Source organism: Fodinibius sp. GM21, assembly GCF_058386955.1.
This window is the reverse complement of sequence record NZ_JBYEIQ010000006.1, coordinates 57672-115342: the sequence shown is the minus strand read 5'-3', so window position 1 is coordinate 115342 and position 57671 is coordinate 57672. Positions and strand designations below refer to the sequence as shown.

Genomic DNA, 57671 nt, shown 5'->3' with positions numbered 1-57671 from the left:
TGATGGAACCGTTACGGAAGCTCGTTACCGGGGTGCGAATGGCAATATTGTGAAAATAACTCATAATTCGACCTATCGCACTGCATATCTGCATCTTCGGGGATTTGCAAGAGGAATTAATCGTGGCGTAAACGTGGAGCAGGGACAGGTTATTGGATATGTAGGAAGTACTGGTCGTGCTACAGGTCCTCATTTGCATTATTCACTATACAAGAATAATCAGCCTGTGAACTCCCGAACTGTTGACTTGCCGTCATCAGAGGCGGTACCGGATAGCCTGATGGATGTTTTTGTTGAGGTAAGAGATAGCTTGGATCGGCAGATGGAAGCAAAAATTGATACTACGAAAGAAAGTGGACCTGTTCTTACGCAGGCAAAATAATTATTAATATCGGTGCATCCGCCTGCGGAAAAATGTCATGAGCGGTCGGATGTATGAGGCGTTGGTTTCGAGTTCAATCATGTCAATTTTCATCCGTAAAAACTGATCCCGAAGCTGGTGTTTGGCCTTTTCTCTTTTCTTCTGATACTCTTTGCGAACTTTTTCGCTTGAGGTATCGACAAGCACTTCTTCGCCTGTTTCGGCATCACGCAGGGGGACCAATCCCAGGTCTGGGAGCTCATCCTCAAATTTATCGTTTATAAAAATGTTAACAAGATCGTGTTTTCGGTTGGTAATCTTGAGCTGCCTATCGTATTGATTATCCTGAAAGTCGCTGGCTAAAACGATAATAGCCCGTCGATTTAGCAGTCGATTTACATACGACAACGCTTCACTGATGTCGGTGCCTGTGCCTTTGGGTTCTGTTGTTAATAGTTCGCGAATAAGCCGCAAAACATGGAGTCTTCCTTTTTTGGGTGGAATTACTTTTTCAATTTCGTCAGTAAAAAGGATGAGTCCAACTTTGTCCCCATTTTTGATAGCGCTGAATGCCAGTACTGCACATATTTCTATGGATAGCTCCATTTTACTTTGCCCTTGGCTGCCGAAGATGCCGCTGGGAGAAATATCTACGCAGAGCATTAAGGTTTGTTCGCGCTCCTCCTCAAACTGTTTAATGAAGGGATCGCCCGAACGTGCGGTAACGTTCCAGTCGATCTGCCGGATGTCATCCCCATACGTATATTCACGCACCTCAGAGAACTCCATCCCGCGTCCCTTAAACGCAGATTGATATTCCCCGCCAAAAAGGTTGTTCACCTTTCCCTTGGTACGAATTTCAATCTTGCGGACTTTCTGCAGAATTTCTTTAGATATCATAATAGAAAAATTGCCTTTGCAATACGTGCAAGGATAGTGTAATTATTATTTATTTGAAAGTTGATAATAATTCATCTATAGGTTTAAAATTCGCACTTCATAACAATTTGGTAACAATTCCATAACGATTTGTTTAGATATAATTATTGTATTGGAATATCCAAACAACGGATCACAGAATGGATCAGTACATGATTATTGGCAGTGAATTCAGTAAAAAGTATCAGCGATTTTTAAGGGTAACGGGCTCGCTTTCAGAGGGAGATACTTCTAAATTAATTCCAGTTAAGAAAATTAACGCCACTCTTGAATGGGATCGGATCGAAATAAAGCATGTGCTGGAATACTTGCAGGAGCTTGGACTCATCAATACAAAAACAATTGGCGGACCTCTTTTGTACGGGCATATCACATTGACAGAATTGGGAATAGAAAAGTACAAAAGTTTAATTGATCAAGAGTGATATAGATCATAAAAAATTGGGATAGTTGCAGTTAAATTTTTCCCAAAAATTACCTACCTTTGGCACGGATTTAATTCCGTAGCATACTATTAACAAAAATTCTGTATTCATGATTATAGGTGTACCCAAAGAGATAAAAACACACGAGAACCGCGTGGCATTACTACCCGGCGGTGTAACAAAAATGAAACGTAACGGGCATGATGTGCTGATTGAGAAAGGAGCCGGAAAAGGAAGTGGTTTTCCGGATGAGCAATACGTAGAAGCCGGGGCTGAAATTATTGATGATGTAGATGAGCTCTGGGAGAAGGCCGAAATGATCATGAAGGTTAAAGAACCTATTGAGGTCGAATACGACCGGATGAAGAAAGGACAAGTTATTTTCACCTATTTCCACTTTGCTGCCAGTCGTCAACTTACCGAAGCGGTGCAGGAATCCGGTGCTGTAGCTATCGCCTATGAAACGGTGGAAAAAGCAGACGGATCGTTGCCACTACTGATTCCCATGAGTGAGGTTGCCGGACGCATGGCATCTCAAGAGGGAGCCAAATATTTGGAAAAACCCGAAGGGGGACTTGGAATTTTGCTGGGGGGAATCCCGGGCGTAAAACCGGCTAATGTACTGGTGATTGGGGGCGGTATCGTAGGTGTTAATGCCGCGAAAATTGCTGCCGGGATGGGAGCCAATACTACAATCATGGATATTAGTATGCCGCGGCTTCGCCATCTGGATGATATTATGTCGCGCAATGTGGATACGATGTTTTCATCTGAAGCGAATATTCGGAAAATGCTTCCCCACGTTGATATGGTGATTGGGGCCGTATTAATCCCGGGAGCAAAGGCCCCCAGTTTGATTACACGTGACATGTTGGCTGATATGCAAAAGGGATCCGTACTGGTAGATGTAGCTATTGATCAGGGTGGCTGTTTTGAGACATCAAAGCCAACTACGCATGATAACCCTATTTACGAAGTTGATGATGTTGTACACTACTGCGTAGCGAATATGCCCGGAGCTGTTCCCCGAACATCAACGCTCGGATTGACTAATGTTACACTACCATATGCCGTTGATATTGCAAACAAAGGCTGGAAAAAAGCTCTGAAAGATGACAAAGAGCTGCTTAGAGGCCTTAATATAGTTGATGGCGATATTGTTTATAAAGAAGTAGCTGAAGCGTTTAATATGGATTATACCCCTATTGAAAACGTTTTATAAAAACTACGATGATGCGTTGAGAAGCCGAATATCTGTAACAAGATGTTCGGCTTTTTTATTAAAAAACTATGTACATACCTAAGATCCGTGAAACAATATGTGGAACATATAAAATATTTCCTTAGCTAATCAGTTGTAATTTATTGGCATGCAGGTAAATAACCATGTTGATATCTAAGTGAACAACTTGTTAATAAGTATTTTTGTTTACCATAAGTCATCCCATTATATTTTTTAATCATTACACTAATAATTGTTGTTATAGATCGTTTATATGGGTAAGATAATTTCCATAGCAAACCAAAAAGGTGGTGTTGGTAAAACAACGACGGCTATTAATCTCGCTGCCAGCCTCGCTGCTATCGAGCATACCACGCTAATTATTGATATCGATCCCCAAAGTAACACTACCAGCGGGTTGGGTGTTGAAGCGAAGACGGTATCGCATTCCGTGTACGAAGTGATGGTAGGAGGAGTAGATGCCTCGGATGCTATCAGGGAAACGGAATTACCGTTTTTAGAGCTAATACCCTCGCACATTAATCTTGTTGGGGCGGAAATTGAAATGATTGATCGGGATCAGCGAGAGCGTATTTTGGAAAAAGCAATTTCTGGTCTCAAGGAGCAATACGATTTTATTATTATCGATTGCCCGCCTTCGCTTGGATTACTTACCATCAATGCATTGACAGCATCCGATTCGGTGTTGATACCGGTACAATGCGAATATTTTGCTTTGGAAGGGCTGGGACAGCTACTAAATACAATTAAGATTGTGCGCCAGCATTTAAATACCGAATTGGAAATTGAGGGTGTGCTATTAACAATGTATGACACCCGTACCCGGCTTTCGGATCAGGTGGCTGATGAAGTGCGAAAATATTTTGATGACAGAGTGTTTGAAGCCATCATTAAACGGAATGTTCGACTTGCTGAGGCGCCCAGCTTTGGGAAGCCAGCGTTGCTTTATGATTCTACAAGTGTAGGAGCTAAGAATTATTTAGCATTGGCACGCGAAATTATCCATCGCAATAAAGAACTTTTTAAAGATAGTCCGGTATTTGCGAGTAGTTAATAGGTGATGAATTATGGCATCAAAAAAAGTTTTAGGTCGAGGTTTAGGAGCTTTTTTCCCTGAATACGATGAGGAAGGTGAAGAACCAAAAGAAAAAAAATCAGGTGAAGGACAGGAGGGAGATGGATCTCCCTATGTAGAGCCGCAGAAGCGGGTGAATATTGTGCTGCATGTGCCGGTTGATAATATCCGCCCCAATCCGCATCAGCCCCGCAAGGAATTTAACGAGGAACGTCTCGAAGAACTTGCTGATTCAATTGAGGCTCACGGATTAATCCAGCCAATTACTGTACGCTACATTGGTGAAAAGCGGTTTGAGTTGATCAGCGGTGAACGTCGTTTGCGGGCATCGAAGCTGGCTGGATTGGAAGAAATTCCCTCATACATCCGTGAAGTTAATGATGACGACATCATTTCATATGCGCTTATTGAGAATATCCAACGCGAGGATTTAAATCCTATAGAAGTGGCAATGGGTTATCAGCGTTTGGTGGAAGAGGCCGGATATACTCAAGCTGAAGTAGCCGAGCGGGTAGGGAAAAATCGTTCTACGGTTACCAATATGCTACGTTTATTGAATTTGCCGGCATTTATTCAGGCTGGCCTTCGCGACCAAAAGATATCCATGGGACATGCACGAGCACTTCTTTCAATTGATGATGAAGAAGACCAGGAAGAAGTTTATAACAAAATTATTGATAAGGGATATTCGGTTCGGAAGACAGAAAAAGTAATCCGAAATTTAAATAAGGATCAAGAAAAGAAAACTGAGGAAACTGATACCACAGATAAGGAACGTGCTTTTTTAAAAGAAATATCGAATCGACTGCGCAGTACGTTAAGTACGAAGGTCAATATTAAATCCAAGAAGAATGGTGGCGAAATACGTATCGAATATTATTCGGATGAGGAACTGGATCGCCTGCTCGATCTTTTCGATTCTATTTCTTAGCATCTCTGTCTTTCTCTGTGTACCAACACCGGGACACTCCCAACAGCTGAATAATTTGCTGATATCCCAATCTGGAAGTTTCTATCCCTATGTCGATGTAAATCAGCAGAGCCTAAAATTTGTAAATGATACGACAGGCAAAAACATAAATAAAGATCTCCCGAATCCTAACAGTGTATTATACAAGTCGATGATTATTCCGGGGTGGGGACAGATTGTTAATAATCAAGCCTGGAAAGTGCCTATTATATATGCAACTTTGGGAGGGTTGGGATATTACAGCGTTCATTTGACAAAGAAATACCATGACTACCGTGCCGCGTTTTATAATTTAAATCCGAATACTCCCGATGACTTACGATTTGGACCGACCCCTTCGTATATTCCTGAAAGTGCTAATTTGAATGAAGTGCGGGATCTACGAAACCAGTTTAGAAATAATCGTGATCTGGTGTATGTGGGTATAGTTTTGGCGTATGGCCTTAATATCATTGATGCCTATGTGTTTGCACACATGCGTTCATTTGATGTATCAAAAGATTTGAGTATGCGCCCACGTTTAGAACCCGCAGTGATGGCCCAGTCTAAAATGCCTGGAGTTACGTTATCAATTGATTTAATAGCTAAGTAAATACGTGTTATGAGTAGTAAAAATGAAGTAAGAAAATTGACAGTTCCTGATAATTTTGGTGACAGCCACGAAAGTGATGTCTGGAGCATTTTCAAAATTATGGGTGAATTTGTGGAAGGCTACGATAAGCTTTTCAAGATTGGTCCTTGCGTATCCATATTTGGATCTGCTCGAATGGATGAAAGTGATGTCTATTACGAAATGGCTCAGAAAACTGCTAAGAAGGTTACGGAAAGTGGGTTTGGTATTATCACCGGCGGGGGTCCGGGGATTATGGAAGCTGCCAATAAAGGAGCCCAAGAGGGGGGCGGTAAATCGGTAGGGTTAGGTATTACGCTACCTCACGAACAAGGATTGAATCCCTTTGTCGATGACGATTATATTATCAATTTTCATTATTTTTTCGCTCGCAAAGTAATGTTTGTAAAATATGCTCAGGGGTTTCTTGTTTTTCCGGGCGGCCTGGGAACACTTGATGAGTTTTTTGAGGCAATGACACTGATACAAACAAAAAAAATAAATGCGTTCCCCATTGTTTTAATTGGGAAGGAATATTGGGGGGGCTTAGTTGACTGGATTACCGATACCATGGTTGCTAATGGCACAATATCAGAAGAAGATATTGACCTATTCCATTTAACGGATGATGAGGAGGAGGCTGTAGACATTATTTGTGACTTCTATCAGAAACATACGTTGAGTCCGAATTTCTAGAAGGGTTTAATTTTTTAAAAAAAATAGTTATACATTGAAACAAAATTTGATATCAGGGATTAGATAACATGTTATTGGTTACTCTGAAAACTCAATTTTTAAATCATAACAATAAAATGCGCACGATTTAGTTAACTTTTATATAAATCGTAGAAATAAATATCGTTGCGTATTTGTAAACTTAACCATAAACCGAACAAACAATGAAGTTGTTGAAATCACGCATAACTGTATTCTTACTTGGGCTTTTTATCTTTGGATTAGGCCAAACTGTTGAAGCACAAGATCGCAAGGAGGCCGTCCAAACCTATAACAGTGCTCGGGAGATGGTTCAGAACGGCGAATATCAGAAAGCCATTGAGCAATTTAAAAAGGCGATTGAGGTTGGCAGCCAACTTGGAGCTCAGGGTAATGATATTGTCGAACGAGCTGAAGGAAAATTACCCGAAGTATATCGTCAGATTGCCCTTGACAAATATCGTGCTTTTAAACAAAATCAAACCATTTCAAATCTTGATGCTACGATCGATGCCTTCCGGGAAACGAAAGATGTAGCAAATGAATATGACAATTCGCAGGTATCAAATCAGGCGAATGGAGTAATTAATCAATTATTGTACAGTAAGTCTATTATCCAATATAAGCAGCAAAATTATCAAGACGCTCTTACAACGCTTGACGAAGTGATCAGCAATGATCCCAATTATGCTAAAGCATATTATCAGAAGGGTATTGTACTAAAAAAGATTGAAGGAACGAACTTAGAGCGTTCTATGGATCTTTTTGATCAGGCTATTGAAGTTGGCAAAAAGACCAATGACAGCCAAATTGTTTCCAGAGCAACCAATGCTGCCCGCGACGAACTTGTGTATCGCGGTGCAACCGCAATCGAGGAGAAAAACTTTTCACGCGCTAAAGAACTGTTAAATAGATCTCTAAACTATGATTCAAGTTCTTCTGACGCTCACTATCGTTTAGCACAGGCGTACAATAAAACGCAAGACTGGCAGCAAGCTGTGCAACATTCTGAAAAAGCGCTCAGCCTCGAAAAAGGCGGAAGAACCGATAAAGCAAAGATCTATTTTGAACTTGGTACTGCTTATCAAGGACTGGGGCAAAAAGAAAATGCATGTGAAGCATTTAACAATGCTGCCTACGGTAATTTTAAATCTCCTGCTGAGCACCAGATGGAGTACGAACTCAAGTGTGAAAGCACTACAGGTTAAACAATTTGTTTAGCTCTTATATTTTCTAAGGCCTCCATGATTGGAGGCCTTTTTTATTGTGTAGAACTTATTTTTTATGTGATCCGAGCTTTGACTATTTTCAGCCCTAATTTTGGCCCTCAAATTAAACCAGATTCTCTAAAATGAGCTCTAAACAAACCACACTTGACGAGCTATGTGTAAATACGATCCGAACCCTCTCAATTGATGCGGTACAGGCTGCTGAATCCGGCCATCCGGGTATGCCAATGGGTATGGCAGATGCCGCTTACGTATTGTGGACTAGATTTTTAAAACATGATCCTGCGAACCCTGAATGGTATGATCGTGATCGGTTTGTCTTATCAGCAGGGCATGGTTCAATGCTGCTTTATAGTTTGCTTCATCTTAGTGGGTACGAACTTTCACTTGATGAGCTTAAGGATTTTCGGCAATGGGGAAGTTTGACCCCGGGACATCCTGAGTATGGATTGACACCGGGTGTTGAAACTACGACTGGGCCGCTTGGACAGGGTTTTGCAACAGGGGTAGGTATGGCTATGGCTGAGAAGCATTTGAGTGCGAAGTTCAATACAGATGAATATCAGCTTACAGATCATTATACATACGGTATTGTAAGTGACGGTGATTTAATGGAGGGAATATCTCAAGAAGCTGCCTCACTGGCCGGTCACCTTAAATTGGGGAAATTGATTTACCTGTATGATGACAACGAAATTTCTATTGATGGCAGTACGGATTTAGCTTTCACTGAGGATGTACAGAAACGATTTGAGGCTGCTAAATGGCATACGATCAAAATTGATGGTCACGATAGGCAAGAGGTAGAACAGGCTATTGAAAAGGCACAAGCTGAGAGTGATCGTCCCTCGCTCATAATTTGTCGAACACATATTGGGTTTGGGAGTCCGAATAAGCAGGATAGTGCTGATTCGCATGGGGCCCCTCTGGGAGAGGAAGAAGTTAAAAAGACGAAAGAGAATCTTAACTGGGATCCAAATGCGAAATTTTATATTCCTGAAAAAGCATTAACGCATTTTCGAACTGCTATTGAAAAAGGTGCAGCATCTTTCCAAGAGTGGCAAGAAACATTGGAGCAATATCAGCAAGTGAATCCTGAGCGAGCCGAAGCATTTTCGAACGCCATAAACCGTGAGCTTCCCAACAATTTTGAGGATTTTCTACCCGATTTTGAAGCTGATGAAAAGGGCATGGCAACACGTGCATCATCGGGTAAGGTGTTGCAGTCTTTAACAGAAAATGTGCCACAGATGATAGGTGGATCTGCGGATCTTACAGGAAGTAATAAAACCTGGATTGATGATGCCGGTATTTTTTCAGCATCTGATTATAGCGGACGCAATATCCATTTTGGAGTACGGGAACATGCCATGGGCGCTGCGCTTAATGGTATGGCACTGCATAAAGGAGTAATTCCATACGGTGGGACGTTCCTTATATTTTCCGATTATTGCCGTCCGGCCATTCGTATTGCTGCCCTGTCTCATATTCCATCAATATTTGTCTTTACCCACGACAGTATCGGATTGGGAGAAGATGGTCCCACGCACCAACCAATCGAGCATTTGGCATCACTACGAGCTATGCCTAATACTTTGGTTCTCAGGCCTGCCGATGCCAATGAGGTGGCCTGGTGCTGGAAGGCGGCCCTGGACTATGACAAAGGCCCCTCGTTGATTGTTCTTACCCGACAAAATGTACCAACGTTTGAACGTACGCAAGAGAATACAGCAAAGAATACTACTAAGGGTGGATATATTCTTGCGGATTCCGGAAAAGATCATCCCGATGTTATTTTGATGGGTAGCGGATCAGAAGTGTATCGCGCAATGGAAGCCAAAGAAAAACTTGCCGACAAAAATATTGATGCCCGAGTGGTCAGCATGCCATCGTGGGAGCTTTTTAGACAGCAGGATGAAGCCTATAGAGAACAGGTACTGCCTGAAGAGGTTACGGCTCGGGTTTCGATTGAGGCAGCCGCATCACAGGGCTGGAGAGAATGGGTTGGCACAGAAGGTTCCATAATTGGCGTTGATCGTTTTGGAGCCTCAGCACCTTATGAAACTATTTTCCAGGAATACGGCATAACCAGCGATCGAATGGTAGAAGAGGCGTTAAAGCTTCTTGGATAAGTTATGCAAAAAAGATAGGTGGTCTGGAAAATGGCAGACCACTTGTCTTATTTAGTTTTCGTAGTGTGATGAATGCAGGTAAATGTCACATCATCCACAGGTTCTTCGTTGCCAATAAAGTTTTCTAGTGAAGAATGTATTTTATGGATTATCGATTTGGAATGAAGTGAACCATAAATACTCATAATACCATCGAGGCGTTCGTCGCCATACTCTTCGCCCCATTCATTGCGCGATTCGGTTAGCCCATCGGTATAAAAAAGAATACTGTCACCGGCTTTAAAATGGAATTTCTTTTCCTGCAGGTGATGCTTCATATTAGTTGATGTCGTCATGCCAAGGGCATAACCGTCGGATCTCAAATCAAAAGTAGCATCCCGCTCATTACTAAACAGGATAGGGGCATTATGTCCGGCGCGTGCAAAAATGAAATGGTCTTCTCCAACTGGGAAAAAGGCAGCGCAGGCCGTAACAAATGTTTTATCCTTAATATCTGATTTCACATAATTATTGAGTTCAAGAAAAAGCTCCTTTGGCGAAGGTTGACTTTTTTCGATGATAAGATGAACCAAAGCCTGCATACGCACCATATATAAAGCTGCCGAAAGTCCTTTGCCGGAGACGTCAGCAATTACAATATATGTTCCTTCATCCGTTTCAATGATATCTACGTAATCGCCGCCTACTTCTTTTGCTGTATTGGCAAAGCAGGCAATTTCCAGGTTTTTGCGATGGTGTTCGGTATTGGGCAGCAGGCTGAGCTGAATTTCTCGGGCAAGGTCGATTTCACGTTTTACATCTGATTTTTCCAGCAGTTCAACGAGCAGCAACATTAGCATGGAAACAAATGCAAAGGGCAGGAGCAAGTTATGAAAAAAAACAAAGCCGGTAATTTGGAGGAATCCAATCAAATAGTGTCCTATGAAGGATACAACCGATAAGCCAAATATCAATCGCCGGGTTGGATTGAGGCGCTGGGTTAACGCGGAAAAAAGGCGCATGATTTTTAAATGCCCGGGTATCGTTTCATCTTCCGCTTTCTGAATATCTCCACTGATGGCCTCGGAGTAGAGTTGCTTAAGACGATCGGTGTCTTTATAAAATTCCTTGCCCATACGTTGACGGGTCATACCCGAAACGTATTCCTTGTAGAAGGATTTAGTATTTTGGAATGCTGATTGCGCTTCGTTTTTTAAGCCCATGAAAGAGTTTGGTCAATTATATAGATGAAGTTGTTATTCGAAAACGACACTAAAAAGTTTTACCTTTTACCGGATAATTTAACAACTGAATAGTAAGAATTTTAACGAACCAAGTTTAAGTAGAAAGCATGTCTAAAAGCCTCCTTTTTTTGTTAGATGGTATGGCATTGGCCTATCGTTCGCACTTCGCCTTTATCAGCAGTAATTTACGTAATTCTGAAGGTATTCCCACCGGACCCATTTTGGGCTTTGCTAATACACTAGAGAAGCTGTTAGAGGAGCACGAACCTACTCATATTGCCGTGGCATGGGATACACAGGCGCCGACATTCAGGCATGAGATGGATGAGGATTATAAAGCCAATCGCCCACCGCAGCCAGAAGAATTAACAATTGGTATTCCCCTGATTAAAGAGATGATTGAGGGGTACGGGATCCAAAATATTGAGCAAGATGGCTATGAGGCTGATGATATTATTGGAACGGTGGCTGATCGTGCAAATGCCGAAGATGTGGATGTTTTTCTTGTTACGCCCGACAAGGATTTTATGCAGCTGGTGCATGATCATATCACGATGTACAAACCTGACAATCAGAATGGTGGCTTTAATCTAATAGATCGCGAGGGTGTGAAAGATTACTTCGGAGTCTATCCCGAAAAGGTGGTTGATGTGCTGGCTATTCTTGGAGATAAATCCGATAACATACCGGGTGTAAAAGGAATTGGAAAGAAAGGAGCTCCTAAATTGATCAATAAATACGGAACGCTCGAAGCAGCAATCGAAGATGCGCCAAACATGAGTTCTAAGCGTCACCGCGAAGGGCTACAGGAGTATGCCGAGGAAGCACTGCATGCCAAAGAAATGGTAAAAATAAAAACAGATGTACCCAATACTGTGGACTGGGAGGATCTGGATTGGCAGGGGGCTGACGATGAAAAGCTGGGGGCTTTCTTTAAGAGGATGGAATTTCGTACCCTAACCAAAAAGTATTTGAGGGAAGAAATTGTTAGATCGGCTGATAAGAAATCAGATTCAGGAAATAAAAATCAGGGCGACCTATTTCTGGCAGATGATGAGACCGAAGAAGAATCGCCGCTGGAAAGCTATGACGAAGATATTGTCACTTATGAGTTGGTAAACTCCAAAGAAAGTCTTGAAGAACTGGTAGATCGGCTCAGCGGCAAGAATGCATTTTGTTTTGATACTGAAACCGATGGCGTTGACCCCATGGAAAATACCCTGGTTGGAATTGCGATTTCTGCTACGCCCGGTATTGCCTATTATGTCCCACTAAATGGAGAGAAAGGATTTGATGAACAAGAGGTATTGGAGATCATGAGTCCACTGTTTACCAATCCCACAACCAAAAAGATTGCCCACAATTTTAAGTTTGATTACATGATGCTTCGTCGGGCCGGATTGGAGATTCAGGGAAACGCTTTCGATACGATGATTGCGGCTTATCTTATCGATGCGGATCAAAAGCTCAAGATGGATACGCTGGCTGAAGAATATCTTAACTATGAGCCAATTCCGATTACGGATCTGATTGGCAGTGGTCGTAAGCAGAAGTCGATGGATGAATTTGATCCGGAAGAAGTTCGAGTGTATGCTTGTGAAGATGCTGATATTACATTGCGATTGTATGAAGTACTGAGTGATAAATTAGAGGATGACGAGCTTGATGATATTGCTAATCATCTGGAGTTCCCCCTGATTGAAGTACTGGCGAAAATGGAGATGAATGGCATTTTGCTGGATAAAGAGATGCTTGAGGAACTGTCGGCGTCGTTGCGCGATGATTTGTTAGGGCTCGAGCAAAAGATCTATGACAAAGCGGGTACGGAATTTAATATCAATTCGCCCAAGCAGCTAGGTGAAGTGTTATTTGACAAAATGGGACTGCCTGCCGGTAAAAAAACCAAAACGGGACAGTATTCTACGGCTGAATCTGTACTAAAAAAGTTAGCAAAGGATTATGAGATGCCGGATCTTATTTTGGAATACCGGGCTCTAAGTAAGTTGAAATCTACCTATGTGGATGCTTTGCCGAAGCTAATCAATGAGGAAACGGGCCGTATCCATACAGACTTTAATCAGCATATTGCAGCAACGGGACGTCTTTCATCATCGAATCCAAATCTTCAGAATATTCCCATTCGCACTAAACGTGGTCGTGAGATTCGCAAGGCATTTATTGCGGATGATGGATTCAAGTTATTATCAGCCGATTATTCCCAAGTAGAACTCCGTGTTATAGCTTCTATGTCGGGCGATGAAAACATGATACAGGCATTTAAAAATGATGAGGATATTCACTCGCGAACAGCAAAAGAGATTTTTGATCTGGACTCGCTTGACGATGTTACCTCAGATCAGCGTCGAAAAGCAAAGGAGGTTAATTTTGGGATTCCTTATGGTGTAAGTGCTTATGGTTTAGCAAATCGCCTGGGAGTTAGCAACAGTGAAGGGAAAGATATCATTGATCAGTATTTTGAGCGTTTCCCTGGTATTTTGGAGTATATCAACGAAACGAAAGCTTTTGCTCAGGAACACGGGTACGTAAAAACCCTGATGGGACGTCGCCGTTATATTTCTGATATAAATGCCAGTAACTGGAATCGGCGATCATTTGCAGAACGTACTGCTATAAATATGCCAATCCAAGGGACAGCCGCTGATATCATCAAACAGGCGATGATCGATATTCAGCAGTACCTTGAAAAACAGGATCTCCAAACCCGGATGCTGTTACAGGTTCATGATGAACTTATCTTTGAAGTGCCGGAAGATGAGGCAGATATCGCTCCCCAAAAATTGAAAGACCTGATGGAATCTGCTTATGAGCTGGCCTGTCCATTAAAAGTTGATATGGGATTAGCTGATAACTGGCTGGAAGCTCACTAACACAAGTATAATCTATTTCTTTTCATCATTAATTATCGAATAAATTGCCGAGAAATCCTGATTGGAAAGTCCTTCTCGTTGAGCCCGTGCATATAGTTCTTTGGTTACATTGCCAATAGGCAAGCTGGATCCGCTTTCATAGCCGCTTTTAATAGCCAAATGAAGGTCTTTGAGCATCCATTTTAAAGGAAATTCGGGCTTGTATTCATTTTCTTCGATTTTTTCTTTTTTGCCCGTAATGAAAGGGGCCACGACCGGAGCACCTATCAGTGCTTCCATCAACATATCTTTGGAGAGACCGAGTGATTGGCCTAAATTCATTCCTTCGGAGAATGCAGCCATTGCTTCTCCAAGCAATAGGTTAAATACCATTTTCAGAGACGCACCTTGACCTACATCTCCGGCATGAATAGTTTTCTTACCCATTGCTTTAAAAAAAGGCTGAACTTCTTCGATATCCTCATTTTTTCCTCCAACTAAAAACAAGAGTTTTCCGGCTTCAGCTGGAGCAGTTGATCCGGCAACGGGGGCATCCATAAAACGAATTCCATAATGTTCAGCTTTTTTCTGCATCTCTCTGGAAAAGGAGGGGTTTACGGTACTGCAATCTACCCAAAGCGTGCCAGCTTTCATGTATGAAAGAAAGCCTTCACCACCAAGAGCGGCATCTCTAACAGCATCGGGTGTTGAAAGCATGGTAAAAAGAATATCTGAACTGGTGGCAAGGTCTTTGGGAGAGTTTGCTACAAGAGCTCCTTGTTCTTTTAGGGGTTTCGCCTTCGAAATTGTTCGATTATAAACTGTTAGCTGAGCATCCGTTGATAATATGTGTTGGGCCATGCGGCTACCCATTATTCCAAGTCCGTAAAAACCTACATTCATCATATTCTGTTTTTTTGGGAATTATATTGCAAAGCAGTTCATAGGGGATAGATCATTCCCAATCTATCAAGATTTATTTAACGACAAAGTTTTTAGTAGCTAGCACGTTACCTTCGGGGCCTAAAACCATAACACGCCACGGACCAGTCCAGCTTTCAAGAACCTTTTTGGAGCTCCATGTCCGCCAGTTATTTCCGGCCACCGTTAAATCGACCTGTGCTTTCACCTCATCCTTGTAGTACCATTCGTGCGTAATTTGAGTCGTATCGGAGATACCTTCAACTTGTGTAAAACAATAGACCGTGCCGATATCTGTGGTAAAGACAGTATCAACACCCGAAGGTTCGCGATCTTCTATTGCGCTGGCAAATTTAAACTGTTGGATATTAATATCTTGAGCTTGTACTGTGCCCGAAAATGTGATTATCAGAACTAAAAGTGCAAATATTTGTGATTTCATCATTTTGCCTCCCAATTTATTATCAAGGTCGATTTAATATTATCACAAATAGAGTAAAGACCAACTTATTCTTTTAATTTGAACCTGGGAAGGTGAAGGTCCCACTGAATAGCTGTAAGACGCAAACCTATAACGACAAGCATTGCTAAAACTATATTCAGTGTTGCATCTAAGGTACTTAGCTGTAGTAACAGATAGATGGCGGCACCCGCCAATGCTGCAGTGGCATAAATATCACGCCTTAAAATTAGTGGGATATCGTTACTTAAAACGTCACGAATTAAGCCACCAACGGTACCGGTTATCGCCGCCATGATTATGATGATAACGCTACTCGAAACTATTTCCTGTGTGACCTGAGCTCCTAATATTGTAAAAACTGCCAAACCGAGTGCATCTGCGATCAATAGGGCTTTTTCAGGCGGTTCTTTATATTGCGTATACCATATGGTAAACAGAGAAGCGATAATAATTACCAGCAGATAGGCTGGGTCCGCAATCCAAAAAACAGGATGCCGATCTAAAAGTAGATCTCTGGTTGTCCCCCCGCCTACAGCTGTAACCACGGCAATAATGACTACGCCAAGCAGATCAAGGCTTTTACGTCCTGCAGCAAGAGCACCGGATATTGCAAAAACAGCTACTCCAAAAAGATCAAGAAGGTAAAGGATATCTATAGACTCTGACATTTAATTAATTTCTGAATTCAAATAAAAAGGGAGTTCATGTGAACTCCCTTTCGCAATATGAATTTTGAGTCGTTTTTACCTGAAACTAATTCCGACTCCCAAGTTGTAGCTTGAATAATTCGAGAGGGTATATGATCCCGAGATGTGTAGAACGGTAAATTTAAGTCTGAATCCAGCAAGAGCCCGAAATCCATTATCGCCATCAATAGATACATCAATGGGCTCATCAACTGAATCAACAATTAAGGGCTCATTAGTTTGAGGATCGCTCTGGTATGCCTCATTGGGAACAACAGTGGGATAGGATCCCGGCGTAGTAATATTTAACGTGGAGGCCTCATAACCAACACCGGCGTATACCGATATTATGGGCAAACTTTTACCAACCAGGGCATTTACGGTCCAGGCATCAGTATTTAGTTCAACAGTCTGACCATCCCATTGAGAAGCATTGTAAGGATTCTCTGTGTTATTGGGATCTTGGATGACATCGCTGGCAACTAAATCCAAATCTGATCCTACTTCCATGCTTGTATACCCAAACATCACCGAAAGGTTAACCGGTAGTAGCTTGCCGCCGGGCAACCATTGATTGATACCGTGCTTGGCACCTACGCCAAACAGGTTAAATGAACCGAAATCGGAGATTTCGGTTTTCGGAGTATAACGAAGCATTAATTCGGTATCCTTAACAATGCCAACTCCGGCTTTTATCATGGGGGCGGGTACATATTCAAACCCGGATCCTTCGGGCATATTAAATTCTAAAAGTTTTTGCCGGGTACCATTAATTTCTTCATAAGCAGCAAGCAGTGAACCAGTTTCATCGTTACCATTGATGGTAGGTGAAACAGGATTTGTACCTTCCAACTCCAGCTGTTGAAGTTCAAGTTCATTAACGTTAAGCGATTTCGCTGCATCGGGTACAATAGCTAATCCGGCACTGACAGTTATATCAAACCCTAGTTTGCCGTGAGGACTAGCGGTATTGGTCCATCCGGTGTTGAGTGAAGCACCAAATCCCGATCCAAAAGGCTCAAGATAAGCGCGTGCGAGTGTATTGGCATCTTCACGACCTGCTTGCAGGATATCTCCAATATCTCCGACCTGACCAAAGGTAGGGGTGGAATTGAAGGTGAAAAGACCAATTAGCAGTACAATGGGGAGAAAACGGTATCGTAATTTCATATCCCTAATTTTTTAATTTCGATTTTTAACCATCCGTAGACTATTGCAATACTAAAGAATTTGAGGCTAACTCTCTACTTCTAATCCTCTTGTAGAGAATCAAGGATATTAAGGTAGGAATCGTACCTGTCGGCATCGATATGGCCCTCTTTAAAGGCCTCAATTACCCCACAGCCCGGTTCGTGGGCATGAGTACAGTTGTTAAACTTGCAATTTTGGCGGGGTTCCAACATTTCAGGAAAGAACAGCGAAAGTTCCCAGGGTTCGATATTCACTAATCCAAACTCCTTAATGCCGGGAGTATCAACAATATATCCCCCAATCTGTAACGGAAGTAGTTTGGCAAGGGTGGTGGTATGTTTTCCCTTCTCATTAAACGTAGAGATATCACCCACTTTACGATTGATATTGGGGTCGATGCTATTTAATAAACTTGTTTTGCCAACGCCTGAGGGTCCAATCAAAACAGAAGTATTATCCCGAAGATCTTCTTTAAGTCGTTCCAGAGACTCTTTGTCATCTATACTGGTTTTCAGAACGGGATAACCCAGTGAATCATATAAATCAGCAATGGAATCTACATATGCCCGGGCATTATCATCTGCCAGATCCATTTTATTTATGATGATAGAAGCCGGAATTTGGTAAGCTTCGCAGGTTACTAGAAAGCGATCAAAAAAACCCTGCTTCATTCGCGGCATCTTAACAGATTGTACTACATAGGCGCGATCTATATTTGCTGCAAGTATTTGATGATCTTCCTGATGATGGGTGGATTGCCGGATAAGATAGTTTTCACGGTCCTTTATTTTTTCGATGCTTCCCGAACCGTCATCATTAATTTCAAACTCAACATAGTCGCCCACGGCAATGGGGTTGGTCAGTGCGTGATCTTTAAGGCGAAAGCGACCCGGAAGCCGACAATTAATTGTCTGCATACCGCTGTCTTCATCATAAGCAACTTTATACCATCGTCCTGTAGATTCTACAATACGTCCTTCGTTGGGCAAACTTTACTTCTTTAGTTTGAAATTAAAACATCACTAAAATAAAAAAGTCGCCCCGATAAATCGAGACGACTTTTTATTATGAATAATTTAATCATTATTCCATTACTATCGTTTCTTCAGTGGAGTCTGTAGATTCGGAATTTTCACTTGTTTTCTTTTTATAGGATTCACTTACTTTAAAGCGTTCCTGAGGGCTGCGTACTTCTTCATCCTCAAGTACGATATCAAGCAGGGGATCCATGCGTTCCAGGTACTCCACCTTGAGATCGCCGAGCACGTCTTCTTCAATTTCAGCAACATCTTTCTCATTCTTTTTCGGCAACAGAACTTTTTCAATTCCGGCCCGCTTGGCGGCCAGTACTTTTTCCTTGATTCCACCAACCGGCAGAACAAGTCCACGCAGGGTGATTTCTCCAGTCATTGCCAGTGTTCCTTTCACTTTACGCTGCGTAAAGATAGATGCTACGGCTGAAAAGATAGAAACACCCGCCGACGGCCCGTCTTTGGGGACAGCTCCTTTGGGTACGTGAATATGCAGATCCCAGTACTTAAAGGCTTCTTCGGGGATATTTAATTCATCCGAATGAGCCTTTAAATATGACATCGCCAGCATAGCGGATTCTTTCATCACATCACCGAGTTGTCCGGTAATGTGCAACTTGCCCGTTCCTTTTGATACGCTGGCCTCGATAAAGAGGATATCTCCACCGTAAGGGGTCCAGGCCAAGCCAGTAGCAACGCCCGGAACTTTGGTACGTTCTGCTACTTCTGAGAAGTACTTACGTTTACCAAGATATTCCTGAAGATCATCCGGTTCAACAACGTGTTCTCCTTCATCGCCTTTGGCAATTTTTGCGGCAACACCGCGGCAAACCGATCCAATCTCTCGTTCCAAGGATCTTACGCCCGATTCCCGGGTATACTTTTCAATGATTTGTCTAATAGTCTCGTCTTTAATATCTATCTGATCTTCATTAAGACCATTTTCCTCGATCTGCTTAGGCATCAGATGCTCTTTCGCAATCTGCGTTTTTTCCTGCAGCGTATATCCGCTGATATTGATGATCTCCATTCGGTCGCGTAGCGGAGCCGGTATAGTATCAAGGGAGTTGGCTGTTGCAATAAAGAGCACATTAGACAGGTCGTATTCAAGTTCAAGGTAGTTATCCGCGAAACTATCGTTTTGTTCGGGATCAAGTACCTCAAGCAGGGCAGAGGTGGGATCTCCTCTATAATCAGAACCGACTTTGTCAATTTCATCGAGCATCATAACCGGGTTACTTGTACCCGCCTTCTTCATCGCACGCAGAATACGACCCGGAAGTGCTCCGATATAGGTTCGTCGGTGCCCTCGAATTTCGGCTTCATCATGAATGCCACCGAGGCTAAAGCGTTCAAATTTTCGGTTTAATGCACGGGCAATAGATTTACCAAGTGAGGTTTTACCAACTCCCGGAGGGCCATAGAAACAAAGGATAGGAGCTTTCATGTCTTTCTTAAGTTTGAGTACAGCTAAGTACTCGATGATACGCTTCTTTACCTTGTCCAGCCCATAGTGATCATCGTCCAATACCTCTTGGGCATTTTCCAGGTCCAGGTTGTCATCAGAATATTTTTCCCATGGAAGATCTAAAATCCATTCAATATAATTATGGATGACTCCATGATTTGGAGATGAATTAGGCGTGCGTTCCAGACGCTTCAATTCTTTTTCAACAGTCTCTTGAGCTTCCTCCGGGAGATTTTTCTCTTTTGCACGCTTGCGAAGAGAGGCAATCTCCTGTTGCTCCCCGTCTTCGCCCAGCGCTTCCTGAATTGCTTTCATCTGCTGACGCAGGTAAAAATCGCGCTGTTGCTCGTCAATATCCGACTTGACTTTCGTACGGATTTCCTCACTTAAATTCAGAACCTGGAGCTCTTTATTCAGAAACTCCATTACACGTTCCATGCGTTCCGAAAAATTGCGAATTTCGAGTACCTCCTGTTTGTCGGAGGTCGAAACGTTCAGGTTCGACGAGATAAAGTTCAGCAGGAAATTTGGACTATTGATGTTGTTTATCGCAACAGAAGCCTCCGATGGAATATTTGGAGAAAGGTTAACAATCTTCTGAGCTGTTTCTTTTACTGATCTGATGGAGGCATCAAGCTCTACGCCTTCAATATCCATCTCTTGGCGATAGGGCTCAACTGTAGCCTTAAAATAGGGATCCTTCTGTAAGAATTCTTCAACCTTGAAGGTGGTTTTTCCCTGGATGACAATACTCTTACTGCCATCAGGCATCTTAATCAGTTTGAGTATTTGTGCTACGGTACCGACCTCATAAAGATCCTTTCCATCGGGATCTTCATCTTCCTCATCTTTTTGGCTGACCACACCAATGGTTTTATCGGATTCGTATGCTTCTTTTACTAATTTTAGGGAACGGTCTCGGCCCACTGTAATGGGTACTACAACACCGGGGAATAAAACGGTGTTCTTGAGTGGTAAAATGGGAAGTTCATCAGGTACCTCTGATTGCGTCAATTCCTTTTCTTCCTCTTCGGACATCAGGGGAATAGCCTGTTCAAAATCATCAAATTGATCCTGAATATCTTCAAAATTGGCCATGTTATCGAAGATGTTCTTCATATATTCAATTATTTAAATCTATATTTTTTTCGTGTTGTATTACATTGATGCAAATAAAGAGCCAACTTTTTCAACCCTACCAATTAGTCATATTTACTGGCAAAATAGCAACTTGAACTCATAATTAAGAACGACCTTGACAGCTTGACAGAAAAGGCCTCAATTACAGGTGGAGCTGCAGGCCTGCAAAGGCTCCTCCGACAAATTCTGTGGTGAACGTTTGAGATCGAAAAATGATCTGTGTTCCTATATTAAAATCCCAGTAACGACTTTCATATCCGGTGCCTATTCCGACATGAGCTGGTAATCCTGCAGCAAGTCTCGTACCCATCCGGAGGGGAATTTTTCTAACTGGCCGGACCTCCAAACCCAGATGCATAGCAAGTTTTGTATTCGTCAGGGCTGTATTATTTAATCCCAGAGTCAGATCGCCCATTACTTTAAATCTTTCAAGGTCCAGCATAATGCCCCCGTTAAGAGAAGCAGGAGTAGGAGCTGAAAATGCATTTTTATTGGGGTTATCAGCACTGTTGAATGGGTTTGAAATCTCTAAAGCTTCATCAAAATATGTAAGGTACTGGCCACCCGACCCGATAAACATGGACTCTTTTGGGAATTCACGACCAATCTGCAGAGTATCACCCGGAGCAGATAACGAAAGTGGTTGTTTGGTGTATCGGATCATTCCAATATCATTAAAGGAGATGGCAACCCGCAGTGATTTACCCACGACTGAATTTCCGGGAGTATTTTCAATAATATTAAGCTCACTGCCGATAGGAATGAGATAAGTAAGGCCAAAATCAAAAGCCGCACCGTATCCGGTAGGATCAAAATTGAATTTTTTATTTAGATTGTCACTTATAGCAGCCTTTGGGTTTTCCGAGCTTAGGTAATCTCTGGTCATCCGTGTATACTCACCGGATGATTGGTACGAAAAATCAGTAACATACTGAGTTTGTGCATTCTGATCAGATCGCAGTTGCTGACCATGATGAACAGCACTGAAACTGGGTCCTGCGATTATGAACTTGGGAGAAAAGCCGACATATAATTTGCTCAATCGAGAAAATAATCCTTCTAAAAAAGTGAACTCACGTCCATATCCAAGTGCAATTTCCAGATTTTTGCTGATATGCTGGTCAAGGGTGAAGTCCCGAACCTGCTGATCACCTTGCTGAATGTAGTTGTCTGAATACCAACCTCTGCCAACCTCAATACGCGAAGAGTAGCGACCGCGTGCGGCAATAGAAAATGTTTCATTACCTCGATACCAGGATATCCCTCCCAGCATAACATCTGCTCGTGTTTGATGCTGAGATACTAATCTTCTGCGTGGATAATTTTCATTGAGAATTGTTTGGCGCTGGATTGGCGTGATATCCACTGCCCCCGATTGATAGGGAAAATAAGTGTCGGTAAAGTTGAAAAACTGATCACCGGCTACATCCGAAGACAGAACAGGTTCATATACAATACCCGTTTCCCCAAGGTTAATATGAATAGTGCCGTGGCGGTCATTTATTGCCAAGTTTGCCGGATTCCAAAATAATGCTTGATTACCGGATAGGTAGGCCGTTCCACCACCACCCAGAGCTGTATTTTGGGCATTAAGCACGGGCTGTGCCTGCAGGGGACCAGAAATACTGCCAAGTACGAATAGCAGAATCGTACACCCTACTTGGATAGTAAATCTAAAATTTAAACCGTTATAACCTATGTTTTTCATGTGCTGAACCTATGTGTCGGTACAAAGCCTATTATCCGACAACCTGCATTTTTGCGGCACGGAGCATCAACGTTTTGCGTCCTCGTTCTTTAAAAAAGACAACAACTTTCGTTCTTTCTCCTTTCCCGCTGCGACTTATTATTTTTCCAGGCCCGAAAACATTATGAACGACCTTCGCCCCAACCTGAAAAGGATCCTCATCGGGATTATCGTAATGGATCTGCGTATGTGATGAACGATTATTTTTGTCGTACAGTGGCTTTTTCCAATCGTATTCTACTTTGGTGCTGTTATTATTGGATGTACTGCCATTGTTTTTATCCGAAAACCGGTTTTTATTCTGGTTGATGGATGACCCTGTTTCGGTGCGTACCACATTGGCACTCACTTCATCCAAAAAGCGTGAGCGCGTTTTGCGTTGTTCTTCTCCGTATTTGTAGCGGCTGCGACAATGACTAAAAAACAGTTCTTGTTCGGCTCGCGTAATAGCCACATAAAACAGGCGCCGCTCTTCCTCAATATTGACATCTTCGTTATTGCGACTGCCCACGGGGAAGAGTTCTTCTTCCAATCCCACAATAAACACCACGGGAAATTCGAGTCCTTTCGCAGCATGCACCGTCATCATGGTAACGGCCGGTTTGTCCTCATCGTATTTATCGGTGTCGGTAATGAGACTTATTTCCTGCAGAAAAGAGGAGAGGGTAGGATTGTTATTGTTTTTCTCAAAGTAGGAGATAGCGTTTTGCAACTCCAGGATATTTTCGCGACGCGTCATCGACTTGGGAGAATTCTCCTCCACCAGCGACTTCATGTATCCGGATTCTTCGAGCAGTTGCTTGGTTACCTGCACCAAACTGGTATTGTTGGCCAATTCCTGTTTGAGGCCGTTAATCATGCGTACAAAATCCTTCACGCTGTTTTCGGCTGGTTTATACACATCGGCTTCTTCCACATTTTCGAGGATCCGCCATAGTGATTGTCCTGTTTGTCGGGCACGAGCCATTAAATCCGAAAGCGATTTTTGTCCAATCCCCCGCGACGGTTCATTAATGATACGCATCAGGTTAGTGTCATCATCGGGATTGATGAGCAGCGTTAAATAAGCCAGCACGTCTTTAATTTCTTTACGCTGGTAGAACGAAAGTCCACCCACCAGCTGATAGGTTACGCCTTTTCTACGAAAGGTTTCCTCAAAAACGCGACTCTGGTAGTTTGTGCGATACAGGATGGCAAAATCGTTGTAATCGTATCCCTTGCGCATCTTTAAATCCTGGATATAATTGGCCACCCGGTTGGCCTCGTCGCGCTCATCATAATTATCAAGCACGGTAATGGTATCGCCCATATCATTATCCGTCCACAGCGTTTTATCCAGCTGCTTGGTGTTTCTTTTGATGATGGAATCAGCAGCTTTCAGGATGGCTTTGGTCGAGCGATAGTTCTGCTCCAGCGGAATTTCGACCGCATCCTCGTAATCGCTCTTAAAATCCAGAATATTTTGAATATCAGCTCCACGAAACGAATAGATTGATTGCGCATCATCGCCAACCACACAAAGATTTTCGTACTTGTCGGCCAGCATATTTGTGACCGTGTATTGGGCATGATTGGTATCCTGGTACTCATCAATCATGATGTATTTAAAGCGATCCTGGTATTTTTCGAGCACATCAGGATGCTCGTTAAAGAGCTCAATCGGCTTGATGAGCAGGTCATCAAAATCCATGGCATTATTGTGCTTGAGCCGCTCCACATAAATTTTATAAATGCGGGCCGTAATATCGTCGAGGGTACTGTGGACAAACTTTTCGTTGTAGTGATCCGGATTAATGAGCTCATTTTTAGCATCACTGATGCGACGCTGCAAAATGCGGGGTTTTATCTCTTTGGGATCGTAATTATTCTCCCGCAGAATCTGTTTGATCGCATTTTTGGAATCTTCGGTATCGTAAATAGAATAGTCGGAATTAAAGCCAATTTTTTCGGCCTCAAACCGCAAGATTTTGGAAAATACTGAGTGAAAAGTACCCATCCACAGGCGGTTGGCTTCGTCACCAATTAGCTGTCCAATGCGCTCCTGCATTTCTTTGGCCGCCTTATTGGTAAATGTGAGTGCTAGTATTTCATTAGGGGCCGCCATGTTTTGGTCAATCAGATACGCAATGCGATAGGTAAGTACCCGCGTTTTTCCACTACCGGCACCGGCCACAATCAACAGGGGCCCTTCGCCGTGACGTACGGCACGCTTTTGTTGCTCATTTAAATCGTGTATAAAATCCGGTTCCTTTGGCATAAAATGCTAAAACTAAATATCTACTGTTATTACTACACCTCTCAGCTGGGCAAATCGCGGATCCATCGCCACGTCGCTCAAGCTATGAGGCGTCAGCGACCTCCTCAAGGAGGGATGTTAAGAATCGAGTTCTTCTAAAATTTCGCGGAGTTTTTTAAGATTCGTTTCAGTGTCTTCTTTTTTATCCCGCTCTTTTTGAACGACATCCTCGGGCGCATTATTAACGAAGCCATCGTTATTTAACTTTCCTTCAATAGATTTCAAAAATCCTTCGAGGCGATCAATTTCTTTTTGGATGCGTTCACGCTCTTTATCCAAATCAATGAGTCCTTCAAGCGGTACAAATAGCTCGGTGCCTTCAATAACGGCTGAGGCCGATGTTTCTGGTTTGGCCAGATCTGCTTTCACCTTAAACGTATCAATGGATTGAAGTTTGCGGAAAATCCACTCGTTATCACTCAATGCCTGGGCCGTCGTTTTATCCTTGGCCTTAATTAGCAGATCGATCTCATCATTAGGACTTAACTTAAATTCTGCTCTAATATTTCGGATTGATGAGATCATCTTTTGGATAGACTCAAAAAGCGTACGATCATCTTCAGAGACCAAAGCTTCGTTGAATTCTGGCCACGAAGCGACAATCATAGCCTCATCGGTATCGCGATCGCGAATAAGTTGCCAGATTTCCTCGGTGATAAATGGCATAAACGGATGAAGGAGCTTCATCAGCTGCTCAAAGAAATTAAATCCGCGTGAGAGGCGATCTTCGGGAATACTTGCCCCCGGCTCGTCGGCTTTGATCAGCTCGATGTACCAATCACAGAAATCATCCCAGATCAAGGAATAAATTTTGTGCAGTGCCTCGTTGATACGGAAGTTCTCCATATCCTTGTTGATGGCGTCGATAGTCTCGTGCAGACGAGAAAGCATCCAGCGGTCAACGAGATTATCCTCATCAATTTCGAGGGAATCTGAAAGCTGTGTTTCTTCCGTGCGGTTCATCGATAAAAATCGGAACGCATTCCAGATCTTATTGGCAAAATTGCGTCCCTGTTCGCAGAGCTGTTCCTCAAAAAGAAGATCATTACCGGCAGGAGAGGAGAAGAGCATTCCAACGCGTACGCCATCGGTTCCGTATTCTTCCATGAGCTTGATGGGATCAGGAGAGTTCCCCAGCGATTTCGACATTTTGCGACGCTGACTGTCACGTACGATGCCCGTGTAGTAGACATTGCTGAACGGTTTTTCGTCCATAAATTCATAGCCGGACATAATCATCCGTGCCACCCAGAAAAACATGATCTCCGGTGCAGTAACCAAATCCTGCGTAGGATAATAATACTCTAATTCTTCATTAGCTTCACCGGAACGGATGTATTCCGGATCAAAAACCGTAATCGGCCACAGCCAGGACGAAAACCATGTGTCGAGGACATCCTCATCCTGATTTATATCGTTAGTAGTTAAATCGGTATTACCTGATTTTTTTCGTGCTTTTTCTACAGCTTCATCTTCCGTTTTGGCAACGACATAATCATCCTTGCCATCGCCATAATACCAGGCGGGAATGCGTTGTCCCCACCAAAGCTGTCGCGAGATACACCAGTCGCGAATATTTTCCATCCAATGGTTGTAGGAGTTCTTAAATTTGGAGGGATGGAACTCAATATTATCGTTCATTACATTTTCGTGGGCCGGCTTGGCCAGCTCATCCATCTTGCAGAACCACTGTAGCGACAAACGCGGTTCAATGATGGCATCGGTCCGCTCGGAATACCCGATCTTATTCTGCATTTCTTCGATCTCAACAAGCTGATCATTCTTTTTTAGATCTTCGATGATCAACGCTCTGGCATCAAAGCGATCTTCGCCAATATAGTGCTCCGCGGCTTCACTTAACGTCCCGTCGGGATTGAGCATATCGATAATTTCCAGATCATGCTTTTGACCGATCTCATAGTCATTCTCATCGTGTGCCGGAGTAATCTTCAGGCAGCCGGTTCCATATTCCATATCCACGTAGTCATCAGCAATAATAGGGACTTCGCGTTCTACAACAGGGATAATAGCCGTTTTGCCGATCAGGTCTTGGTAACGCTCGTCTTCGGGATGCACGCAAACAGCGGTATCGGCTAATATAGTCTCGGGACGGGTGGTAGCAATGGTAACCCACTCATCGCTGTCTTTAATTTTATAGCGAACGTGATAGAGTTTTGACGTCTCTTCGCGGTGAATAACCTCTTCATCAGAAAGGGCCGTTTGGGCTTCCGGATCCCAGTTGATCATCCGCTTGCCGCGGTAGATATAGCCGCGCTCGTAGAGTTCGATAAAGCAATCAACGACGGCCTCATAAAGATCATCCTCAAGTGTAAAACGCGTGCGTTCCCAGTCGCAGGAGGCACCAAGCTTGCGAAGCTGTTGCAGGATGATTCCACCGTGCTCGTCGGTCCAATCCCAGGCGTGTTCTAAAAATTCTTCTCGCGTGAGATCTGCTTTGGTGATGCCTTCTTTACGAAGCTTTTGAACCACTTTGGCTTCGGTAGCGATAGAGGCGTGGTCTGTCCCGGGCACCCAGCAGGCGTTTTTGCCCTGCATGCGGGCCCGTCGTACCAGTACATCCTGGATGGTATTGTTGAGCATGTGTCCCATGTGCAGCACACCCGTGACATTGGGTGGAGGGATGACGACGGTGTATGATTCGCGGTCGTCGGGCTCGGAATGAAAAAAGCCGTTATCCTCCCAGAAGCTGTACCATTTGTCTTCGATACTACCGGGATCAAAATGTTTTGGGATGTCTTGAGAAGCCGTGGATTTATCCAAAATTATGAAAGCTCGTTTTGCAAGTTTCGGTTTTCGCTATTTTAGTCGCAAAGATACGAAAAAGGATAGAAGATGTAGAGTGGGAAATGGAGATCAATTAATGAAGTGGTTTCCATCAATTGATAAGTAAAAATAATTCTTGAAGAGTTTGTTATTTAACACTAATGTGCTTCAAGTTATTCTTGAGAGTCAATAATTATATTTATTAAATCAAAACCATCAAGGAGATATGAAAATATATTCATCAAGTTTTCTATTAATTCAATCAATATTTCTTTTATTATTTTTTCAGGCCTGTCAAAAAGGATCTGTTAGCGATTCTAATGTAAGTGAAAAATCAGCTGAGATAGGTAGTGAATTAGATATGCCTCTTAGTGAAGGCTATGTCTGAAATAGATGCGAGTCGCCCGGTGATTTTAAGAGGTGATGATGGAGGAAGTACCGGACATGCCTGGGTTGCAGACGGATATCGAGAAGTATATGATTGTTCCGGAGGATATGGCTATCAGTTTTTCCATATGAATTGGGGATGGGACGGAAGTTATAATGGATTGTATTCTTTTGATGATTTTACCCCCGGATCAAGTAATTATAATAGTGATAAAAAAAAACAGGTCGTAGGAATTAAACCATAATTATTAAACGTATTGTTATGCGATATTTAGCCTTTACAATTGTGACGTGTGTTGTATACTTAATCTCCATAGCGTGTTCGAATAGTACCGGGGGTGTTGCTGATCCGCCGCCTCATGAGGATATCGGGTTATCGTTTGTAGATGAACAGGGAAATGACCGGCTGCATCCTGATTATAGCAGTCCATTTTCGGAAAACAATCTTGAAATTTATTACCTAAAAGATGGCGAGAAAGAAAGGGTATTTAATGGTAATCTGGATTACCCAAAAAACTTTGTAATTAAATATTTCGAGGGCGAAGGGAAGTCTAAAATGATGCTTTGGATAAGTAACCACGTAGAAGAGGATGGCAATACCCAAACGTTGATCGAGTTCCCCGGTGGCACCGTGGATACCGCGACGATGAAACCGTTAAATGATTTTGCCAATAGCGCCGAACGGCTTTGGTATGATGGCGAGCTGATCTGGAAGGTGGATTCGGATTATACCATGCCTATCGAAATTACCAAACCTGTCTCACCGAATTAAATAAAAAAGCTTCCGCAGCGGAGCTACGGAAGCAGAATATTATAATCTTGAAACCCCGAGCAATCGGAACACAGCACGTTCAGGGCAACATATTGTAAAATCTGTTTCCGGTGCTCAGCTCCGGAAACAAGGAGTACTTACTCATTCCCCCAGCGGTGCACAACAACAAGGCTTTGATGAAAAAGAATCGGAATGAGATAAATAGGTCGAAATATTACTTTAAGTTCTTTCGCAGAACCTTCCATTTCAAGCTGAACTTGTTTCAGCATCTGTAACTAACCGCCGTATGGTAGCTTTTAACATATTATTAATTCAAGATCCTGAAATCCCAAAGGTCCGTGCTCAGCAAAAGATATTAACACACTTCCTTTTAACTGGTTCGTTTTAACAGTACGCCAAAGTGACCGTCACAGCCATGCTTGTGAGGGAATGTTTGATAAGCCAGTCCACCATGGACCATTACTTCGTCCGGCACATATCCTTCAACTGATTGCATCTCGAAGTTTTCGTGACGATCAAGAAAATTCATAACCTGTTCCATGTTTTCTTCTTCTTCGAGAGAACAGGTGCTATAGACCAAACGTCCGCCTTTTTTAACCATTCCCGCGGCAGAATCGAGCAGCTCAGCTTGCAATTCAACAGCGTTATCAAGTGAATCTTGATCACGACGCCAGCGTAAATCAGCTCGTTTACTAAGCACCCCTGTTCCGGTACAAGGTGCATCCAACAGAACGGCATCTGTTTCATCAAGTTCTACTTCCGTGGCATCGGCACGGCGGACCCGTATATTTTCAGCGTGATAAGAGAGAGCACTTTCAGCCAGTTTATCAAGGCGTTCCGAAGAAATATCAACGGCCAAAATATCGCCTTCGCCATTCATCAGATCAGACATTAAAACACTTTTGGTGCCGGGCGCTGCACAGAGATCATAAACGGATTCTTCTGGCTGTGGGTCCAAGAGGTAAGGAGCAAAGCCGGCCGCAATATCCTGTACCTGGCAAAATCCTTTGTCCAGCCAGCCTTTTGAAATGAAAGGGGCAACACTATCTACCTTGAAATAGCCCGGCAGCCAGTCGCTTTCTTCAAACTCGATACCGTGCTTGGTCATTCGCAGCTTAAAGTTTTCTGTTTTTGTGCGAAGATTGTTGGCTCGGATATAATAACTTGGGCGCTTGTTGTTGGCCTGCATCAGCTTAAAGGCTTCGCGTTCGCCAAAACGTTCGGTCCATCGCTTAACCAGCCATTCGGGATGCGAGAAGGTGGTAGCAACTAATTTGGTACGATCTTCAAAATTGGGTTTGGGCAGGTTATCGATATCCCGCTGAAGGTTGCGTAATATGGCGTTGGTAAGATCACCGGTGCGCGAGCCAAGGCTGTATTTTGCGATTTCAACAGACTCGTTGATGGCTGCATAATCGGGCGTACTATCCATAAATACCATGTCGTACACGCCGAGGCGCAGAATATTCTTCAAGCTCGATTTCATCTCATCAATCTTTACATTCGAAAACTGGTCGATAAGGAAATCGAGATAAGAGCGGCGTCTTAAAATATTTTGCACATACTCGCGTACTTCAGCACGATCGCGACTCTCAAGCTTATTGGCACGGGAATAATCAAGAACTCCGTTTTCTTCAAAATCTATTAGTATTTCTACGCTGATAGAACGAGCTGTTGCTTCGGTATCCAATGCAATATCTGTTTATAGTTAAACTTTCCGGTGATAACAATCCTAAAATTCCAAAAACCACATCCACAATGTGTGACAATTTATTAAGTCACTTTTAAATTATTCAAAGTGACTTAAATACGTAGTTTCGCAGGTTGCCAAAAATACGATTTTAGCATGGGAGTTGCTAATTGATAATCGATTATATTGGCTTGGTTTTTGAGAGTTGCTATTGCGGTTTATTCTGTGCCCAGTAGTAAACCGGAAGTCCTACCACCAAGATAGCTATGCCAACCATTGCACCCCATCCGGTAAACATGACACTTGAATACAAAAGATATGAGCAGCAAATAATAAATAGGATAGGGGTGAGTGGGTATAGTGGGACTTTGAAGGTATCCTCAGAAGATTGTTCTTTATTTCTGAAAAGAAAAAGCGTAATGGTGGTAAGAAGGATAAAAAACCAAAAAACCGGGGCCGTATAATCGACCATTGTGGAAACGGCCTCCTTGGTAAATGCTCCTAAAAAAACCAGAGCCAGACTTATCCCTCCCTGTAAGAGCAACGCATTAATGGGCGAATTATAATGAGGATCCCATTTTCCTATCCATTCCAAAGCATTGAAGTCACGTCCCAGTGCATAGTTGGTCCGTGCACCGGTAATAATGGTTGCATTAGCGGTTGAAAGTGCAGAAATTATGATAATAGTGGCCATAATAAAAGCTCCCTCAGAGCCAAAAATACTATTGGTGAGATCTACACCTATTGTTTCGGATGTACGGAGTTGTTCGAGTCCCAATACTTGCAGATAGGCACTGTTGATGAGGACGTATAGGATGGTAATTACAGCTAATCCAATGAGAAGCACTTTGGACATGTTCTGGCGGACATCCTTAAGTTCGGCTGAAAGGTAAACACCCTCATTCCAGCCACCATAGGTGAGCAGAACAAAGATCATCGCAGCGCCGGCCGAGCTGTTTACTGTGGAGCCGGTTTGAGGCGTGACTTCACCGCCGGTGATCACTCCGGCAAGCCCGCAGAGCAATAGTATTCCAACTATAAGAGCCGTCATTCCGTTTTGAGCATTTTTGGCGGGATGCGTTCCCCAGATGTTTAATCCGGTTAATCCGACAACGGTAATACCGGCATATATTGATGAACTGTATGTCCCTAAATCGTAAATGGTGGATGCATAATCACCCAGGATAAAAGCGGCCAGTGCAATAGATCCAGTCTGTATGACCGTCATGCGTCCCCATGAAAATAAAAAGCCGATGGTTGATCCATAGGCTTCGGTAAGAAAGTAGTACTCTCCGCCGGCGTCTGGTTTCTTTGATGCAATTTCAGCATAACAAAGGGCCCCAATGATTGATATAAGTCCACCTGCTACCCAGAAACCGATATAATGAAGTTCTGATGCAGCGTTTTGCGCTACGATAGAAGGCAGGCGAAATATGCCGATACCTACGACAATGCCAACAATGACGGCTATAGCACTAAGATTTGTAAAGACTTTAAGCGGTGAACCCGAATCGGATGTCTTCATGCAGCGAAGCCAAAACTTTTATTGTGATAAGGAGGAATAAATGTAATTATTTCCTTGTTGCCGACCATTGAGAGAATGTCTTTTCCTGGCCGTTGTGATGTTGCATCATTCCATAAACCTTATCACCTTCAACACGTCCACTGAATATATAGTTTTGGTCTCCATTTGATGCCCGCACGGTAAGCCGCTTTCCTTTTAGTTCGGCTTTGTGGATATCAAAGAAGCTGCCGCTATTATCGGAGAGTTTGACTGAAATTTCCTGAAATCGCTGGTTGATGGTCATATCAAAATTGGTTCCGTTATAACTCCACGACCATGTGCCTTCGGTCTGAGCTGGTATGACCCAATAATAAACATCGTGGCTTCTCCCGTTATTTTTTACAACCACCTTTTTATCAGCTTTCCAGCTTCCCATATCAAAGCTGTGCGAAACAATTTGGGTGCCGGGCTGTAGTTTCTCTATTAGTTTGGGGCGCAATTTTTTATTTACTGAGGGCAGTAGATACATCGTAATTACAGAGGCTTCGCTAAAATCGGTATCAAAAATATTCCCTTCCATAAACATTATTTGATCAGCAACCCCATTTTTCTTAGCATTTTCGCGGGCTTCGGCAATACGCTCGGGATCAAGATCGATACCGTGTCCACTAGCTCCACGCTTTGCAGCCGCAATTACGATGCGCCCGTCTCCGGATCCCAAATCAATAACATAATCACTAGATTCCACATCAGTAAGGTCGAGCATACGTTGAACTACGTTGTCGGGAGTAGGCACGTAGGGCACATCCAGATCTTGCCCTGTAACGTGAGATGCAGAAGCGAATGTTATTCCTAAAAATAGTAGTATTGTAAAAAAGGATTGCGTTAATAAACTACCAGATGTTGGCTTTTTCATAATTAGGTTACTTAAATTTTAATAAGGGAATAGTTATGTAATCTACTACGAAAACTTAAAAATGAAAGTATTAGTTTTATTTTAAACAACTAACATTTTCATCAAGTTGTTTCACGGGAACCAAATAATTACATCTTTTAATAGTAGTTCCGTTATGTTAATCTCTTCGGTTAATTGTATTCGAGGCAGTAAAGAGTAACAAAAAAGTGTAAGCTCATAAATCCAAAAAAGTATCGCCTAAAAACTACATTAATTTCTTTAGGATTTTGAAAAACTTTTGGGCGTTTTGCTTGTTGTTGCCCCAGTCAAAAAGCTGGGTTTCTAACTTACATCTGGAATGAAATCCAATATGGGTATTTTGGCCATTTACTTTTATTTTGATGGTGATGTATTCCCCAAATGACTTCATGGTCCATGGTGCCCATGCCGTTATATATCCTTCACTGTAACTGTTCTTCTCGATGTCAAATTTACAGTAATTCAAGGTATCAATAGCCGCTCGAAAGACCTCTTCATATTGTTTTTGTATTACCTTTCTATCCTGATAGTGGGCCGTTATCCCTTGTTGCCAGGTTCCGTCTTGACGATATATCAGCCACATGACAAGAAAAGTTCCGAGAGCAATTTCGAAACTATGGCTGAACAGGAAATCCATTTATTGTGGCTAATTATCATGAACGTTTTAATACATTAGAATAAGTAACAATTTTATTACTTGCGGGCAATGTACAGCCGAAACCGATAACGACGTATTAATTTTGAAATGCCAAGCTAAATGTTGTGCCCTCATTTTGGGTACTTTCAATAGAGAGGTCAGCTTTAAGCTGTTTGGAAAACTTTTTGATGAGCGTCATTCCCAATGACTTTGTGTTAAGTTGTTCCGGATCTTTGGGAAGCCCCACGCCATTGTCGCGAATATAGATTGTTATTTTATCATTGGTTACCGTGCTACCGAGCTCAATATAACCATCAGGCCTGCCATCAAACGCATGTTTATGTGCATTGATCAGGATCTCGTTAATCACCAAGCCAAGCGGAATTGATTTTGACATTTCCAGTCGGGCATCTTCCAGGTTGAATTTAAGATCGATGTCGGCATTCTTGTTGACAAATGAACGATGAGTGAGATTGCTGATACGCTGGATATATTCTTTCATGCTAATATTGGAGAACGACTCATTTTGGTAAAGAGCTTCATGAGCCAGTGCCATCGACTTAATTCGTGCCCGTGCGGTTTTAAATGTGCTTCCATTCCCATTTTGTGAGGAGGTACGTTCCTGTAATTCCAGCAATGCACTTACAAGAGCCATGTTATTTTTTACACGATGATGAATTTCTTTCAGGAGTATTTTCTTTTCATCTAAAGAAACCTGCAGTTTTTTCTGACTTTCATGAAGCTGCCTCGTTCTGTTTTCCACTTCTGATGTCAGCTGTTTATTCCATCCTCCGATGAGTTTAAAAGCACCATAACCCGTTACTACGATAATACCAATCGATATCCATGAAATAATTTCGAATGACTCAAGAGCATTAACGACATCAATAACGGTAGCTGTTTTCTGTTCTGTCATTACTTCTTGGACTCGTAATTTGCCCAGGTATTTTCCGGAAAAAATAAATAGAGCCAGTGCTCCTGTAATTGAGGTTACAGCTCCGGCCACCCATTTTAACGATAATTGGGATCGATCCGGCAGCGAAAAAAAGCGATTTTTTAACCGTTCAACTGTAGGGGTGAACAGCCACAATATGGGACCTGTTATTAAGATTGCCTGAATAAAAGAGCCGCTCCACCAGCTCTTCCATATCATCAGGGTTTCAGAGGCAGAAAGTTGATGGCTAAAGCTCCAGATGAAAGATCCAAGGGAACTTCCGATCGAAGCAATAAACATGATGGAAATAAAGAATGCGATGCTCTTCAGACTTCGAAGATCGTAGGGAATGTTGAATCCCTGGTAGGCCGTTGCGCAGATGGCCACCCCCAATACAAATGCAATTGCAAAAATTAGGGCCCAACCCCACGGCATACTCGAATGAAATGCTATAACAAATGAACATAAAAATATCGGGATAAAGCCCCATTCAAAACCAAACCAAAAAAATAGCAGTAGTCCTAATATTAAGGCGGGATTAAAAACGAAGAACTTGATTACATCGGCCCGACTGTTTGATAATGACATCCACTCGTTAGGCAGAAGAGCGATGGTAGCATATAGTGTACCTGCTATGGCAACAATCCACATAGTCAACATTCCCCAAACGCGAATGTTAGCTAGAGAATAACGCGAAAGCAGAATATCAAAGGTTAACGGCTTCCAAAGTAAGGGAGTGCTTTGTTGATTCTTGCTATCCATAATGTTCTAGTTCCCGACTAAAAAATAACACCAACGATCTTTGAGGAAATGTAATAAATCAACGAAACATTAAAAAATCTTAATGTTTATTAATAATCATTTGGCCGGTAGGTTGGGTCAAGGTAAAAAAGGAGGTAGGGTTTAATATTTTTCAAGAGTTTGGTCAGATTCTAATGTGGAATTTCATTAACAATAAAATTGAGAATTTATTTAAGGGGGCAGGTGAATGGTATGCAATTAAGGTATGATTTAACTTTCATTTGCTCGCAAAAAGTCCTAACTTTTGCCGCTTCTTATGTGGTAGGAAATTTACGTTTCTTTCCGAAAAGAAATTATCAAAAGTTAACTCACTAGAACTAAATAAATAATGAATAAAGGAACCGTTGCACAAGTGATTGGGCCGGTTGTGGATGTTGATTTCGACAAAGGCGACATTCCTCCGGTACTAAATGCACTTTATATCGAAAGAGAAGACAATTCTAAACTCTATCTTGAAGTTGCCCAGCACCTCGGAGAAAATCGTGTACGCACGATTGCGATGGATTCAACCGACGGATTGGTTCGAGAGATGGAAGTTGTAAATACAGGCGCTCCGATCTCGATGCCGGTAGGCGAAGACATTCTCGGGCGTGTATTTAATGTGGTAGGGGAACCTATTGATGGAATTGAACCTCCCGAAGGAGATCGAAAATATCCAATTCACCGATCTTCCCCGGATTTTGAAGATCTTGCTACATCCACCGAGATGCTTGAGACGGGTATTAAGGTTATCGATCTTCTTTGTCCGTATGCCAAAGGTGGTAAAACCGGACTTTTTGGCGGTGCCGGTGTAGGTAAAACGGTTCTGATTCAGGAATTAATTAACAATATTGCCAAAGGTCACGGTGGTCTCTCAGTATTTGCCGGTGTCGGTGAGCGTACTCGTGAGGGAAATGATCTTATCCGTGAGATGCTCGAAGCGGGCATTATTGATTACGGTGAAGAATTTAAAGAAGCATTCGAAAATGGTGAGTGGGATCTGAGTAAGGTCGATATGGATGCTTTGAAAGATTCAAAAGCCGCCTTTACCTTTGGACAGATGAACGAGCCGCCTGGAGCCAGACTTCGTGTGGCACTTTCCGGGCTGACGCTGGCCGAGTATTTCCGCGAAGAAATCTCTCGCGATATCCTGCTCTTTATTGATAATATTTTCCGATTTACACAGGCGGGATCCGAAGTTTCTGCACTCCTTGGACGAATGCCCTCGGCCGTAGGTTATCAGCCTACATTGGCCACTGAAATGGGGGACTTGCAGGAACGCATTACTTCAACGAAAAACGGTTCTATTACATCAGTACAGGCTGTATATGTACCTGCTGATGACTTGACTGACCCTGCTCCGGCAACTACATTTGCCCACTTGGATGCAACAACGGTGTTGAGCCGTGCTCTTACACAGATCGGTATTTATCCGGCTGTAGATCCGCTGGACTCTTCTTCTCGAATTCTTGATCCGCATATCGTTGGTAAAGAGCATTACCAGACGGCGCAGCGCGTGATCGAAATTCTTCAGAAGTACAAAGATCTACAGGATATTATTGCCATTCTGGGTATGGATGAACTTTCGGATGAAGATAAAACAGTAGTGTCGCGAGCTCGACGTATACAGCGATTCTTGAGTCAGCCATTCTTTGTTGCTGAACAGTTTACGGGCCAACCCGGTACTTATGTAAATATTGAAGATACTGTTAAAGGCTTCAAGAAGATTCTGGACGGTGAACTTGATCACCTGCCGGAGAAAGCTTTCTACATGGTTGGTACCATCGAAGAAGCAGAAGAGAAAGGCGAAGAATTACTGGCTGAGGAAGAAGCAGAAGCCGCAGAATAATAAGAGGTATCTAACCAATGAACACCTTTAGTGCTCAAATATTAACTCCGGAAGGTTCAATCTTTGATGATGAGGTAACCGGAGTTCGAGTCCCCGGAGAGATGGGGAGTTTTGAAGTTAAGACGCTTCACGCCAATATTATTTCTTCGCTTGAAATCGGGGAGATACTGGTTCGCAAAGCTGCGGGCGGAGAACAATCTTTTTCCGTAACCGGAGGTTTTGTAGAAGTGGTAGATAATAAGCTTACGCTTTTAGCTGAAGCTGCTGAACCGGTTGAGGACATCGATGTTGAGCGAGCTAAGGAAGCAAAAGAAAGAGCGGTTAAGCGTCTTGAATCTGATGATAAAAAGATCGACAAAGATCGGGCAAGAAAGGCACTTAAACGTGCCGAAAACCGAATTAAATTATCGGTTAATATTGGAGTAAATACCCAATAGTTCTGTTTATTTTGATAATTTCTTAAAGGCGGTTTCCATTTGGAGATCGCCTTTTTTATTTACCAATTATTTCTCAGGTCTTAAAAACATGTGCTGACTGGCGGTGTGTAAATCGCGCCAACACCTATTTATGACAGAATCTGGATTGATGGCACTCATGCCTAGAAGGGGATAAAGTTCTTGTACACAATGAAGCGCTGTTTGACAAGATTTCTTAGATTGGGTAGCTATCTTATTAGCACGGCTAGCACCAAGCGTTCCAGATTTATGAAGTTCCTTCCAAGATTGTTCAACGTTGCCATAAATAGATTCCTTTGCTCGTTTAAATTTCAGATGTGACTTTTTGAATTTGCCCTGTAATACTTTTGGAAGTAGCTCGAGATCAGAAAGATCATTTTTAGATAGTAATATTTGTTTAGCTTCATCGAAAAAACGTCTGGCCATTCCAAGCATTGAAATGGCCAGCGTGCAGTGTGCAAATGTTTCGAATGGGTATCGGTAGAGCAGTCCTTCTACTTGAACAGAATCCGGAGAAATAGTGAACGTTCGTTTCTCTGGGATTTTTACTCCCTTAACCTCAAAATTGTGACTGCCCGTAGCTTTGAGTCCCATACTGTTCCATCGATCGGTGATCTCAATTTCATCAGGATAAAAGGTTATCGCTTTTGTGGCAGGTTCACCGGCTTCGCGTACGATTGCTCCTTCTTTAGTAATATAACAGCTTGCCGTTATTAAAGTAGCGTGATCTATAGCTGAAGCATATTTCCAATGTCCATTAATGTGAAAACCAGAATTCGTTTTTTCAGCTTTTCCACCCGGAAATCCTGAACCTGCAATTAATGTATTCTTTTGGCTGAATACAGATCGGGCAAATTTAGGTATCATGAAGGCGCCAAAAAGTCCGGCACCTGACGCAAGTGTAAGCGTCCAGCCCAGACTCCCGTCAATCCAGGAGGTTGCTTCGAGCCAGCGCAGGGCTTCAGGTAAATTATGCTGCAATCCACCATATTGCCGGGGGACAAAAAGACCAAAAAGCTTCTTTTTCTTTAGAATATCTACAGCAGATGACGTAAGCTTTTTCAAATTTTCAGAACGGTTGGCCTCGTTTGTAAGATCAGAGATCTCCTGTTCGGAAAAATAATTCGTAATCTTCATTGTCATCTAACACGAGACTGTGCCATAAAACAGAAGGTTATAAGGTCTACCAACCTATGCGTCCAGTGCCTGTTTCGTTGTTTTTGGCACTATCAGGGTCTTGCGGCATCACAAAGCCAGGTGGCGATTCAAAAGCATCATAACTCCACGGGGCTTTGGGATCCGAAGACGCCAAGTTGATAAATTTACCAACAATGGGAAGTGCGGAACGCGCTCCCTGGCCAATGTATGTGTCTTGGGGAAAGCGAATCATTCTATTTTCGCCGCCAACCCAAGCTCCCATGGTAATATGCGGCATCATGGCCATAAACCAGTTGTCGGCACTATTTTGCGTAGTTCCGGTTTTGCCGGCAACATCTTGGCGAACCCCATAAATATTACGCAGTCGAACTCCTGTTCCATAATAATCTTCCCCGCCGCGAATAACGCCGCGCATCATATCTACCATCATGTACGCCGTTTCGGGGCTAATAACCTCTTGCTGATATTCGGGATGATATTCTTTAATGACGTTGCCTTCTTTGTCCTCAATACGCGTAACGGCTATTGGATCGATGTGGACTCCCTGATTGGCATAGGTCGTATATGCGCTTACCATTTCAAGCAATGAAACTTTTGCTGTCCCGAGAGCGATAGAGGGATAGGCAGTAGTTCCCGACATATCAATGCCTAAATTAGATGCCATCTGTTTAATTTTGCGGGCAGCAGGTTCCAGTTCTTCTAATTTATTAGTGCCCGGGGCTCCGGCTAACTCAGGTAAAAGTCGAATTGTAACATTATTCAAGCTGCGGGCAAGTGCTTGACGCAAAGGTACCATTTCGGGGCCCTCAGGAACTTGCGGATCTTTGGGTTTCCATGCATCACCCGACCGATCATAAAAAACACTGGGGTACTTGGAGAATTTGTGATAAGGTTTGTAGCCATTGTCGATTGCTACGGTATAAACAAAAGGTTTAAAGGTGGACCCGGCCTGTCTTCGCGATTGATAAACATGGTCGTATTGGACATTTCCATAATCGGAGCCGCCCACCCAGGCCAGAACATTACCGTTATTAGGATCAATACCCACAAAACCTGCTTCAAGACGCGTTTTGGCTCGCTTTACTGAATCCACGAAGGCTGAGTCGGCCATCAGCGTATCAAAAACCACGGATTCCTGATTCGTATTATACTTCGAAAATGCATTTTTGTATCGATCTGTATCACGAATAAATTCACGCAAAAAGGAGGGGTATTTATTCCACAGCCGTTTCATATATTTTCCACTTTCAATAGCCTGTTGGCATTGGGAAAGCGATGCCTCTTGATCCCACTGTCTCCAGCCTGTGGTCCATTCACATTCATAAATGGTTTGTAATGAATCGAGCTTAGTCCTCAAAGCCTTTTCTGCATATCGCTGTAATCGCGAATCGATAGTAGTATAAATGGTTAATCCATCAGTATTTAAATTGTATCCATTCTCCTTTAACCATGGATCCACCTGTTGGCGTACATACTGCCCGAAATAACGATTCTCCTGCCCAGCTTTGGATGGGGGTTGATAATTAAGTACGATCGGTTCTTTCCGTAACTTGCCATATACGGCATCGCTGATAAATCCTCGTTTATTAAGCTGGAATAGGACTGTATTACGGCGATTTCTGGCATTATCGGGATAAATACGCGGATTATATGTATATACCATTTGCAGGGAGCCCACCAATGTTGCGGCCTCAGAAATAGTCAAATCACTTGCACTTTTACCGTAATGGGTTTGCGCAGCAGACTCTATGCCAAAAGTGCTGTTGGGAAATTCTACGGTATTGAGATACATCTCAATAATTTCTCGCTTGGTATAATTGTGTTCAATTTGAACAGCAGTAATCATTTCGCGCAGTTTACGGACAACAGAAAACTCCCGCCCAATTTTTTTATAGAGATTTCGGGCTAGCTGTTGTGTTAGTGTAGATCCGCCCTGAACACGCCCATTTATTAAGTGCCACGGTATTGCCAAAGTACGTATCATGTCGATACCCCAGTGGTTATAGAAGCGGTGATCTTCGGTGGCAATAAGAGCATCAACTACATGGGGAGATATTTTTTCAATGGGAATATGCGTTCGATTTTCGGTATAGTATCGATCTAATACTACGCCATCACGACTTTTTAATTCAGAGGCAATGGCTGTTTGGGGATTTTCAAGCTGATCGATAGAAGGGATACCTTGGTATAGGTAAAGGGTGAAGCCCGTAGCGGCTAATATGATAATACCTACAGCTGCTCCGGCCCAACGAAGTAATTTTTTTGATATTCCATTCTTGTCAGAAGAAGAGTTTTTGTGGGTATCGCCGTTGTGTTCTTGTGACTTTTTCTTCCGGTAATCGGGATCGTTGAAATAACGATCCATATCACTTCCGTAATCTGAATTGCTCATTTATTGCTGCTGGTTTCAAATTGTTTTAACGTCTGTAACTCTGGCTCCCAACAAACGAGAGAAAAACCATCATTATTGTAATAGACCATCGTTTGATGGTCATAAAAGGTACCTAAATTTATATAGGTTCCGAAAGGAAATTGTTTCCGTCGCGGAATATGGTCATGCCCTGTTAAAATAACTTCAACATCAGAGTTTTTGAGCTGGTGTTTGGCCCAGTTGTTTAATTGTTCTTCTTTGCGGGTATCCCAATCCATTTTACGGGTAACGCGCGAAAAGTATTTCATAATGGTATTTCCAGTTTGGGGTGGGAATACTATTTGAAATAGCTTGACAAACTTCTGGCTTCGCAAAAGCCGATGCATGAAGGGCCGCTTCAAATTATATTTGGGATCAGTGAGCCCATCACCGTGTAGCGTTAATATCTTTTTATCATTCGTGCTAAATTGGTATGCTTCAGGAACGAGGTAAAATCCCCGATCTGGTAAATGATTTCGGGTCCAATTATCGTGATTGCCCGTGATATATAAGGTAGGTCCCAATTGGCTATTGAAATCCTCAAATCGGTCGAGCAACTTTTTACCGAGTTTGGGTACAAAACCAGGGTATTCCATCCAGTAATCAAAAAGATCTCCTAACACAGCCAAATGTATATCATTCCGCTGACAATAGTTGATCAGCTGAATAAGCTCAGATTCGATACGTGCATTTTTAGCATCTGAAAATCCGCCCAAGTGGACATCAGAAATAAATAAGAGAGGCAGTTCAAGTGCGGGAGAATCCATTATTAACTGAAGCGATTATTTCTTCCGCTCGATAATAAACGTAATAAGATCTTCAAACGATGTTCTTTCCGGTGATTCGGGCAGCGTTGAAAGTTCTTCAAGTGCTCGCTGCGCGTACTCATTCATGATGGAACGGGCGTAGGTTATTCCACCTTTTTCGTGCACAAAACGAACAATCTCCTCGATTTCATCATTACTTTTCTTACGTTTTCGCATCAGATGACGCATACGGATCGTTTCAAAAAAAGAGGCGTTATCGAGAGCTTTGATAAAAGGGAGGGTAACCTTTCGTTCCTGTATATCATTTCGTTTAGGTTTGCCGATATCATCGACGCCGTAGTCGAAGAGGTCATCCCGAATTTGAAAGGCAATGCCGGTATTCATTCCGATCTCATGCATTTTTTGATGAATGGCCGGATCGTCGGAGGTAGATACAGCGCCACACTCACAACAAGCTGCAATAAGGCTGGCTGTTTTTTCAGAGATTACCTTAAAGTAATACTCCTCGTCCATGTTAAAGAGTCGGGCAGCTTTAAACTGTCGCAATTCACCTTCACTCATTTTTTTGACGGCATCAGAAAGTACTTTTAACAGCTTGAACTCCTCATACTCCAAGGCCGTTAGCAATCCTTTTGAGAGCAGAAAATCCCCAAGAAGAACGCTGGCCTTATTTTTCCAAACCTTATTGATACTTAGAAATCCGCGACGAACTTCCGCATCATCTACCACATCATCGTGGATAAGGGTAGCAGTGTGGAGCAACTCAATCATTGTTGCAGCCACGTAGCTGCGTTCGTTGACATCCCCAAAGAGCCTGGCGGACATAAATACCAGGGTGGGACGAATTTCTTTCCCTTTTTGTCGCAATAGATACTGAACAATTTTATCAAGAAGAAATACATCGGTACGGAGCTCATCTTTGTAAAAGTTGCGAAACTCGGATAAACTAGCTGAAACAGGATCGGTAATCTCTTTCAGCGTTTTTTTATCCGTACTCTTAAATTTTGTGACTTCTTTTAGTTCAGTATCAATCATTTACCTAAAGGTAGAAGGCTTGAAATTTTTAAAATGATGCTGGTTCTATCCATCTAAAAGCCTGCAGCGAATTAGACCTAATATAGCTGTCTGGGATGAGCTTCTCCACATTCAATTTTAGCTAAAATTATTTTAAATAATAGTGAATTTTAGGTTAGCTGTACAAAATATGTAAATGTAATTATAACTTGAATTTTAGCAATTAATCAGGTTTTATATTCCATCAAATTATTTAGTTTATTCCGAGCAGTTAACACATATTTAGCAGACCACCTAATAACAACGTATAATGATTGAGATTAAAACGAATCGGGCAAAACAGTTTTTGTCTGAAGATGAATTCAGCCATGCATATGAAAAGGCTGAAAATGCTTATAAAAAGGTACAAAAGGGCAGTGGCGAGGGATCCGAATGGTTGGGATGGCGAGATCTACTTGCAGATCCCAATGATGCTATACTCGAACAGATAGATAGTTTGGCAGCCAGTATTCGTGCTCAAGCTGATGTCTTTATTGTATGTGGAATTGGTGGCTCTTATTTAGGAGCTCGTGCTGTTGTTGAAGCATTAAGTTCTTTTTTTGGAACTGATGGTCCGGAGATTATCTATGCCGGTCACCATATGAGTGGAAAATATTTAAAGGATCTGATTGCCTACCTGAATGAACCGAAGAATGATGATGAACCCAAAAGTGTGTTCTTAAATGTGATTTCCAAATCGGGGACCACCCTTGAGACAGCCCTGTCCTTCCGCGTTCTACGAAAATGGATGACTAAACAATTTCCCGAAGATGTCGATGAACGGATCATCTGCACAACAAGTAGCGAGGGTGGAGCTCTTAATGAGTTGATTGGTCAACACGGGTACAAAAAATTTATCATTCCTGATGATGTCGGCGGTCGTTTTTCTGTATTAACTCCGGTAGGGTTATTTCCTATTGCTGTGGCTGGTATTGACATCAGGACGCTTTTTTATGAAGCCGTATCAAAATATGAAGAGTTGGAAGAAGATCCCGAGCAAGTTCTTGATTATGCGGCAACCAAATTTGCACTCTTCAATCAGGGTAAAACCCTAGATATTTTAACTGCTTTTGATCCTCAATTAGAAGCATTGGGTGGATGGCTGCAACAGTTGTTGGGCGAAAGTGAGGGCAAGCAAGGGAAGGGCATGTTCCCTGCTACGGCTATTTATTCTACTGACCTGCATAGCATTGGACAGTTTATACAGCAGGGGACTCGTAACATGATGGAGACATTTATCAGAGTTAAATCAGCGGATAAAAATATCACAATAGAGGAGCTGCCGGGAAATCATGACGGGCTTAATTATTTATCGGGACGAACATTTCATGAAATAAATACCCAAGCGTTTAAGGGAACGCTACAGGCACATACAAATGGTGGGGTTCCCAGCATTGTTGTTTCTCTGGATAAATTGAATGCTCAACATGTTGGTGAATTTATCTATTTTTACGAACAGTTGACGGCTGTGTATTGCTATTGCTTAGAGGTTAATCCCTTTAACCAGCCTGGCGTGGAAGACTATAAAAGAGAAATGTATCAATTATTGGGAAAACATTAGGGAATGTCGGATAATATTACAGAACAACTTGGCGATGCAGAAGAGGATAATCTTAAATTCATTTCAATTGCAGGTAACATTGGTGCGGGCAAATCTTCGTTGACAGAGTTGCTGGCGAAGCATTTTGGATGGGAGCCCTTTTACGAATCAGTAGATGACAATCCATACCTATCCGATTTTTATGAAGATATGCGTCGCTGGAGTTTTAACCTGCAAATATATTTCTTGTCAAGCCGATTTCGCCATCAAAAAGAAATGCTGGAGCGCGAAGGTCGTTTTGTGCAAGATCGCACGATTTACGAAGATGTCGAGATCTTTGCTAAAAACCTGCATGAAATGGGATTAATGAGTGACCGAGACTTTGAGAATTACGAGGCCCTCTTCAGGGAGATGACAAACTACCTTCAAGAACCCAATTTACTCATCTATATTCGCGCGCAGGTTCCCACTCTCGTCCAGCAAATCCAGCAGCGAGGTAGGGATTACGAAAACACGATCCGTATCGAATACCTTGAGCGTCTAAACCGATTATATGAAGATTGGATTCAGCGTTATCCCCATGAGAAGCTGATTATTGACACTGATGATCTGGATTTTGTCAATAACAAAGAGGATTTGGGGCGCATTATTGAACTCGTTGAGCAGCGGTTATTTGGGTTGTTTAATTGATTGCAGGTAAATCCAAATATTCATATTTTTGGGAACTATTACGGATATGTCAAAACTTGAATTTAACATAGTAGAAATACCCGACGGCGAGAGTCGGCGCACGGTAGAATTAACCAAAGAGGATTTGGATCTATCGCCTTACACATTTAAGGGCGGGACGGTTGATCTTCTTTTTTACCGTACGTTACATTTTATCAGGGTAAACTTTCATGTAGATTCGGATGTGGAAATTGTGTGCGATCGATCGCTTGAACCATACATCCAGCCCATTGAATCAGATTATGAAGTAGTATTCAAGGTAGATGTTCAGGAAGAAAAAGAAGATGAAAACGGTGCTGTTCGGAGATTTAATTTTTCCAGCAATACACTGAGTATCGAAGATGAAGTCCGTGATACCATATTTTTGAATATCCCTATTAAGAAGTTACATCCGAAGTTTCTTGATGAAGAGGGAAGGCCAAAAGAGTTTGAAACAAAATCTTTCGGAGACACTAAAGAAGATACAGACGCCGAGGTGGTAGATCCTCGGTGGGAAAAATTGAAAGAACTTAAGAATTAACAGAAATATCATTATTAGCTAATGGCACATCCAAAACGTCAACATTCTAAGTCACGAACTAACAAACGTCGCTCACACCATAAAATTGGTGAGCCAGCCCTGGCTGAATGCGATAATTGTGGTGCACTGCATCGTTATCACCATATTTGCAAAGAATGCGGCTATTATCGCGGCCGACAGATCATCGATGTGAACAAGTAATTTTATCCTAATCTCTTATTCATGATCATTGCTGTAGATGCCGCAGGGGGCGACTACTACCCAGAAAGTCCGGTCGAAGGTTCAATACAGGCTATTGAAGAAGATCCCAATCTAACGGTTGTTCTCGTTGGACCGGAAGACATAATAAATAATGAACTCAATGGGCATGACTACGATCAGGAAAGATTGTTAGTTCATCATGCTCCCGAGGTTATTGGGATGGATGAGTCACCTGCTCAAGCCGTAAAAACCAAGCAAAAATCCTCCATCGTTACCGGTGTTGGAATGCACAAGAAAGGGAAGTGCGATGCATTTCTTAGTGCCGGAAACACAGGAGCACTGCTTGCTGCTTCTACTTTTCTGTTAGGGAAGTTAGAAGGGGTAAGTCGACCTACAATTGCAGCAATTTATCCAACAATAAAAGGCCCCAGGCTGGTGATGGATGCCGGAGCAAATCTGGAAGTACGTCCATCGATGTTTGTTGAGTTTGCGAAAATGGGTCGTGTTTTTGCAGAAGAGATTATGGACGTGGATAATCCTCAAATTGGTCTGCTTAATGTAGGCGAAGAAGAAGAAAAAGGGACAGAAAACCTGAAAAATGCTTACGATGAACTACAGTCGCTATCCAATTTTATTGGTAACCTGGAGGGTGGTGATATTTTCAGCGGAAAGGCTGACGTCTTTTTATGTGACGGATTGGTAGGAAATATTGTTCTCAAATTTGGGGAATCCATTCCTGATGCCCTTGAATTATTCATAAAAAAGGGAATCAAAGATTTAGGGCTCGGGGCCAAGGAAGCAAAATTGGTCGGCAAAGTACTAAAAACATCACTTGCAGAGTTTGATCCCGATAAAGTTGGTGGTGTTCCTTTCTTAGGTGTTGATGGACTAACTATGGTTGGACACGGAAGCAGTTCCCCATTGGCGATAAAAAATATGATATTGAGTGCCGCAAAATGTGTGGACCACAATATCAACGAAAAAATTGTAGCATCTCTTAAATAAATTACCCCATACATGGCGGAATCAACACGAGCAGCGATAACAGCAGTAGGACATTATCTGCCCGAAAATCGGCTGACCAATGCCGATCTCGAAGAAATGGTAGAGACAAATGATGAATGGATTCGAACCAGAACCGGTATTGAAGAACGGCGTATTCTCGAAGACGATGATAAAGCCACCGCCTTTATGGGGGCAGAGGCAGCCAAAGAAGTCCTTGCGCAACGGGGTATTTCGGGCGATGAGATTGATACTATCATCGTAGCAACTGTAACCCCTGATTATCTTTTTCCGGCCACCGCTTGTTTGGTTCAGAATGAGATTGGGGCTAGCAATGCCTATGCTTTTGACTTGTCTGCTGCTTGCTCAGGTTTTTTATATGCTCTTACTACAGGGGCTAATTTTATTGAATCAGGTCGGGCTGAAAAAGTATTGGTGATTGGCGCCGACAAGATGAGCTCGATTGTCGATTATACTGATCGTTCTACCTGTATTCTGTTTGGTGATGGAGCAGGGGCCGTTTTGCTCGAAGCTTCAGAAGATGAAACAGGGATTATTGATTACATCCATCGATCTGAAGGGGATACGAAATTATCCTTATATCAACCGGCAGGTGGAAGTTTGAAGCCGGCTAGTGAACAAACGGTAGCTGACAGACTGCATTATGCTAAGCAAGACGGACGTACGGTATTTAAGAAAGCGACTGTTGGAATGGCTGATGTAAGTGCGGAAATTATGGACAAGAATGATCTTACGGCCGATGATGTAGCCTGGCTGGTTCCGCATCAGGCTAATTTGCGTATTATTGATGCAACTGCAAATCGTATGGGACTTGACAGCGACAAAGTGATGGTGAATATCGATAAATATGGAAATACAACGGCCGCAACCATACCGCTTTGTTTATATGACTGGAAAGATAAATTAGAACATGGTGATAATTTGATCCTCGCAGCATTTGGCGGAGGTTATACGTGGGGATCAATCTATCTTAAATGGGGGTGGAAATAAGTTATGAGTACTGCATATTTGTTTCCCGGACAGGGTTCACAATCTGTTGGAATGGGGAAATCTCATTATGATGAAAATGAGGAATTTGCTTCCTACATAAATCGAGCCAATGATGTTCTTGGCTTCGATCTCAAACAGATCATGTTTGAAGGTCCCGAGGAAAAACTGAAGCAAACAGAATTTACCCAGCCCGCTATCTTTGTGCATTCCATAGCTTTGTTTAATACGCTGGACGCTACTCCTGATATGGTTGCCGGACATAGTCTCGGAGAATTTTCCGCACTTGTTGCCTGTGGAGCAGTAGCTTTTGAAGATGCTCTGAAAATCGTGCGCCGCCGCGGTGAGCTGATGCAAGAGGCTGGTGAAAATAATCCCGGTACCATGGCGGCTGTCATCGGAATGGATGATGAGATAGTGGAAAAAATTTGTAAGCAGGCAACCGAAAACGTTGGGCAAGAAGTTATTGCTGCCAACTATAATTGTCCGGGACAATTGGTGATTTCCGGGGATGAAGATGCCATAGATAAAGCGATTGAGCTGTTAAAAGAAGAAGGGTGTCGCCTGGCAAAGAAGCTTCCTGTAAGCGGGGCTTTCCATTCTTCGCTGATGCAACCGGCTTATGATGGGCTAAAAGAAAGTTTGGAGACATTGGATATTTCTAAACCCGAATGTCCCATTTATAGCAATTACACGGCAGAACCTACAACAGATCCCGAAGCAATTCGATCGAATGTTTTAAATCAGTTGCTGAATCCTGTGCGATGGACACAGACCCTCCAGAATATGCATGAGAATGGGGCGGAATCATTTGTTGAGGTAGGACCCGGCAAAGTTTTACAGGGTCTTGTTAAGCGAACATTGGATGATGTTGAAATAAATGGTTATCAATAAAATTATTAGATCATGAGTTTATCATTAGAAGGAAAGACAGCATTAGTTACAGGAGGAAGCCGTGGAATTGGTAGAGCTATCGCCTTGACATTGGCCGATTATGGAGTCGATGTCGCCATCACTTTCGCCAGTTCGGTAGATGCAGCAAATGAAGTCAAGGAAGAGATTGAAGCTAAAGGATGTAAGTCTAAAGCTATTCAGGCTGATGCTGTAAAGCTTGATAAGGCTCAGGCAGTCATCGATGAGGTAGTCAATGATTGGAAAAAACTGGACATCCTGGTCAACAATGCAGGTATTACGCGTGATAATTTGATCTTGCGAATGAGTGAAGAACAGTGGGATCAAGTTATTGATACAAACCTGAAAAGTATTTTTAATTATAGTAAGGCTGTTGCCAAGCCTATGATGCGAAATCGAGGCGGTTCTATCATAAACATCAGTTCAGTAGTGGGTCTCTCGGGAAATGCCGGACAAAGTAATTATGCGGCCTCGAAAGCAGGAATTATTGGATTTACGAAATCATACGCGAAGGAATTTGCTTCAAGAAATATACGGGCAAATGTTGTTGCTCCGGGATATATTACAACAGAAATGACTGATGAACTTGACGAGAAAATTTTAGAAGCAATTGAAGAAGAAACCCCCATGGCACGTGCCGGCGACGCAGAAGAAGTTGCCAATACTGTACTATTTTTAGCTTCTGACCTTAGTTCTTACATTACCGGAGAAACAGTACGTGTGGATGGCGGAATGGCTATGTAAGCCCTTATTTTAACATTCAGCATGTAATGCTGAATGTCCTTAGTCCATAAAAATGTATTTTACGAATTTATATTGTATTTTCAGCCCATGCTTAACGAAAGTGGGCAGATTTCATTAAAGTTAACCCGAACATAAGTTAAATTACCGTTATGTCTCAAGACGTTGAATCAAAAGTAAAATCAATCATTGTTGATAAATTAGGTGTTGATGAATCAGAAGTTACGCACGAAGCGAACTTTACCAACGATTTAGGTGCTGATTCATTAGATACCGTTGAACTCATTATGGAGTTCGAAAAAGAATTTGATATCAGTATTCCTGATGAAGATGCAGAAAACATTGCTACTGTTGGTAATGCTGTTGACTATCTCGAAGAGAAAGTAAGCTAACATTCTTAAGCGCTAAACTTTTTAGCATGTCTAATCGCAGAGTTGTAATTACCGGAATCGGTGCCCTTACCCCCGTAGGTAAGACGGCACCTGATTTCTGGAATGGCCTAATATCGGGTAAGAGTGGTGCTCAGCCTATTGAGCATTTTGATACTTCTGATTTTCCGACCAAATTTGCCGCACAAATTGAAGACTATGATGAACTGGATTACTTCGAACGTAAAGAAGCGCGCCGACTGGACAAGGTTTGCCAGTATGCGTTGATTGCGGCTGAAGAAGCGATTCAGGATACCGGTCTCGATTTGGATGAAGTTAATAAAGATGATGTGGCCGTAATTGTTGGAACGGGAATAGGAGGTATGAATACCTTTTATGAGCAGTCCATTTCATTTCATGAACATGGACCACGGGGTGTATCTCCATTTTTTATCCCCAAATTAATACCCGATATGGTAGCGGGACAAATTTCCATCAAATATGGATTTAAAGGCCCCAATTTTTGTGCTGTATCAGCATGTGCTACCGGTTCTCATAATATTGCTCTGGCTTACGATTCCATTAAAAACGGCCAAAGCGACATGGCTGTATCCGGAGGTTCAGAAGCTCCTGTATCACGTATTGGTGTAGCGGGCTTTAACTCCATGAAAGCGATGTCTACCCGTAATGATGACCCGAAATCTGCCTCTCGCCCATTCGATAAGAATCGGGACGGCTTTGTGCTTGGAGAAGGATCGGGGATTCTCTTTCTGGAGGAATATGAGCATGCAAAAGAACGGGGAGCACAAATATACGGAGAAATTGTAGGATATGGTTTTTCTGCTGATGCCCACCATATTACGGCCCCCGATCCTGATGGAGAGGGAGTAATTTTAGCTCTTAACAGAGCACTTGACTCTGCAGGCATTTCAACTGAAGATGTAGACCACATCAATATGCATGGCACTTCTACGCCGCTTGGCGATATTGCCGAGACCAATTCGATTAAAAAGGTGTTTGGAGATCATGCGCATGAAATAAACCATAATTCCACGAAGTCGATGACCGGACATGCCCTTGGCGCTGCGGGAGCAATTGAGGCGTTAGCTACTTTGTTGTCGACCTATCATGGAATGATTCCGCCAACCATTAATTTTGAAACACCCGATCCGGAGTGTGATCTAAATTACACCTTTAACGAGGCAGAAGTGCGGGATGTTAAATATGCCTTGAATAATGCATTTGGTTTTGGCGGTCATAATACCACACTCGTCTTTAAAAAGTTCGAAGAGTAAACAGTGAATGTTTGACAAACTCAGGTCATATTTTCAAACAGACGAAGAATTGCCGCCTGAGCAGGAAAAACGAATACAGAAGCTCGAAGGGATTATCGGCACTACTATTGATAATCCCTTTATCTATATCCGTGCACTTCGGCATCGCTCCACGTTAGCTGACGATCAATTTTCCTCCATTGATTCTTATGAACGTCTCGAATTTTTGGGAGATGCCGTTCTCGATCTGATCGTCACTGAAATTATCTTTGATCTTTTTCCCAACGAAAATGAAGGTTTCTTAACGAAATTACGAGCTAAACTTGTTAAAGGAAATACCCTGGCAATGTATGCCGATGAGTTGGAACTCAATAATCTTATGCTGTTGGGGGAAAGAGTCCGTGGACAAGGTATTGAAGAGTCTAAAAGTGTTTTATCTGATCTTTTTGAAGCACTTGTAGGAGCTTTATATCTTGATCTAGGTTATGAACCTACCTCAAAATTTGTGCGAAATGTTATTGAGCAATACGTCGATTTTGACCAAATCGTAAATATGCTTGATAACTATAAAAGTTTGTTACTTGAGTTTGCTCAGGCCGAGCAGATGGAAATTCCTACCTACACCGTTATATCAGAAGAGGGGCCGGGACATGACAAGACGTTTGGAGTTGAAGTATATGTTGATGAAAAGCCTATGGCACAAGGCAAAGGTAAGAGCAAAAAAGAAGCTGAACAGCAAGCCGCTCGCAAAGCATTGAAAGTGCTTAAGGATTAACTTTGGTTTAACAGTTTCTATAGTTAGTTTGCCAAAAGCTAATCTAAAGTTTGTTGCTTAATAATTTATCTATGTCATTTCTTATTAGAATAAAAGAGATTAAAAGAAATCATTTTAAAAAACTTCTCAATAGAGGAATCCCCCACAAAAAAATTAGGAAATTTTAACTGGGATTGGAGAAAAATAATAATAGATTTTTAATTACCTGAATTTAAAGGAGTTATTGTAATAGTGTTCGGAAATATTTGGGTTGGCTTTTAAAAAAGTAAGCTAAAACTGAAATAAACAGTATGATTAAAGAGAGAGGGATACATTATGGAAGAAAACTCACAAGATAACAATGGTATAAATAAGAAGGGGGTAAAGAAACCCGTTTTTATTACGCAAAACCCGATTATGAAGGAGTTGTTGTCTAAGGTAATGTTGGTAGCTAAAACCAAAGCCACTCTTTTAATAACTGGGGAAAACGGAACGGGTAAGGAAGTCTTAGCTCAATTAGTTCATTACCATAGCAAAAGGAGTCAAAATAAATTAGTAGCTATAAATTGTGGTGCTATTCCATCAGAGTTGGTTGAAAGTGAATTGTTTGGCCATGAGAAGGGGGCTTTTACAGGAGCACATGCCAAAAAGGAAGGATGTTTTGAAATGGCACATAAGAGTACCCTTTTTTTGGATGAAATTGGGGAGATGCCCAAATCGGTCCAAGTAAAGTTATTGCGAGCTGTTGAGTTGGGATCATTCAGACGAGTTGGTGGCAAGGAAGAAATTGATGTTGATATTAGCCTGATATCAGCAACAAATAAGGTTCTTTTTGACCAAGTACAATCCGGTAGTTTTCGAGAAGATCTTTTTTATCGATTGAATGTCATTGAATTATATGTGCCTCCGCTTAGACATCGTAAAGAAGATATCCCGTTATTAGTAGAGTTCTATAAAAATCACTTCGTAGACACTTATGGTATTGAGGATATTGAGTTTTCAGAAGAAATTATGGAGATGTTTTTATCCTATGACTGGCCCGGAAATGTGCGCGAGCTGAAAAATATTGTCGAGCGTAGCGTGGTACTTTCTGATGGTGGGGCAATTACTCCAGACGTTATTCCATCGCGAATTCATCGAGGAGAAAATCTTTATCCGGTATGTAAAGGCAATCCCTATGACAAAATTATTCAAATTCCCATTGGAACAAGTATTGAGGAAATTGAACGAAGGGTTATTGACCAAACGCTTAGTTCAGTTGATAATAATAAAACTGAGGCAGCCAAGATTCTTGGATTCAGCAGAAAAACGTTGCACAATAAGTTGACTAAGTATGAGGCTGAAAAAGAAGAGCAAAAAAGTACTTCTTAATGGGTTTTTTACCTGGGTTATTTACCTTAAGTAAAGCAGTATTTGTGATTATAAAATCACAAATGATTTACTTTATTACTTTTTACTGTTGTCCAGCTTGTAGGGGAGATTCCAACTCATAGTAAATGGCAGGTGTTCCGATTTTATTGTTTTCCCAAGTGAAAGTATGGCACCTTGCAAGATGGCATTTTTAAGCTGACGGATGTTACCCGGCCAACTATAATTGAAACAGTCATACATAGCTTGTGGAGACATCTTTAAATTTCGATAGTCTTTGTTAAGCTCTTTAAACTCTTTCAGAAAATTATTTATCAGTATAGGGATATCTTCCTTTCGTTCTCGAAGAGGGGGGAGCATAATTACTACGGGATTTAACTGGGTAAGCAGCGTACCCCATACAGATGAATTGATTAGATCTTGATATGATTCTTGATTAAAAGAAAGTAGCATTCGTGGTTTTGAGGAACCTTCCGAGCGATATAGTTGATGCATTCCTTTATCTAAAGATGTAATAATGTTGAGCATATATTGTGGGGATAGTTCTGAGAACTGATCTAAATATAAGATTCCGCCTTCCGTTTGTTCCAGTGCCTCATACTTTAACGTAAGTTGATTTTGCTCAAAGTGTAGATGTCCCCAGAAGGTGTCTTTGTAAGTATCTTCGTTTATGTCTATACAGTAGAATGAGTAAAAAGGTTTAGCAGAACGCGTACTATTTTGATGAATAATTTCTGCAATTTTTTTCTTGCCGGATCCAATTTCTCCAATTATAAACACATTTGTGTCGAGTTTAGCTAGCTGCAACACCTTCTGGAAGATATCTTGCATCAAGAGGCTTGCAAAAGATTTTTCTATGTCTTTCAGTAATGTATTGTTTGTTTCAACAGTATTTTTTGATGCAATCATGATGTTGGATATGTATTTGGAGATATTATAACCTCTATAAAAAAATCGGTTCGACAGGTTCACATTTAAAATTCATTGGTCAAACTTATTGCTGACCTTAACTTAGAACCCTTCTGGTTCTGTTATTATTAACTACAACAAATATGCCAATTTCTATTTATCGTCAGATCTGGTTCATCGGTTAAGCCATGAAGGTGGAGAGGGGTATCAATTTCAGAAATTAAGACAAGTTGCTTGGGTAGTAATTTCATAGAAGGTCACTGAATAAGTGTAATAATGATTCAGACTATTATCAGCTGTTATATCCACAGATCTGTCTATAGTTATTTTTTTCAGAATAAGGGAGAACTCGGACTTATTTTCCGTTCAAAATAAGTAGGGGGTTGTTTTAAAGCCTTACCATTGGGAGCTATTTTAGTCAGAATAGTGATTGCTTTACAAATTTGGCGCGTTTGTTGCTTATAAAGTGGGACAGTTGCAATAGTTAGGCTTAAGCATTTTATAAAAGTAAGGTCCATAAGGATAAACAGCCTTAGTTTTTTATTACTGATTTATAGAAGGTGAACAATGGTTTATGTCGAGGTATTAAATTATTTCTTGGTTTTTACGGCGGGGGGGCTTATCGGTTATTATTTTGTGATCAGCTTATTAGCCTTACGGACAAACACGGACATTAGTCATGAGACGATTAAAACTAGAAAATTTGCAGTTATTTTATATTCACATGGAAATGGGAATGTTCTATCCCGTTCGTTATACAGTATATCGGGATTAGTATATCCTAAAAATAAATATGATTTAATCGTTATTGCTGATAGCTATTCTGATAGTATTGTTCAGATAGCAAAAAAAATGGGGGCTAAGATCTTAGTTCCTCCAAACAATGAACAAACTGGGAATGAAAATTATATCTTGCCTTGGGCTTTTAAAAGTCTATTGAAAGGAGATGCATCATACGATGCAATTGTTAGTTTTGATTCTGACGGATTGATATCAGGAAACTACTTGAAGGTAATGAACTATTATCTTGAGCAGGGGAGTGAGGTTATACAGGGCAGCTTTAATAATTTAAATAGCCCAAAGAGTTGGATCGGTAAGATTCGAGAAATGGATTATGTGATCGATCAATTTGTGTATTCGTTGGGACGAAAAGCATTGAATCAGGGGAAAACCCTTAGAAATAATGGGATATGTTTTTCTACTGCATTATTACGTGAATTTTCTTGGGAAACCGAGAAACAGCCAAGCATCACAGAATATGGAATAGATTTACGGTTAAATGGCATCGAAGTAGATTTTGCTTCCGCAGCGATTGTTTTTACAGAAATTCTACCGGTAATTTCAAATAAAAAAAATAACTTAATTAGTCAGAGTGCCAGCAACTATCAGCTTTTAAGAAAATATTTTCCTCAGTTTTTAAGGAGAGCGATCAAAACTAAATCATTTAAGTATGTTGATATAGTTTTTGAATTGATTTCCCCAAAATTTGCCAATCTTACACTTTTTGCTCTAGTAATAGGGGCAATGAATGGAATTGGATGGGGATTAGGATGGATGGGACTCTTAACATTGCTACTTTGGTTATTGATTATTGGTATTGCAATAACAAGTGTTTATTTAGCCTTAATAGTTGCCGGGGCACAGCAAAAATTTCGGAGACTGGTCATGTATATACCTGTTAATCTCTATTTAAAAATAGAAACTTTCTTCAAGAATACTCTGAGATCAGAGCAAGTAAAAGAAATCCCTAATGAAAAAGAAAAATATTTGAGAGTGCCTGACGAAAATCAGCCTGTGCAATAACTGAAAAAGCTACTTTCCTTTAGTTACAAGTGCTTACTTAAATAAGCTAGTCGTAAGCTTAGAAGATAGAATTATTTATGGCGCATTATTAGCAGAGGTGATTGCAGGAAAATAATACGAAGTTGACAAGCACTATCAAGAGAGAGGCATATGTCTAGACGCACAGATAGCGAAGGTAATAAAATATAGTGATTTGCCATTAAAATGGAGCTTCATCTCCGCCGGGATTATGTCCTGTTGGCGGCGGGCCTCCATTATTAGATTGCCCACTATTGTCAGAAGAATTGTTGTTTGGTTCTCCATATGGTCCGGCATCTGCTGTTGTAAGGTTTTCGAATCGAGCATAATCTTCTACAAAATACAGCGGTATGCTGCCGGTGGGGCCATTACGTTGCTTACCAATGATAATTTCAGCCAGGCCGGTTGTAGATTGTCCCTCCGGTGTTGTTTTAATGCCGTAATATTCCGGACGGTAAATAAAGCTCACAACATCAGCATCCTGTTCAATAGATCCCGATTCTCGAAGGTCACTAAGCTGTGGACGTTTATCACCACCACGCTGCTCAACGGCTCGACTAAGCTGTGATAGTGCAACAACCGGCACATCCAATTCTTTGGCTAATGCTTTAAGGCCTCGTGATATGGATGCAATTTCCTGCTCTCGTGTACCGTGATCACCACTGGCCGTCATCAGCTGTAGATAATCCACAATGATAAGACCAATGTCGTGCTCACTTTTGAGACGTCGTGCTTTTGTGCGTAGTTCCATAATACTTAGGCCAGGCGTATCATCTACAAAGATATTGGCAGTAAAAAGTCTTCCGGCGGCATCAATAAGACGTTTAAAATCCTCATCCTCCAGTTGTCCCGAACGGGCACTCTGGGCATTAATTCGTCCTTCCATCGTTAACAGGCGCTGAACCAACGATTGATTTGACATCTCAAGACTGAAAATAGCTACCTTGGTCCGCAGTTTTTCGTTTTGATGTAAAGCCGCATTTCGTGCCGTCGTCAAAACATAGGCCGTTTTACCCATTGAGGGACGTGCGGCAATAATTATAAGATCACCATCTTGCCATCCGGCGGTCAACTTATCTACATCGGTGCCGGTGGGGACACCTGTAATCCCGGAAGATTTTCCACGGATATCTTCCAGATAGGAGAGGGTATCTTTTAAAACATCACCAATAGGTTGTGCCTGTGCTCGCTGTTTCGAGTTGGCCAAGTCAAAAATTCGCTGTTCGGCATAATCCAAAACATCAATGGTATCAGAAGAACTGTCGTAAGCCTGCTTAATAATATCGGTACAGCCCAAGATCAGATTACGTTTGGTTGCTTTTTCGGCTATAATCTGGGCATGGTAATCAACGTTTGCCGCTGAGCTGACTGAGCGGGTAAGTTCAGACAAGTAACCAGGTCCGCCACAGGTATCAAGCAAACCTTTATCGCGCAATTCATTTTCCACCGTAAGAAGATCAAGTGGATTATCGCGTTCATAAAGGTCATGTAGGACCTCAAAAATATGTTGATGGGCAGGCTTGTAAAAATCATTTGGAGACAGCATCTGCAATGCAATCGTTGCCGCTTCATGTTCAATAAGCATAGAACCTAGAACGGCCTCCTCAACTTCTACTGCCTGCGGAGGAACGCGCCCTTCTTGGTCCAATATTTTGGAATCCCCTTTATTATTTGACCCT

49 protein-coding genes (2 of these 49 cut by a window edge) are annotated in these 57671 nt (G+C 42.1%); 27 read left to right on the top strand and 22 right to left on the bottom strand.

The genetic code is table 11. The annotated features are described in order from the left end of the window. Nucleotides 1-382: the final stretch of a M23 family metallopeptidase gene (locus ACT3IB_RS14355; protein ID WP_491539717.1), read on the top strand. 932 nt of this gene lie to the left of the window's left edge; 382 of the gene's 1314 nt are visible here — the last part of the coding sequence; its start codon lies beyond the left edge, outside the window; the stop codon is at nucleotides 380-382. 3 nt (nucleotides 383-385) lie between these two features. Here the strand turns inward: ACT3IB_RS14355 and ACT3IB_RS14350 are convergent, their stop codons facing one another. Further along, complete coding sequence (locus tag ACT3IB_RS14350; protein WP_491539716.1) at nucleotides 386-1261, bottom strand: DUF58 domain-containing protein; 876 nt, start codon at nucleotides 1259-1261, stop codon at nucleotides 386-388. 179 nt (nucleotides 1262-1440) lie between these two features. Here ACT3IB_RS14350 and ACT3IB_RS14345 point away from each other — a divergent pair, with 179 nt between their 5' ends. The 8 genes from ACT3IB_RS14345 to tkt all read left to right on the top strand — a co-directional run bounded on the left by ACT3IB_RS14345 (nucleotide 1441) and on the right by tkt (nucleotide 9698). Further along, nucleotides 1441-1725: a hypothetical protein gene (locus ACT3IB_RS14345; protein WP_491539715.1), complete on the top strand. Its 285-nt coding sequence runs from the start codon at nucleotides 1441-1443 to the stop codon at nucleotides 1723-1725. Between the two features lie 109 nt (nucleotides 1726-1834). Continuing rightward, entirely contained in the window at nucleotides 1835-2947 is a 1113-nt protein-coding gene (ald, locus tag ACT3IB_RS14340; RefSeq protein ID WP_491539714.1) for an alanine dehydrogenase, read from the top strand. 274 nt (nucleotides 2948-3221) lie between these two features. After that, nucleotides 3222-4022, top strand: coding sequence for a ParA family protein (locus ACT3IB_RS14335; protein ID WP_491539713.1), 801 nt, complete (start codon nucleotides 3222-3224; stop codon nucleotides 4020-4022). Nucleotides 4023-4035: 13 nt separating this feature from the next. Continuing rightward, on the top strand, nucleotides 4036-4974 hold the full coding sequence (locus ACT3IB_RS14330) for a ParB/RepB/Spo0J family partition protein (protein WP_491539712.1): 939 nt from the start codon (nucleotides 4036-4038) through the stop codon (nucleotides 4972-4974). Beyond that, on the top strand, nucleotides 4928-5605 hold the full coding sequence (locus ACT3IB_RS14325) for a DUF5683 domain-containing protein (protein ID WP_491539711.1): 678 nt from the start codon (nucleotides 4928-4930) through the stop codon (nucleotides 5603-5605). The genes ACT3IB_RS14330 and ACT3IB_RS14325 overlap by 47 nt, the downstream gene beginning before the upstream one ends. 9 nt (nucleotides 5606-5614) lie before the next feature. Then, entirely contained in the window at nucleotides 5615-6319 is a 705-nt protein-coding gene (locus ACT3IB_RS14320; RefSeq protein WP_491539710.1) for an LOG family protein, read from the top strand. Between the two features lie 212 nt (nucleotides 6320-6531). Further along, nucleotides 6532-7545, top strand: coding sequence for a tetratricopeptide repeat protein (locus ACT3IB_RS14315; protein WP_491539709.1), 1014 nt, complete (start codon nucleotides 6532-6534; stop codon nucleotides 7543-7545). Nucleotides 7546-7688: 143 nt separating this feature from the next. Then, nucleotides 7689-9698, top strand: a complete 2010-nt coding sequence (gene tkt, locus ACT3IB_RS14310) for a transketolase (protein ID WP_491539708.1) — start codon at nucleotides 7689-7691, stop codon at nucleotides 9696-9698. A gap of 47 nt (nucleotides 9699-9745) precedes the next feature. Here the strand turns inward: tkt and ACT3IB_RS14305 are convergent, their stop codons facing one another. After that, on the bottom strand, nucleotides 9746-10900 hold the full coding sequence (locus ACT3IB_RS14305; protein ID WP_491539707.1) for a PP2C family protein-serine/threonine phosphatase: 1155 nt from the start codon (nucleotides 10898-10900) through the stop codon (nucleotides 9746-9748). Between the two features lie 128 nt (nucleotides 10901-11028). On the opposite strand from ACT3IB_RS14305, the gene polA reads away from it, so the two are divergent. Further along, nucleotides 11029-13809 carry a DNA polymerase I gene (gene polA, locus ACT3IB_RS14300; RefSeq protein ID WP_491539706.1) on the top strand — a complete coding sequence of 927 codons (2781 nt, stop codon included), beginning with the start codon at nucleotides 11029-11031 and terminating at the stop codon, nucleotides 13807-13809. A 12-nt stretch (nucleotides 13810-13821) separates the two neighbouring features. On the opposite strand, the gene ACT3IB_RS14295 is transcribed toward polA, so the two are convergent. From ACT3IB_RS14295 to ACT3IB_RS14255, 9 genes are all read right to left on the bottom strand, one after another. Beyond that, complete coding sequence (locus ACT3IB_RS14295) at nucleotides 13822-14694, bottom strand: NAD(P)-dependent oxidoreductase (RefSeq protein WP_491539705.1); 873 nt, start codon at nucleotides 14692-14694, stop codon at nucleotides 13822-13824. A gap of 70 nt (nucleotides 14695-14764) precedes the next feature. Next, a complete protein-coding gene (locus ACT3IB_RS14290; protein WP_491539704.1) occupies nucleotides 14765-15154 on the bottom strand; it encodes a DUF2914 domain-containing protein in 390 nt (129 codons plus the stop codon). A gap of 62 nt (nucleotides 15155-15216) precedes the next feature. After that, nucleotides 15217-15840 carry a trimeric intracellular cation channel family protein gene (locus tag ACT3IB_RS14285; RefSeq protein ID WP_491539703.1) on the bottom strand — a complete coding sequence of 208 codons (624 nt, stop codon included), beginning with the start codon at nucleotides 15838-15840 and terminating at the stop codon, nucleotides 15217-15219. A gap of 75 nt (nucleotides 15841-15915) precedes the next feature. Further along, nucleotides 15916-17028 (bottom strand): DUF6588 family protein, encoded by a 1113-nt coding sequence (locus ACT3IB_RS14280; RefSeq protein WP_491539702.1) that lies wholly within the window; start codon nucleotides 17026-17028, stop codon nucleotides 15916-15918. 80 nt (nucleotides 17029-17108) lie between these two features. Beyond that, the gene (gene rsgA, locus ACT3IB_RS14275) at nucleotides 17109-18038 is read right to left on the bottom strand and encodes a ribosome small subunit-dependent GTPase A (protein ID WP_491539701.1); all 930 of its coding nucleotides are present in this window, start codon (nucleotides 18036-18038) and stop codon (nucleotides 17109-17111) included. 94 nt (nucleotides 18039-18132) lie between these two features. Further along, nucleotides 18133-20667, bottom strand: a complete 2535-nt coding sequence (lon, locus tag ACT3IB_RS14270) for an endopeptidase La (RefSeq protein ID WP_491539700.1) — start codon at nucleotides 20665-20667, stop codon at nucleotides 18133-18135. A 163-nt stretch (nucleotides 20668-20830) separates the two neighbouring features. Next, nucleotides 20831-22396, bottom strand: coding sequence for a DUF5723 family protein (locus ACT3IB_RS14265; protein ID WP_491539699.1), 1566 nt, complete (start codon nucleotides 22394-22396; stop codon nucleotides 20831-20833). A gap of 31 nt (nucleotides 22397-22427) precedes the next feature. Next, complete coding sequence (locus ACT3IB_RS14260) at nucleotides 22428-24692, bottom strand: ATP-dependent helicase (protein WP_491539698.1); 2265 nt, start codon at nucleotides 24690-24692, stop codon at nucleotides 22428-22430. Between the two features lie 117 nt (nucleotides 24693-24809). Next, nucleotides 24810-27512 carry a valine--tRNA ligase gene (locus tag ACT3IB_RS14255; protein ID WP_491539697.1) on the bottom strand — a complete coding sequence of 901 codons (2703 nt, stop codon included), beginning with the start codon at nucleotides 27510-27512 and terminating at the stop codon, nucleotides 24810-24812. 383 nt (nucleotides 27513-27895) lie between these two features. Here ACT3IB_RS14255 and ACT3IB_RS14250 point away from each other — a divergent pair, with 383 nt between their 5' ends. Together ACT3IB_RS14250 and ACT3IB_RS14245 are read left to right on the top strand one after the other, a co-directional pair. After that, complete coding sequence (locus tag ACT3IB_RS14250; protein WP_491539696.1) at nucleotides 27896-28147, top strand: C10 family peptidase; 252 nt, start codon at nucleotides 27896-27898, stop codon at nucleotides 28145-28147. A 17-nt stretch (nucleotides 28148-28164) separates the two neighbouring features. Next, the gene (locus ACT3IB_RS14245) at nucleotides 28165-28674 is read left to right on the top strand and encodes a hypothetical protein (protein ID WP_491539695.1); all 510 of its coding nucleotides are present in this window, start codon (nucleotides 28165-28167) and stop codon (nucleotides 28672-28674) included. A gap of 370 nt (nucleotides 28675-29044) precedes the next feature. Here the strand turns inward: ACT3IB_RS14245 and rsmB are convergent, their stop codons facing one another. The 5 genes from rsmB to ACT3IB_RS14220 all read right to left on the bottom strand — a co-directional run bounded on the left by rsmB (nucleotide 29045) and on the right by ACT3IB_RS14220 (nucleotide 35135). Further along, nucleotides 29045-30364, bottom strand: coding sequence for a 16S rRNA (cytosine(967)-C(5))-methyltransferase RsmB (rsmB, locus tag ACT3IB_RS14240; RefSeq protein WP_491539694.1), 1320 nt, complete (start codon nucleotides 30362-30364; stop codon nucleotides 29045-29047). Nucleotides 30365-30572: 208 nt separating this feature from the next. Then, nucleotides 30573-31889 (bottom strand): APC family permease, encoded by a 1317-nt coding sequence (locus tag ACT3IB_RS14235; RefSeq protein WP_491539693.1) that lies wholly within the window; start codon nucleotides 31887-31889, stop codon nucleotides 30573-30575. 46 nt (nucleotides 31890-31935) lie between these two features. Continuing rightward, the gene (locus ACT3IB_RS14230; protein WP_491539692.1) at nucleotides 31936-32784 is read right to left on the bottom strand and encodes a class I SAM-dependent methyltransferase; all 849 of its coding nucleotides are present in this window, start codon (nucleotides 32782-32784) and stop codon (nucleotides 31936-31938) included. Nucleotides 32785-33028: 244 nt separating this feature from the next. Continuing rightward, on the bottom strand, nucleotides 33029-33439 hold the full coding sequence (locus tag ACT3IB_RS14225) for a hypothetical protein (protein WP_491539691.1): 411 nt from the start codon (nucleotides 33437-33439) through the stop codon (nucleotides 33029-33031). Nucleotides 33440-33536: 97 nt separating this feature from the next. Next, complete coding sequence (locus tag ACT3IB_RS14220) at nucleotides 33537-35135, bottom strand: histidine kinase dimerization/phosphoacceptor domain -containing protein (protein WP_491539690.1); 1599 nt, start codon at nucleotides 35133-35135, stop codon at nucleotides 33537-33539. Nucleotides 35136-35499: 364 nt separating this feature from the next. Here ACT3IB_RS14220 and atpD point away from each other — a divergent pair, with 364 nt between their 5' ends. After that, nucleotides 35500-37002, top strand: a complete 1503-nt coding sequence (gene atpD / locus ACT3IB_RS14215) for a F0F1 ATP synthase subunit beta (protein WP_491539756.1) — start codon at nucleotides 35500-35502, stop codon at nucleotides 37000-37002. Nucleotides 37003-37019: 17 nt separating this feature from the next. Continuing rightward, nucleotides 37020-37439 carry an ATP synthase F1 subunit epsilon gene (gene atpC, locus ACT3IB_RS14210; protein WP_491539689.1) on the top strand — a complete coding sequence of 140 codons (420 nt, stop codon included), beginning with the start codon at nucleotides 37020-37022 and terminating at the stop codon, nucleotides 37437-37439. 66 nt (nucleotides 37440-37505) lie between these two features. On the opposite strand, the gene ACT3IB_RS14205 is transcribed toward atpC, so the two are convergent. Genes ACT3IB_RS14205 through ACT3IB_RS14190 form a run of 4 tightly spaced genes read right to left on the bottom strand, consistent with a single transcriptional unit; the run spans nucleotide 37506 to nucleotide 42827 of the window. Then, nucleotides 37506-38594 carry an acyl-CoA dehydrogenase family protein gene (locus ACT3IB_RS14205; RefSeq protein ID WP_491539688.1) on the bottom strand — a complete coding sequence of 363 codons (1089 nt, stop codon included), beginning with the start codon at nucleotides 38592-38594 and terminating at the stop codon, nucleotides 37506-37508. A gap of 46 nt (nucleotides 38595-38640) precedes the next feature. Then, nucleotides 38641-41007: a penicillin-binding protein 1A gene (locus tag ACT3IB_RS14200; protein WP_491539687.1), complete on the bottom strand. Its 2367-nt coding sequence runs from the start codon at nucleotides 41005-41007 to the stop codon at nucleotides 38641-38643. Then, a complete protein-coding gene (locus ACT3IB_RS14195; RefSeq protein ID WP_491539686.1) occupies nucleotides 41004-41792 on the bottom strand; it encodes a UDP-2,3-diacylglucosamine diphosphatase in 789 nt (262 codons plus the stop codon). The genes ACT3IB_RS14200 and ACT3IB_RS14195 overlap by 4 nt, the downstream gene beginning before the upstream one ends. 15 nt (nucleotides 41793-41807) lie before the next feature. Then, nucleotides 41808-42827, bottom strand: a complete 1020-nt coding sequence (locus tag ACT3IB_RS14190; RefSeq protein WP_491539685.1) for a polyprenyl synthetase family protein — start codon at nucleotides 42825-42827, stop codon at nucleotides 41808-41810. Nucleotides 42828-43116: 289 nt separating this feature from the next. Between ACT3IB_RS14190 and ACT3IB_RS14185 the strand changes: the two genes are divergently transcribed. The 12 genes from ACT3IB_RS14185 (at nucleotide 43117) to ACT3IB_RS14130 (ending at nucleotide 53265) form a co-directional block, all read left to right on the top strand. Continuing rightward, the gene (locus tag ACT3IB_RS14185; RefSeq protein WP_491539684.1) at nucleotides 43117-44406 is read left to right on the top strand and encodes a glucose-6-phosphate isomerase; all 1290 of its coding nucleotides are present in this window, start codon (nucleotides 43117-43119) and stop codon (nucleotides 44404-44406) included. A 3-nt stretch (nucleotides 44407-44409) separates the two neighbouring features. Further along, nucleotides 44410-45075, top strand: a complete 666-nt coding sequence (locus ACT3IB_RS14180) for a deoxynucleoside kinase (protein WP_491539683.1) — start codon at nucleotides 44410-44412, stop codon at nucleotides 45073-45075. Between the two features lie 46 nt (nucleotides 45076-45121). Beyond that, nucleotides 45122-45634 (top strand): YceD family protein, encoded by a 513-nt coding sequence (locus ACT3IB_RS14175; protein ID WP_491539682.1) that lies wholly within the window; start codon nucleotides 45122-45124, stop codon nucleotides 45632-45634. A 21-nt stretch (nucleotides 45635-45655) separates the two neighbouring features. Continuing rightward, on the top strand, nucleotides 45656-45835 hold the full coding sequence (rpmF, locus tag ACT3IB_RS14170) for a 50S ribosomal protein L32 (RefSeq protein ID WP_491539681.1): 180 nt from the start codon (nucleotides 45656-45658) through the stop codon (nucleotides 45833-45835). A 21-nt stretch (nucleotides 45836-45856) separates the two neighbouring features. Next, nucleotides 45857-46840, top strand: coding sequence for a phosphate acyltransferase PlsX (gene plsX / locus ACT3IB_RS14165; RefSeq protein ID WP_491539680.1), 984 nt, complete (start codon nucleotides 45857-45859; stop codon nucleotides 46838-46840). A gap of 12 nt (nucleotides 46841-46852) precedes the next feature. Beyond that, a complete protein-coding gene (locus ACT3IB_RS14160; protein WP_491539679.1) occupies nucleotides 46853-47848 on the top strand; it encodes a beta-ketoacyl-ACP synthase III in 996 nt (331 codons plus the stop codon). A gap of 3 nt (nucleotides 47849-47851) precedes the next feature. Next, nucleotides 47852-48739 carry an ACP S-malonyltransferase gene (fabD, locus tag ACT3IB_RS14155; RefSeq protein WP_491539678.1) on the top strand — a complete coding sequence of 296 codons (888 nt, stop codon included), beginning with the start codon at nucleotides 47852-47854 and terminating at the stop codon, nucleotides 48737-48739. Nucleotides 48740-48751: 12 nt separating this feature from the next. Further along, nucleotides 48752-49501: a 3-oxoacyl-[acyl-carrier-protein] reductase gene (gene fabG / locus ACT3IB_RS14150; RefSeq protein WP_491539677.1), complete on the top strand. Its 750-nt coding sequence runs from the start codon at nucleotides 48752-48754 to the stop codon at nucleotides 49499-49501. Between the two features lie 149 nt (nucleotides 49502-49650). Next, nucleotides 49651-49890, top strand: a complete 240-nt coding sequence (locus ACT3IB_RS14145; protein ID WP_441000190.1) for an acyl carrier protein — start codon at nucleotides 49651-49653, stop codon at nucleotides 49888-49890. Nucleotides 49891-49916: 26 nt separating this feature from the next. Further along, nucleotides 49917-51161: a beta-ketoacyl-ACP synthase II gene (fabF, locus tag ACT3IB_RS14140; protein WP_491539676.1), complete on the top strand. Its 1245-nt coding sequence runs from the start codon at nucleotides 49917-49919 to the stop codon at nucleotides 51159-51161. 7 nt (nucleotides 51162-51168) lie between these two features. After that, nucleotides 51169-51915, top strand: a complete 747-nt coding sequence (gene rnc / locus ACT3IB_RS14135) for a ribonuclease III (RefSeq protein WP_491539675.1) — start codon at nucleotides 51169-51171, stop codon at nucleotides 51913-51915. 315 nt (nucleotides 51916-52230) lie between these two features. Next, nucleotides 52231-53265, top strand: a complete 1035-nt coding sequence (locus ACT3IB_RS14130; protein WP_491539674.1) for a sigma-54 interaction domain-containing protein — start codon at nucleotides 52231-52233, stop codon at nucleotides 53263-53265. Nucleotides 53266-53340: 75 nt separating this feature from the next. Here the strand turns inward: ACT3IB_RS14130 and ACT3IB_RS14125 are convergent, their stop codons facing one another. Next, nucleotides 53341-54171 carry a sigma-54-dependent transcriptional regulator gene (locus ACT3IB_RS14125; RefSeq protein WP_491539673.1) on the bottom strand — a complete coding sequence of 277 codons (831 nt, stop codon included), beginning with the start codon at nucleotides 54169-54171 and terminating at the stop codon, nucleotides 53341-53343. A 567-nt stretch (nucleotides 54172-54738) separates the two neighbouring features. On the opposite strand from ACT3IB_RS14125, the gene ACT3IB_RS14120 reads away from it, so the two are divergent. Beyond that, complete coding sequence (locus ACT3IB_RS14120; RefSeq protein ID WP_491539672.1) at nucleotides 54739-55974, top strand: glycosyltransferase family 2 protein; 1236 nt, start codon at nucleotides 54739-54741, stop codon at nucleotides 55972-55974. A gap of 199 nt (nucleotides 55975-56173) precedes the next feature. On the opposite strand, the gene dnaB is transcribed toward ACT3IB_RS14120, so the two are convergent. Then, nucleotides 56174-57671: the 3' portion of a replicative DNA helicase gene (gene dnaB, locus ACT3IB_RS14115; RefSeq protein WP_491539671.1), read on the bottom strand. Its footprint extends 14 nt past the window's final position; the window shows 1498 of its 1512 coding nt (coding positions 15-1512); its start codon lies off the right edge, out of view — the gene reads right to left on this strand; the stop codon is at nucleotides 56174-56176.

What these genes read in the sequence shown, in the direction of transcription:
- ACT3IB_RS14350 (WP_491539716.1), bottom strand. Translation starts at nt 1,261, where the DNA reads ATGATATCTAAAGAAATTCTGCAGAAAGTCCGCAAGATTGAAATTCGT.
- ACT3IB_RS14345 (WP_491539715.1), top strand. Translation starts at nt 1,441, where the DNA reads ATGGATCAGTACATGATTATTGGCAGTGAATTCAGTAAAAAGTATCAG.
- ald (WP_491539714.1), top strand. Translation starts at nt 1,835, where the DNA reads ATGATTATAGGTGTACCCAAAGAGATAAAAACACACGAGAACCGCGTG.
- ACT3IB_RS14335 (WP_491539713.1), top strand. Translation starts at nt 3,222, where the DNA reads ATGGGTAAGATAATTTCCATAGCAAACCAAAAAGGTGGTGTTGGTAAA.
- ACT3IB_RS14330 (WP_491539712.1), top strand. Translation starts at nt 4,036, where the DNA reads ATGGCATCAAAAAAAGTTTTAGGTCGAGGTTTAGGAGCTTTTTTCCCT.
- ACT3IB_RS14325 (WP_491539711.1), top strand. Translation starts at nt 4,928, where the DNA reads ATGAGGAACTGGATCGCCTGCTCGATCTTTTCGATTCTATTTCTTAGC.
- ACT3IB_RS14320 (WP_491539710.1), top strand. Translation starts at nt 5,615, where the DNA reads ATGAGTAGTAAAAATGAAGTAAGAAAATTGACAGTTCCTGATAATTTT.
- tkt (WP_491539708.1), top strand. Translation starts at nt 7,689, where the DNA reads ATGAGCTCTAAACAAACCACACTTGACGAGCTATGTGTAAATACGATC.
- ACT3IB_RS14305 (WP_491539707.1), bottom strand. Translation starts at nt 10,900, where the DNA reads ATGGGCTTAAAAAACGAAGCGCAATCAGCATTCCAAAATACTAAATCC.
- polA (WP_491539706.1), top strand. Translation starts at nt 11,029, where the DNA reads ATGTCTAAAAGCCTCCTTTTTTTGTTAGATGGTATGGCATTGGCCTAT.
- ACT3IB_RS14295 (WP_491539705.1), bottom strand. Translation starts at nt 14,694, where the DNA reads ATGATGAATGTAGGTTTTTACGGACTTGGAATAATGGGTAGCCGCATG.
- ACT3IB_RS14290 (WP_491539704.1), bottom strand. Translation starts at nt 15,154, where the DNA reads ATGATGAAATCACAAATATTTGCACTTTTAGTTCTGATAATCACATTT.
- ACT3IB_RS14285 (WP_491539703.1), bottom strand. Translation starts at nt 15,840, where the DNA reads ATGTCAGAGTCTATAGATATCCTTTACCTTCTTGATCTTTTTGGAGTA.
- ACT3IB_RS14280 (WP_491539702.1), bottom strand. Translation starts at nt 17,028, where the DNA reads ATGAAATTACGATACCGTTTTCTCCCCATTGTACTGCTAATTGGTCTT.
- lon (WP_491539700.1), bottom strand. Translation starts at nt 20,667, where the DNA reads ATGAAGAACATCTTCGATAACATGGCCAATTTTGAAGATATTCAGGAT.
- ACT3IB_RS14265 (WP_491539699.1), bottom strand. Translation starts at nt 22,396, where the DNA reads ATGAAAAACATAGGTTATAACGGTTTAAATTTTAGATTTACTATCCAA.
- ACT3IB_RS14260 (WP_491539698.1), bottom strand. Translation starts at nt 24,692, where the DNA reads ATGCCAAAGGAACCGGATTTTATACACGATTTAAATGAGCAACAAAAG.
- ACT3IB_RS14250 (WP_491539696.1), top strand. Translation starts at nt 27,896, where the DNA reads ATGTCTGAAATAGATGCGAGTCGCCCGGTGATTTTAAGAGGTGATGAT.
- ACT3IB_RS14245 (WP_491539695.1), top strand. Translation starts at nt 28,165, where the DNA reads ATGCGATATTTAGCCTTTACAATTGTGACGTGTGTTGTATACTTAATC.
- ACT3IB_RS14235 (WP_491539693.1), bottom strand. Translation starts at nt 31,889, where the DNA reads ATGAAGACATCCGATTCGGGTTCACCGCTTAAAGTCTTTACAAATCTT.
- ACT3IB_RS14230 (WP_491539692.1), bottom strand. Translation starts at nt 32,784, where the DNA reads ATGAAAAAGCCAACATCTGGTAGTTTATTAACGCAATCCTTTTTTACA.
- ACT3IB_RS14225 (WP_491539691.1), bottom strand. Translation starts at nt 33,439, where the DNA reads ATGGATTTCCTGTTCAGCCATAGTTTCGAAATTGCTCTCGGAACTTTT.
- ACT3IB_RS14220 (WP_491539690.1), bottom strand. Translation starts at nt 35,135, where the DNA reads ATGGATAGCAAGAATCAACAAAGCACTCCCTTACTTTGGAAGCCGTTA.
- atpC (WP_491539689.1), top strand. Translation starts at nt 37,020, where the DNA reads ATGAACACCTTTAGTGCTCAAATATTAACTCCGGAAGGTTCAATCTTT.
- ACT3IB_RS14205 (WP_491539688.1), bottom strand. Translation starts at nt 38,594, where the DNA reads ATGAAGATTACGAATTATTTTTCCGAACAGGAGATCTCTGATCTTACA.
- ACT3IB_RS14200 (WP_491539687.1), bottom strand. Translation starts at nt 41,007, where the DNA reads ATGAGCAATTCAGATTACGGAAGTGATATGGATCGTTATTTCAACGAT.
- ACT3IB_RS14195 (WP_491539686.1), bottom strand. Translation starts at nt 41,792, where the DNA reads ATGGATTCTCCCGCACTTGAACTGCCTCTCTTATTTATTTCTGATGTC.
- ACT3IB_RS14190 (WP_491539685.1), bottom strand. Translation starts at nt 42,827, where the DNA reads ATGATTGATACTGAACTAAAAGAAGTCACAAAATTTAAGAGTACGGAT.
- ACT3IB_RS14185 (WP_491539684.1), top strand. Translation starts at nt 43,117, where the DNA reads ATGATTGAGATTAAAACGAATCGGGCAAAACAGTTTTTGTCTGAAGAT.
- ACT3IB_RS14180 (WP_491539683.1), top strand. Translation starts at nt 44,410, where the DNA reads ATGTCGGATAATATTACAGAACAACTTGGCGATGCAGAAGAGGATAAT.
- ACT3IB_RS14175 (WP_491539682.1), top strand. Translation starts at nt 45,122, where the DNA reads ATGTCAAAACTTGAATTTAACATAGTAGAAATACCCGACGGCGAGAGT.
- rpmF (WP_491539681.1), top strand. Translation starts at nt 45,656, where the DNA reads ATGGCACATCCAAAACGTCAACATTCTAAGTCACGAACTAACAAACGT.
- plsX (WP_491539680.1), top strand. Translation starts at nt 45,857, where the DNA reads ATGATCATTGCTGTAGATGCCGCAGGGGGCGACTACTACCCAGAAAGT.
- ACT3IB_RS14160 (WP_491539679.1), top strand. Translation starts at nt 46,853, where the DNA reads ATGGCGGAATCAACACGAGCAGCGATAACAGCAGTAGGACATTATCTG.
- fabD (WP_491539678.1), top strand. Translation starts at nt 47,852, where the DNA reads ATGAGTACTGCATATTTGTTTCCCGGACAGGGTTCACAATCTGTTGGA.
- fabG (WP_491539677.1), top strand. Translation starts at nt 48,752, where the DNA reads ATGAGTTTATCATTAGAAGGAAAGACAGCATTAGTTACAGGAGGAAGC.
- ACT3IB_RS14145 (WP_441000190.1), top strand. Translation starts at nt 49,651, where the DNA reads ATGTCTCAAGACGTTGAATCAAAAGTAAAATCAATCATTGTTGATAAA.
- fabF (WP_491539676.1), top strand. Translation starts at nt 49,917, where the DNA reads ATGTCTAATCGCAGAGTTGTAATTACCGGAATCGGTGCCCTTACCCCC.
- rnc (WP_491539675.1), top strand. Translation starts at nt 51,169, where the DNA reads ATGTTTGACAAACTCAGGTCATATTTTCAAACAGACGAAGAATTGCCG.
- ACT3IB_RS14130 (WP_491539674.1), top strand. Translation starts at nt 52,231, where the DNA reads ATGGAAGAAAACTCACAAGATAACAATGGTATAAATAAGAAGGGGGTA.
- ACT3IB_RS14125 (WP_491539673.1), bottom strand. Translation starts at nt 54,171, where the DNA reads ATGATTGCATCAAAAAATACTGTTGAAACAAACAATACATTACTGAAA.
- ACT3IB_RS14120 (WP_491539672.1), top strand. Translation starts at nt 54,739, where the DNA reads ATGGTTTATGTCGAGGTATTAAATTATTTCTTGGTTTTTACGGCGGGG.